The following is a 56168-nucleotide window of genomic DNA, read 5'->3' as shown; positions in this document are numbered from 1 at the left end:
TGGGCACCGCTGCCCCGCGCCGCCGGGCCGCGCCGCAGCGCGGTGGGGCGCAACCCGGCCGCGCGCGCGACCAGCACGACCGGGTCGAAGCCGCGCCGACGCATCCCCTCGCGGCTCGAGGGCACGAGCACCGGCTCGGCCGTCGGCAGCACCGAGAGCGCGAGCGCCAGCCCGGCCCCGAGGGCCCGCGCCTCTGCCCGGCCGCCGTGCTCCTTCAGCGAGCCGATGAGCGCGCGCGCCGGCCCCTCGTACGCCGCGGCGGCCACCAGCGGCAGCCCGTCGAGCGCCTCGTGCACCCGACCATCCAGCAGCAGTGCCCGGCAGGCGGGGCAGACGGCCACGTCGAGCGCACCGCAGCCTGCGCACTCGACCGGCCAGAGCACGCTCACGGCCTCGCGCAGCGCCGCCGTCAGCTCCATACCCGCAGGATGGCGGACGGACGCGTGGTGCGCGCTGTCACTCGAGTCGGCTGTGGAGAGCGTGTTACTGCTGCGTGACGATCAGCTGGATCGGGTCGAGGCCGTTCGCCGCGCTCCAGACGCGATCGCGCAGCGACAGCAGCGCGCCCTCGGCGCCCATGGCGCGCAGCGTCGCGGTGCCCTCGCTGCCGCCGACGATCGCCCGCACGGCGAGATTCGGATTGGGCAGCTGCTCGGAGACGCCGCCGATGGTGAGCACCGCGATCTGCGAGGCATCGTCGTCGGTGGCGAGCACCGCCACCTGCGTCGGGCTGACCCAGGTGATGTCGGAGCCGGCGCCCTCGACGGTGGGCATCGGGTAGGGCTCGCCGAGCCTCAGCGGCCTGCCGTCGACGTCGCGCACGACCGCGAGCACCCAGACGTCGCTGGTGCTGCCGTCGGAGGTGACGACGGCCAGCCGCGTGCCGTCGCGCGAGAGCTCCATCGCAGCGATCTCGTTCGAGCCCGGCGGCAGCGGGAGCTCGACGCGCTCGCCGTCGTGCCACGCGACCAGTCGCTGCGCCGCTCCGCGCTCCTGCAGCAGCACCCAGCCGCTGTCGTCCACGGTCGGCACGGCCCCCACGGCGGTGGAGACCACCTCCGGCTCGGCACCCGGCACGATCCATGCTGCGGTGGTGCCGGTGCTGGCGATGCCGCCGGCGGCACCGACGGTGAAGCTCGTGGCGCCGATCGCGGCCAGCGTCGGCCCGACGTCGTCGATGGTCGAGGTACCGCCCCCGACCGAGCGCAGCGCGGTGCCCTCGAGCACCAGCGGGCGCTGGTCGACGCTGCCCTGGTCGACCGCTGCCGCCTCGGCGCTCGAGATGAAGCCGCTGGTGCCCTCCACCTCCACCCGCACCTCGCGCACGCCGACATCCTGCAGCGACCGCGCCAGCTGCGCCGCGAGCGGCACGAGGCTGGCGGGGGGAAGCTGCTCGAGCTGCATGGCGCTGAGCGTGATGGTCATGGTCGTGCCGGTGATGCGCGGCGGCCCGACGAGCGCGGCGTCCGGCGCCGCATTCGTCGTGACGGCGGGCGCGAGCCAGGCGGAGGGCCCGCGCAGCAGGGCGTCGACGATGCGCTCCTTGAGCGTGCTGGCGGTGCGCTCGAACCAGCGCACCTCCGGCACGGCGCGCGTGCCGTCGGGCGTGAGCCACGAGAGCGTGTGCGCCCGGAAGAGCTGGTCGAAGTAGTAGGCGGAGAGCACGATGCCCTCCGGCGCCTCGACGATGCGCCACTGGCCTTCGATCTGCTCGAGCGCGAACTCCAGCATGCGGTCGTCGCCGGTGAGCTGCAGCGCTCCCCCGGCGTCGAGCTCGGACAGCGCGGAGACCACGGCGCTCGCCTCGGTCTCGGTCTCGCCGCTCAGCGAGATCTCGGGCTGCACGCCCGAGCGCACGATCACGCGGGCGTTCGGGTTCCAGGTGGCGGCGGCGAGGCCGGCAAGGTACTCCCGGGCCACCTCGAAGTCATCGCTCGGGTTGATGGCGGCCGTGAGGAAGCCGAGGATGATCTCCTCCTGCGTGGCGCCCTCCTGCGGGCCGGGCGGCAGGAAGAGCAGCTCGTTGCTCTGCTGGTCGGTGTCCACCTGCCCCTCCACGACCGGTCCGGCGTCGGGGATGGCGACGCATCCGACCAGTCCCAGCACGGCCACGAGTGCGATCAGGATGCGTTTCATCGGTCGGCCTCCTCGGTGTCGGTCGTGGCGGTCTCGCTCGTGGCGGTCTCTGTCGTGGCGGTCTCGGTCGTGGCGGTCTCGGTCGTGCCGGTGTCGGTCGTGCCGGTGTCGGTCTCGGTGGCGCTGATCTCGCTCGCTCCCGTGTCGGTGGAGACGGTCGTGGTCGAGACGGCGGGATCGAACAGCGCCGTCTCGTCGGTGTCGGGCTCGCGGGCCGGCTCGGGCGTCGAGCCCTCCAGCGGCATCGCCATCGGCAGCGCCAGCGGCTGCGTGTCGTCGGGCACCAGCTCGATGGGAGAGGCGACCGCCGTGGCCCCGGCGCGCGGCAGCGTGAGCCGGAACTGGGTGCCCTCGCCGGGCTTCGACCAGATGTCGATCCAGCCCCCGTGCAGCGCGGCGTCGTCGCGGCTGATCGAGAGCCCAAGGCCGGATCCACCGGTGCGTCGCTGCCGCGAGGGGTCGGCGCGCCAGAAGCGGTCGAACACCCGCTGCGCCTCCTCCTCCGACATCCCGACGCCGTGATCCCGCACGGCGATGCCCGCCGCATCCGTCGACGAATCGACGATCACCACCACCGGCCTGCCCTCGCCGTGGTCGATGGCGTTGCCCAGCAGGTTCTGCAGGATGCGGCGGATGCGGCGCGGGTCGACCTCTGCCTCGAAGTGCCCGCCGGGCGCCACCAGGCGCAGCTCGGTGCCGCGCTCGGCGGCCAGCGGCTGCACCGCCTCGATCTCGCGCTCGGCCAGGCGCACCAGGTTGGTCGGCTCGATCTCGAGCTGCGAGGCGCCGGCGTCGAAGCGGCTGAGCTCGAGCAGGTCGGCGAGCAGCTGCTCGAAGCGCTCGATCTGCGTGTAGAGCAGCTCGACCGTGCGGCTGGTGACCGGGTCGAAGGATGCGCGCCGGTCGTACAGCACGTCGCCGGCCAGCCGGATGGTGGTGAGCGGCGTGCGCAGCTCGTGCGAGACGTCGGAGACGAAGCGCTGCTGCACCGTGGAGAGGGTCGCGAGCTCGTTGATCTGCCGCGAGATCGAGTCGGCCATGTCGTTGAACGAGCGGCCCAGCTTCGCCATCTCGTCGTCGCCGCGCACCGGGATGCGCACGTCGAGCTCGCCGGCCGCGATGCGCGCGCTCGACTCGGCGGCGGTCTGCACGGGGCCCACGATCAGGCGCGCGACCATCCAGGTGATCATGCCGATCAGCGCGATGAGCGCCAGGCCGCCGAGCATCATGGTCAGCTGCATGAAGCCGAGCGTCTCCTGCGTCGACTGCAGGCTGGTCAACAGGTACAGCTCGTACTGGCCGGTGAGCGGCACGTCCACCGCGGTGCCGACGATCAGCCCCGGCTGGTCGCCGGCGGGCGTGTCGATGCGCACCGATTGGTAGAAGGGGCTCACGGGCGCATCGGCGACCGCCCGGCGCAGATCGATCGTCAGCAGCTCGGCCTCGAACGCCTGCGACTGCACGTCGTTCATCTGCAGCAGCGTCTCCGTCTGCCCGTGCGAGCGCAGCATGGCGTATTCGGTGGTGGAGCGGCTGGAGATGATGCCCGAGATCGCCTGCAGCGCGGTGTCCTGCAGCGCATCGACCTCGCCGCTGGTGAGGTTCTGGGTGACGGCCTCGTTGAAGATCTGCTGCATCTCGCCGGAGGCCTGCACCGCCTCGACCAGCGCGTCGTCGCGGCGGGTCTCGAACAGGTTCTGGCCCACCGAGGCAGACATGTAACCGAACACGCCCACCAGCGCGAGGGTGGAGAGCACCATGCTGGCTGCGACGACGCGCGCCTGCAGCGATCGCCGGAACACGCCGGTGGCGCGCTCCCACATCGTGAGGCGTCGTGCGGCCACGGGCGGCTCAGCCCAGCGGGGCGCCGGCGCGGTAGCCGACCCCGCGCACGGTCGTCACGACCACGGGGTTGTCGACGTCGCGCTCGACCTTGGAGCGCAGCCGCTGCACGTGCACGTTCACCAGCCGCGTGTCGGCCTTGTAGTGGTAGCCCCAGACCTGCTCGAGCAGCATCTCGCGCGTGAACACCTGGCTGGGCTTGGAGGCGAGCGTGACCAGCAGCTCGAACTCCAGCGGTGTCAGGGCGATGGTCTCGCCGGCCCGGCTGACCCGGTGCCCCTCGACGTCGATGTCGAGGTCGGCGACCTTGAGCGTGCCCACGTCGACGGCGCGCTGCGGGCGCAGGCGGGTGCGCACGCGGGCGACGAGCTCCTTCGGGTTGAAGGGCTTGACGACGTAGTCGTCGGCGCCGGACTCCAGGCCCAGCACGATGTCGGTCGGGTCGCCCTTCGCGGTCAGCATGATGATGGGCACGCCCGACTCCGCGCGGATCTCGGTGCAGATCTGGATGCCGTCCTTGCCCGGCAGCATCAGGTCGAGCAGCACCAGATCGGGACGCACCTCGTGGAACCGATCGAGCGCATCCGCGCCGTCGGCGCAGTACTCGAGCGCGTAGCCCTCGCCCGCGAGCACGATGCCGATCATCTCGGCGAGCGCGGGATCGTCGTCGACGACGAGGATCGTCGGCTCTGACATGGGCGCTCCCTTCGTGCTGCTCCGCTCTGCCCGGTCGGCTCTGCGCGGGTGCCGCGGCGGCGCGGCTTCTCTCAATCTAACGGAGTCGCCGCTGCGCAGCCGCCGACGTGCCGCGCGCGGCCGCGCTCACGCCTCGAGGCCCTCGTGGGTCTCGAGCCAGGCCTCTTCGAGCTCGCCGATGCGCTCGTCGACCGCCGCCAGCTCGGCCTGCAGGGCCGCGAGCGCGTCGAAGTCGCCGTGGTCGGCGGTCTCGAATCGCTGCAGCAGCCCCTCGCGCTGCTTCGTCGCCTTCTCGAGCCGGCGGTCGAGGCTCGCCGCCTCCTTCTCGAGCGCGCGGCGCTCGGCACCGCTGAGCGCGGGTTGCCCTGCGGTGACGGATGCGTTCGGTCCGGCGCCCGAGTCCCCGTCCGTCGCGCCCGCGGTCGCGCCCGCGCCGCCGGCGGTCGACGGCTGCGATGCCGGGCCGACCTTGCCCGCGACCGAGCCCTTGCCCGAGAGCGCCAGGTACGCATCCACCCCACCCGGCACGTGCCGCAGCCAGCCGTCGACGATGGCGAACTGGTGGTCGGTGACGCGCTCGATCAGGTAGCGGTCGTGGCTGACGACGATCAGGCAGCCGGCCCACGAGTCGAGCACGTCCTCCATGGCGGCGAGCATGTCGGTGTCGAGGTCGTTGGTGGGCTCGTCGAGGATCAGCACGTTGGGCTCGTCGAGCAGGATCAGCAGCAGCTGGAGGCGGCGGCGCTGGCCGCCGGAGAGATCCTTCACGGGGGTCGAGAGCTCGCCGCTGCGGAAGCCGAGCCGCTCGAGCAGCTGGCCGGGCGAGAGCTCCTTGCCGCCCGACTGGTAGCTCGACTTCAGGCTGCTGACCACCACGCGCACCGGGTCGTTCTCGTGCTCGGTGAGCTCGGCGAGATCCTGCGTGAGCTCGGCGATCTTCACCGTCTTGCCGGTCTTCACGCGGCCGGTGGTGGGGCGGATGCGTCCCGCGATCAGGGCGAGCAGGGTCGACTTCCCGGCGCCGTTGCGGCCCAGGATGCCGGCGCGCTCGCCGGGCGCGATGCGCCAGGTGACGTCGTCGAGGATGGTGCGGCCGCCGAGCTCGACGCTCGCGTCGACGATGTCGACGACGTCCTTGCCGAGCCTCGTCGCCGCCAGCTGCGCGAGCTGGATCGGGTCGCGGGCGGGCGGCTCGTCCTCGATCAGCTGGTTGGCGGCGTCGATGCGGAACTTCGGCTTCGCCGTGCGCGCCGGCGCGCCGCGGCGCAGCCACGCGAGCTCCTTCTTCATCAGGTTCTGCCGCTTCGCCTCGGTCGCGGCCGACATCCGGTCGCGCTCGACGCGCTGCAGGATGTAGGCGGCGTAGCCGCCCTCGAAGGGCTCCACCTGCCCGTCGTGCACCTCCCACGTGCCCGTGCACACCGCATCCAGGAACCACCGGTCGTGCGTGACGGCGACGAACGCCCCGCGGCCGGTGGCGTAGCGCTTGTTCAGGTGGTCGGCGAGCCAGGCGATGCCCTGCACGTCGAGGTGGTTGGTGGGCTCGTCGAGGAAGAGCACGTCCCAGTCGCCCGCCAGCAGCTGCGCGAGCGCCACGCGGCGGCGCTGCCCGCCGGAGAGGTCGCCGATGCGCGCGTGCCACTCGAGGTCGCCCACCAGCCCGGCGAGCAGGTCGCGGATGCGCGCGTCGCCCGCCCACTCGTACTCGGGGCGGTCGCCGACGATCGCGTGGCCGATGGTGCTGTCCCGGTCGAGGGTGTCCTGCTGGTCGAGCACGCCCACCTGCAGGCCGCCGCGCAGGGTGACGCGGCCGCTGGTCGGCTCGAGGCGGCCGGCGAGCATGCGCAGCAGCGTCGACTTGCCGTCGCCGTTGCGGCCGACGATGCCGATGCGGTCGCCGTCCTCGAGCCCGAGCGAGATCGACTCGAACACGGTGCGGGTGGGGAAGGCGATGCCGACGCGCTCGGCGCCCAGGAGATGTGCCATATGGCCTCCATCATCCCGCACGCGCGGAATCTCAACGTGTCAGGTGGTGGTTCGGCGCACCGTGTGCGTCGAGTGCACACCTGACACGTTGAGATTCTTCAGTCGATCAGGCGGGCGCCGGGCACGGGGCCGGTCACCTTGACGGCCATGAGCTGCGCGGCCGAGAGGCTGATCTGCAGCTCGATGGCCGACTCGAGATCGCCGCACAGGAACGCGACCGTCGGCCCCGAGCCGGAGACCACGCCGGCCAGCGCACCCGAGCGCTCCCCCAGCTCGAGCGTGCCGGCGAGGCGCGGCTTGAGGCGCAGCGCCGGCGCCTGCAGATCGTTCTGCAGCGACTCGGCCAGCATGCCCGCATCGCCGGCGCGGAGCGCCTGCAGCACCCGCGCATCCACCGTCGGCACGTCGTGCGCGGGGGCGATGTCGGCCGCGTGCAGCGCCCGGTGCTCGTCGAGCGCCCGGTAGACGTCGGGGGTCGAGAGCCCCGCGTCGGCGTACGCGAGCACCCAGTGGAACTGCCCCTTCGCGAGCGCTGGCGAGAGCTGGTCGCCGCGGCCGGTGCCGATCGCGGTGCCGCCGGCGAGCGCGAAGGGCACGTCGGCGCCGAGCTCGCGGCCGATCTCGTGCAGCGCGTCGCGACCCAGCTGCAGCCCCCACAGCTCGTTGCAGGCGACGAGCGTCGCGGCCGCATCGGCCGAGCCGCCGCCCATGCCGCCGGCGATCGGCACGTGCTTCTCGATCGAGAGGGCCACCCCGCTGGTGACCCGGCCGCGGCGCGCGAGCGCCATCGCCGCGCGGATCGCCAGGTTGTCGGCCCCGGTCGAGAGGTGCTCGTGCGGGATCGGCCCCGAGAAGCGCACCGAGAAGTCGGGCGCCTCGGTCGCCTCGACGAACTCGTACAGGCTGACCGCCTGGTACGCGGTGGCGACGTCGTGGTAGCCGTCGTCCTGCAGCGCGCCCACGCCGAGGTGCACGTTGATCTTGCCGGGCGCTTTCGCCCGCACCGCGCTGCGCTGCGTTCGAATTCCCTGGCCCACGCCTCAAACCTAGTGGCCGTCGGCAGCCGTTCCTGCACGGTCGCCGAGCCGGGGCGCCCGCCCCGCTGGTCGCCGAGCTCGACGCGCGAGGCCGTGGAGCGCCGACTCAGCCGGGGGCGGTGGCGGCGAAGAGCGCCGCGATCTCGGCCTTCGCCGCGTCCATCGCGGCGGTGTCGGGCAGCTTCTCGATCGTCAGGGTGACGGGCGTGCCCGACCTGTTCGGCTGCTGCGCCGCTGCCGCCAGCCGGCGCCCGTCGGCCAGCCGCCAGCGCACGACCGGCTGCGACGCCGCGAGGTTCTCGCCGTGCGCCGCCCCGTGCCGCGCCTCCACCGCGGCGCGCACGGCCGCGAGCGCCTCGAGCCGCTCGCCCGCGATCGTGCGGGTCTTCGAGACCGCGAAGGTGCCGTCGGCCTGCTGGCCGGGCAGGCGCCCCTTGCGATCCTGCTCGAAGTCGACCGTGATGCCCTGCGCCCACCAGCCGTCGACGCCCTGCTCGCGCACGAGCCACTGGGCGGTCTGCTTGTGGCTCCACTCGAGCGCGCCGGCCGCCTCGAGCACCTCGCGCCACTCGGCGTGCGTGCGGCCGGTCGCGGCCCGCAGCGCCTCGGCGCCCATGGTCCTGTCCATGCGCTCGACCATCAGTCCTCCTGAGTAGCGGGACGTGAACCCGCGACATCCGTCGCCTCGCCCCCGGGCCGCTCGGCCGCGCTCGCCTCCCCAGCCTCCGCGATGCGGATGAAGTCGGGCAGCGACAGCGCCTCGCCGCGCAGCGTCGGGTCGACGCCGGCGCGCTCGAGCACCTCGGTGGCGGCGGCCGACGAGCCGTAGAGGCCAGAGAGCGCCTGCCGCAGCATCTTGCGCCGCTGCCCGAAGGCGCCGTCGATCACGCGGAAGGTGCGCTTCCGCAGCGCCTCCGAGCCCATGGACGGCCCGCGCCGGAAGCCCACCAGCACGCTGTCGACGTTCGGCACCGGCCAGAAGATCTGCCGCGACACGTCGCCCTCGAGCGACCACGGCCCCCACCAGGCGACCTTCGCCGACGGCGAGCCGTAGGTCTTCGAGCCCGGCTGCGCGGCCAGCCGATGCCCCACCTCGGCCTGCACCATCACCAACACCCGCTCGATCGAGTCGAAGCGCTCCATCAGATGGATGAGCACCGGCACCGACACGTTGTAGGGCAGGTTCGCCACCACCGCCTGCGGCGCGAACGGCAGCTGCTCGATGGTGAGCGCGTCGTGGTGCACCACCTCGAGCCGGGCTTCCGGCTGCTTGCGCGCGACGGTGCGCGGCAGCAGCTCCGCCAGCCTCTGGTCGATCTCGACCGCGGCCACCCTGGCGCCCACCTCGGTCAGGCCGAGCGTGAGCGACCCCAGCCCCGGGCCGACCTCGACGACGTCGAGCCCGGACACATCCGCCGTCCTGACGATGCGCCGCACGGTGTTCGCGTCGACGACGAAGTTCTGCCCCCAGCGCTTCGTGGGCGTCAGGTCGAGCTCGGCCGCGAGCGCGCGGATCTCGGTGCCGCCCAGCAGCGTCGCAGCGCTCGATCGACCCCCCGCCGGCCGCTCGGCCGCGTCGCCCGCCGCCGCTGCGTCTTCGATGCTCTCGCTCACGCGTCGAGCCTATGCTGAGCGCACCGGCAGGCGCCCCACAGCGGCACCTGCGACGATGGCGGCGCGACCGGCGAGGGCGCCGGTGGCGCTCCGAAGGAGGATCGCATGCCCAGCACCATCGCCCGCACGACGAGGCGGTCACGGATGCTCGCGGTCGTCGCGCTCGCGGGTGCTGCCGCGCTGGTGGCCGGCTGCACGAGCGGCGGCTCCGATCCCGGTGCGACGACGACGCCGGGCGTGACGCCGGGCGCCGAGCCCGTGCCGCTCGACGACGCGCGACTGCCCGGCCTCGACATCTTCGATGGCAGCGAGGAGTCGGCGATCGCGGTGCGCTGGGCGACGCCTGGCGAGTCGCTCGCGATCATCGTGGGCGGATCGGGCGCCGGCGGCGAGTGCATCCCGCAGCCGCAGGGCGCCGGGCTCGACCCGAGCGGGCCGACCGTCACGGTGCGCTTCGACCCGCCGAACCCCGAGGCGATGTGCACGATGGACTTCCGACTGCACGGCTGGGAGCTCGTGCTGCCCGAGCCGATCGACCCCTCGGCCACCGTGCCGGTGGAGCTCGTCAACACCTCCGGCGCGGAGGAGACCATCGAGGTCGAGCTCGGCCCCGACGACCTGCTCGACGCCGGCGCCACCGCCGACCCGCAGCCGAGCGAGATCCCCGACGCGGGCGAGACCCCCGCGCCCGAGCCGATCCCCGCGGCGCAGCTGCCCGACGCGGCCACGGTCATGGGTGCTGCGGAAGAGGTGCAGGTGCACTGGATCGATCGCGGCAGCTCGCTCGCTGTCGTGCTCACCGGCTCCGGCACCGCGGCGTGCGTGCCGCAGCCGGTCGACGCGGTCTCGACCGGCCCCGGCACGATCGAGGTCGCCTTCGAGCCGGCGGCGGGCACGACCTGCACCGACGACCTCGTCTTCTACGGCTGGCGCATCACCCTGCCGGAGGCCGTCTCGGCGACGCTGCCGGTGCAGGTGCGCGTCACCGGCGCCAGCGACGCCGGCCCCTTCGTCGACCTCACGCTCGAGCCCGACGAGGTGCTCGAGCTGCCCTGACCCCGTCTGGCTCGGCCCCGCGGCGGCCGCAACCGGCCACGACCAGGGGCGGATGCGGCCCGGTCGTCGTCCAGGACGCATCCAGCCGTGTGCGACACGGTGGGGGCACGCGGAACCCCCTGTGAGCATCGCCGGCCGCGACCGAAGGAGCTGCACGTCATGCGAAGGATCCTGCCCATAGCGATCATCGGCATCGTCGCCCTCGCCGGCTGCGCGTCGGCAGGCGACCCGGCGGAGACCGCGCCGGCGCCGGAGTCGCAGACGCCCGCGCCGACGGTGACCGAGACCGCCACCCCGGAGCCCGCCGAGACCACGGAGCCGTCCCCGACCGAGGAGGTGCCGGAGGCGCCGTACCGCCTCGAGGACGACGACCTGGCCGCCTACAGCATCGACGACGTCCCCGGCGACGAACCGCTCGTGGTCTGGGCCGACGCGGAGCGCACCCTCGTCCACGTGCTCGGCGCCGGCAGCGGCAGCACCAACTGCCAGCCCGCCGGCGAGGCCATCGAGGTCGACGACGGCATGCTCGAGATCGAATTCGAGTGGGAGGAGAGCGACCCGATGATGGCCTGCACCGCTGACCTGCGCGTGTTCGGCTGGGCCTTCCCCGTGATGGGCGCCGACGACTCGATCACCGAGGCGCACGTGGACGACTGGACGCAGGACGGGCAGGACTTCACCGTCGAGATCCAGCCGCTCTCCGAGACGAACTGAGCGGCGGCACGAACTGAGCGGCGGCACGAACTGAGCTGCGGCACGAACTGAGCTCCGACGGCTGCGTCAGTCCCAGCTGCCATAGGCGCGCAGCGTGTTCTCGGCCGTCTCGGCCGCCAGCTGGTCGGCGTCGACGCCCAGCCGCTCCGCCATGAAGCGCACCGTGAGCGGCGTCAGGTAGGGGCTGTTGGGCCGGCCACGGAAGGGCGCGGGCGTCAGGAACGGCGCGTCCGTCTCGACCAGGATGCGGCTGCGGTCGGCCACCTGCAGGGCCGCGTGCAGGTTCTTCGCGTTCGAGAAAGTGACGGTGCCTGCGAACGAGAGGTACCAGCCGTGCTCGGCGGCGACGCGCGCCAGGTGCTCGTCGCCCGAGAAGCAGTGGAAGACGGTCGTCTCGGGCGCACCGACCCGCAGCAGCGTCTCGACCACCTCGTCGTGCGCGTCGCGGTCGTGGATCTGCAGCGCGATGCCGTGCCGCTTGGCGATGTCGATGTGGCCCTCGAACGACTCGAACTGCGCGCGCCGGCCGTCATCGCCGGTGCGGAAGAAGTCGAGCCCCGTCTCCCCTACGGCGCGCACGCGCGGCTGCGCGGCCAGCTCGTCGATGGTCGCGAGCGCGTCGAAGAGCGTGTCGGCGCTCGCGTAGCCGGGCGCCTCGTTCGGGTGGATCGCGACCGCGGCGAGCACCCGTGCATCCTGGGCGGCGAGCGCCGCCGACCACTGCGACGACTCCACGTCGCCGCCGACCTGGATCACCCCGGCGACGCCCGCCTGCTCGGCCGCACGCAGCGCATCCGCGTACGTGAAATGCTCGCCGTCCTTGATCTCGAGGTGGGTGTGGTTGTCGTAGATCGGCACGCCGAGCGGCTCGGGGATGGGCGGCCGCGTCATGTCGCGCTTGCCGTCGTCGTACCGCTCGCGGATGTACTCGCCGCCCGGCAGCACCGTCTCGCTGGGCGTGTCGGGCACACGGGCGGATGCGGTGCCGGGCTCGGTCTCGGATGCTGGGGTGGACGAGGACGCGTCGTGGCTCGCTGGCATGCCTCCAGCCTAGGAGCGCCGGGCCAAAGGAAAACCTGAGCAACCATCCAGGTTGCCCCATGGATCCGGTGCGACGATTGCCGATACAGCAAACCCGCAGGAGGTCGGTTCGGCATGCCCAAAGTGCTCGCGATCGCGGCAGCGCTGGCGACCGTGCTGACGGTGGCCGCCTGCGGCTCGGCGCAGTTGGCGGCCGATGCCCCGGCCGCGGGCACGCAGCCCGCGGCGGGCGCCGCCGAGTCGGCCGAGCAGGCGCAGGCGCAGGCCGAGTCGCTGGCGAGCGAGCCGGGTGCGAGCGAGCCGGGTGCGACTGAGACCGGCGCGAGCGAGGCGGGCGCGACTGAGACTGGCGCGAGCGAGCCGGGTGCGACTGAGACCGGCGCGAGCGAGGCTGGAGCGAGCGAAGCGGGTTCGAGCGGGCCGGGCGCGAGCGAGACCGCCGAGGGCGCGGAGGGCGCGCTGCGCTCCGGCACGCTGAGCATCGCGGGGGCGCTCGATGCCGGCGAGCCCGGCCTGCCCGTCGGCAGCGGCGCCTCGGTCGACGACGTGCTGCGGCTGGGCGCCGTGGCGACCTGGATCGATGCGCCCGGCACGCTCGCGATCTCGCTGCCCGCCAGCTCCGACTGCTGGCCGTCGGCGGCTCAGCCGGTCGTCGAGTCGGCATCGCGGCTCTCGCTCGAGTTCGTGGCCGGCGAGTGCGCCGCGTTCGGCTCGGCGCGCACCTACACGGTGGAGGTGCCCGAGGGCATCGACGCCGAGGCCGACCTGGAGGTCGCGATCGAGGGGCTGGCGCTCCACTTCACGCTGACGCTGCCCGCCGGGTAACGCGCTGGAGCTGGGGGCGGAGGCCCTTTCGGGCCTCCGCCGCGACGCCAGCGCCGGGACCCGTCTCGGGTCCGGGACGAGCTCAGCCCTGATCCACCGAGCGGGTCCGCTTTCGCGTGGGTGTGGGAGCAGCGAAATGTCCTTCTGACCGGGGAGAATGGGGGTGTTGAAGCCAGATTCACGCCGCGCCGGAAGGACACCTCGTAGGTGCAATCATTCCATGGAATCCAGCCCGTGTTCGATGAAGACAACCTCGTGTCGCATACCGGCCTGGTGCCGGTGCTGGCGCTGGCCGAGCGCGCGGGCCTGTCGGAGCTGGTGAGGGAGCACTCGAGCGTGCCGTCGGCGTCGCGGGATGTGAAGGCGCGCACGGTGGTCGCTGGGATGCTGGCGGGCGCGGACAGCATCGATGATCTGGACGTGCTGCGGGCGGGCTCGACGGCACGGGTGATCGGCGAGGTGCGTGCCCCGTCGACGATGGGCACGTTCCTGCGCTCGTTCACGCACGGGCACGTGCTGCAGTTGGGCGCGGTGAACCGGCGGCTGCTGCACGGGCTGGCCGACACGGTCCCCGGCCTGGTCGGCGGCGACGACGGGTCGCTGGTGCTGGTCGATCTGGACGACACGATCGGCGAGGTCCACGGCTAGGCCAAGCAGGCCGCGGCGTTCGGCTATTCCGGGGTCCGCGGCCTGAACGCGCTGCTGGCGACGATCAGCACGCCCACGACAGCGCTGGTGATCGGCGAGTTCTCGCTGCGGCGCGGCAACGCCCGCTCCGGGTCGGGCGCGCACTGGTTCGCGGCGCGGGCGCTGGCGACGGTCGCGCGGGTCGCGCCTGGCAGGCGGGCGCTGGTGCGCGGCGACAGCGCGTTCTGCAGCCACGACCACGTGCAAGCGGCCGTCCGGGCGGGTGCCTGGTATTCGTTCACGATCCCCAAGTGGCCGACGGTGACGACCGCGATCGACGCGATCGCCTGGGACGCCTGGACGCCGATCGAGTATCCGCACGCGGTCGCCGACCCCGACACGGGCGAGCTGATCAGCGACGCCGAGGTCGCCGAGACCACGTTCACCGCGTTCGTCTCCCGCCGCAAGAGCGAGCACATCAGCTGCCGGCTGGTCGTGCGGCGGGTGAAGCGGCTGAACACCGGCGGCAAGACCGGCCAGGAGCCGCTGTTCGACACCTACCGGTATCACGCGTTCATCACCAACAGCACCCTCTCCGCGGTCGAGGCCGACGCCACCCACCGTCGGCACGCGATCGTCGAGCAGGTGATCGCGGAGCTGAAGAACGGGCCGCTGGCGCACCTGCCATCGGGCCGCTTCCACGCCAACGCCGCCTGGCTGGGGTTCGCGATCATGGCCTTCAACGTCTCCCGCGCGGCGGCGATCGCCGCTGGCACCCCCGCCGCGCGGATGGCGACCGTCCTGGCCACCACGATCGCCGTGCCGGCACGACTCGCCTCGCGTGCGCGACGGACGATCATGCACCTGCCCACGAACTGGCCCTGGCGACACGCCTGGGCCAGACTCTGGGCCGCCGCGACCGGACCGCCGAGCCTCGCCACCATCTGACCACCCAGCCCTGACGGGCGCGACCGGAGACTCTCGTGGAAAGGCCAGCACAGGCTGGCAGGCCGACCGCGCCCTCACATCGGCGAACCCGCCCGCTCCACGACCGCAGCGCTCACAAGCGTCGACCTGAAGCCAGACGGTGGATCAGGGCTCAGTGCGCGAGGCTCGCGAGCACCTCGTCGAGCCGGTCGAAGTTCTCGTCCATCCCGCCGTCGAGCCCCGAGGCCACCATCGCGTCGCACGCAGCTGGTGCGCGCCGCGCCCGCGCTGCTCTCGCTCATGCGCCCCATGCTCGTCGGCGCCCCAGGCCGGGTCAACCCCAATGCCGTTCGGTTAGCCGTCGGGCGGTGATGTCAAGCAGCGCGTCCGCGTGGCTCCCGTTGGAGAGCCGCAGCCCTTGTAGAAGTGGATCTGTCCGCCAAGACCGATCTCTTCACAAGGGCTGCGCGCGTGATCAAACGCGCCATCTCCAAGTACCGGGCCAAGGGCCGCGAGATCGACCGACGCACCTATCCCGCGACACTCCACACCAGAATCTTGACCCCCGGCCCCGACGGCTAACCGAACGGCATTGGGGTCAACCCCCGCCCGCGCTGCTCAGGATTGATGGATCCGTGCAGGAGTGTTGCGTCACTCCCACACGAAATCGTCATTCCCCGCGCGAGCGGGGCGCGGCGCGCGGCGCGGCGCGCGGCGCGCGGCGGGCGCGCGGGCTCAGTCCGCGGGCTGCTCGATACGCGGGAACAGCGGCGGCACCGTCGTCACGCGGCCGGTGCCGCGCCACTGGTGCGCCTCGCGGATCGGCTGCGCCGACACCTCGCCCTCGCCGCCGACCGCGGCCCAGAGCTTCTGCGCGGTCTCGGGCATGACGGGCGCGAGCATGATCGCGGCCGTGCCGATGCCCTGCACGTTGGTGGCGAGCACCGCGTGCAGCCGCAGCCGCTGCGCCTCGTCCTTCGCGAGCACCCAGGGCGCCTGCTCGGTGATGTAGCCGTTGAGCCGCTCGACGATCGACATCGCCGCGTCGACCGCGTCGTGGATCGCGAACGTGTCGATCGCGCTGTCGGCGCGACCCACCGCATCCGCCATCAAGGTCTGCAGCTCGGCGTCGACGGCGACCTCGGGCACGACGCCGTCGCAGTACTTGTGCACCATGGCGATCACGCGCGAGGCGAGGTTGCCGAGGCCGTTGGCGAGCTCGGAGTGGTAGCGGGCGTCGAGGTCCTCCCACGAGAAGGAGCCGTCGGCGCCGAAGGCGATCGCCGACATGAAGTAGTAGCGGAACGCGTCGACGCCGAAGACCTCGGTGATCTGCTTCGGCTCGATGCCGGTGGCCTTCGACTTCGACATCTTCTCGCCGCCGACGAGCAACCAGCCGTGGCCGAAGACGTGCTCGCTGATGGGCAGGCCGGCGGCCATCTGCATGGCGGGCCAGATGACGGCGTGGAAGCGCGCGATGTCCTTGCCGACGATGTGCACGCCCGGCCAGCGGCGCTCGAACTGCTCGTCGTCGACGCCGTAGCCGATAGCGGTGATGTAGTTCAGCAGCGCGTCGAACCAGACGTAGACGACGTGCGACTCGTCCCACGGCACCTTGATGCCCCAGTCGAAGGTGTTGCGGCTGATCGACAGGTCGGTGAGGCCCTGCTTGACGAACTGCCGCACCTCGTTGCGCACGTGCTCGGGCTGCACGTAGTCGGGGCGCTCGTCATAGAGCGCCAGCAGCCGGTCGCCGAACTCGCTCAGCTTGAAGAAGTAGTTCGCCTCGCGCACGACCTCGATGGGGCGCGAGTGGATCGCGCACACCAGCTGGCCTTCATACTCACCAGTGCCCGGCACCAGATCGCCAGCCGTCTTGTACTCCTCGCAGCCGACGCAGTACTGGCCCTCGAACTCGCCGTGGTAGATGTAGCCGGCCTCCTTGAGCCGCTCGAGGAAGATGCGCACGCCCGCCTTGTGCCGCTCGCTGGTGGTGCGGATGAAGTCGTCGTTCTGGATGTTCAGCAGTTCGAGCTGCGGCTTCCAGGCGGTCTCGACCAGCCGGTCGGTCCACTCCTGCGGGCTGACGCCGTTGGCGGCGGCCGTGCGCATGATCTTCTGCCCGTGCTCGTCGGTGCCGGTGAGCATCCACGTGTCGTCGCCGCGCATGCGGTGCCAGCGGGCGAGGACGTCGGTGGCGACCTCGTTGTAGGCGTGGCCGATGTGGGGCACGTCGTTGACGTAGTAGATCGGCGTCGTCACGGTGAAGCGCTCGGGCATGGGGTCCAGTCTACGAGCCGCCGGTCGGCCCGCTGCGCCTCCGCCGGGCTCGACGGCGGCCGCAGTGGCGGGGTCAGGCGGGCGGATGCGTGAGCGCGGCCTGGTAGAGGGCGTTGCGCGCGTGCCCGGTCGCCTCCGCGACCTCGGCGGCGGCGTCCTTCAACCGCATCCCGCCCTCCTTGAGGCGCAGCACCTGCTGCACCGCCGCATCCACGTCGGTGAGCGCCGGGGTCGCGCCCTCGATCACCAGCACGATCTCGCCCTTCACGCCCTCGCTCGCCCACGGCAGCAGCTCGGCGGCGGTGCCCCGCCGCACCTCCTCGAAGCGCTTGGTGAGCTCGCGGCACACGGCCATGCGGCGCTCGGGCATCGCGCGGGCGATGGCCTCGATCGACTCGGCGAGCCGGTGCGGCGCCTCGAACAGCACGAGCGTGCGCTCCTCGCGCGCGACCTGCTGCAGGAAGCGGTCGCGCTCGCCGCCCTTACGCGGCAGGAACCCGTCGAACGCGAAGCGGTCGGTGGGCAGTCCGCTGAGCGCGAGCGCCGTCAGCACCGCCGAGGGCCCCGGCAGGCAGGTCACCCCGACCCCCGCGGCCACCGCAGCCTGCACGAGCCGGAAGCCGGGGTCGCTGACGGTCGGCATGCCGGCGTCGGTGAGCACGAGCACGTCCTCGTCGCGGGCGCGCTCGACCAGCGCTGGCGAGGCGGCCTCCTCGTTGTGCTCGTGCAGGGCGACGAAGACGGCGGATGCGTCGATGCCGAGGGCGCGCAGCAGCTGCTTGGTCGTGCGGGTGTCCTCGGCGGCGATGACGGGCGCGGTCGCGAGCGCCTCGCGCAGCCGGCCGCTCGCGTCGCCCAGATTGCCGATGGGGGTGGCGCCGAGGATGATCACGCCGCCCAGGCTAGCGGCGGCCGCTCGGCGGGCGCGCTGGCTCCGCCACGGGCCACCCTGTGCACGCCCGCGGCCGCCCCGCGCCTGGCGCCCGGCGCCAACATGTGCACGCCCGCGGCCGCCCCGCGCCTGGCGCCCGGCGCCAACATGTGCACGCCCGCGGCCGCCCCGCGCCTGGCGCCCGGCGCCAACATGTGCACGCCGCCGGCGGCTGCTTCGCAGGCGAGGCCCGACATTGCGGGGCTGACCGCCGAGTGCGCGTGCACATCTCAGCCCGTCCGCCGCGCATTGCGCGTGCACGTCGCCGCGGGCAGCGGGCGTCGCGCGTCGTGCCAAGTGCACGCCGGCGGCCGCCCCGCTCCTGCCGCCCGGCGCCAACATGTGCACGCCAACGGCGGCCGCCGCGCCCGCGATGGCGAACATCACCGGGCCCACCACCACGCGCGCGTGCACATTTCGTCCCGCACGCGGCAGCGGCGCGCGTCCGCCGCAGGATCGGATGCCAGAATCGGCCGTGTGACCCTGCCCAGCGACGACCCCGCCGCGGGCGCCAGCGCAGGCGGCACCGGCGGCGCGAGCGGCGCCCGGGGCGGCGCCGGCGTCGCGGTCGAGGCCGAGCGCGCGCCCGACGCGCCCTCCCGGCCGCGCCTCGAGCGGCTCACCGCGGCGTACGGCCGCGTGGAAGCGCGGCTGCACGAGCCGCGCATCCGCCGCACGCTCGAGATCGCAGCGCCGGTCGCCATCATGACGGTGGCTGCGATCGCGCGGCTGACAGCGCTCGGCCACCCGCACCAGCTGGTCTTCGACGAGACGTACTACGTCAAAGAGGGCTGGTCGATGTGGCAGCTCGGCTACGAGGGCGAGTGGGGCGAGGAGGCGAACGAGGCCTTCGAGGCCGGCGACGCGAGCGGGCTGACGAGCGAGCCCGACTACGTCGTGCACCCGCCGCTGGGCAAGTGGATCATCGGCATGGCGATGGCGGTGTTCGGCATGACCGACCCGTTCTGGTGGCGGCTGCCCAGCGCGCTGGCCGGCATCGCGATGGTCGGCCTCACCTATGCGATCGCCCGCGGCATGCTGCGCTCGATCGCGTTCGCGTCGCTCGCGGCGCTCTGGCTGGCGATCGACGGCTTCGCGATCGTGATGAGCCGCACGGCGCTGCTCGACGGCATGCTCGCGCTGTTCGTGCTGGCCGGCGCCGGGGCGCTGCTGCTCGACCGGCGCGGCTCCCCCGCCCGCACGGTGCGGGCGCTGGCCGAAGGGCCGCGGCGCTTCCTGGCCGCCGTCTGGAGCCGCCCCTGGATCATCGTCGCCGGCGTGCTGCTGGGCGCCGCCTGCGCCACCAAGTGGTCGGGTGCGGCCTTCCTCGCTCTGTTCGGGCCCTGGATCGTGCTGATGGACGCGCTCGACCGCCGCCGCGCCGGCTTCCGCCGCCCGTGGCTGAGCACCCTGCTGCTGCAGGCGCCCGCCAGCGTCGTGCTGCTCGTCGGCCCGGCGCTGGTCGTCTACGTCGCCAGCTACGCCGGCTGGTTCGACGGCGGCTGGGGCTCGCAGCTCGCCCTCGAGCGCGCCGACCTGCGCTGGGGCGGCCTGCTCGCCTGGGTGCCGCTGGGGCTGCAGTCGCTGTGGATGTACCACGCGCAGCAGCTCGGCTTCCACGTCGGCCTCGACAAGGATCACCCGTACCAGTCGCCGGCGGTCGAGTGGCTGTGGCTCGGTCGCCCGACGGCGTTCGAGTCGGCGACGACCGAGGCAGGCGTGTGGTGGATCACCGCGCTGCCCAACCTGCTCACCTGGTACGCGGGCGTGCTCGTGATCGGCGTGCTGCTGTTCTGGCTCGGCCGCGCGCTCGACCGCCGCGCCGGCTTCCTGCTGGTCGCGATCGCCGCCGGCTACCTGCCGTGGCTGGCGTTCCCCGACCGCACGATCTTCTTCTTCTACGCGATCGTCTTCCTGCCGTTCATGCTCATCGGCCTCGCCTACGCCCTGCAGCTGCTCGTCGGCCGCTACCGCCCGCCCGTGCCGGTCGCTGCCGTGCCGGGCGCTGCCGTGGTGGGCGCTGCCGTGGTGGAGGCAGTGGGGGCGGATGCGTCGGCCGGCTCGAGCAAGCCGGGCACCCCGGGTGGGCTGCCCCACTTCGAGATGGCGGATGCGTCGGCCGGCTCGAGCGCGCCGGCCACCCCGGGTGCGCCGCCCCACTTCGAGATGGCGGATGCGTCGGCGCGCCTTGACGCGGACGTCGCCGCCGCGATCCCCCACCACGCGCCGCACCGGCGGCGAACCCGCCGCCTGCGGCTGCGCCGCTGGGAGGACGACGTCGAGCGCCGCGCGGCCGGCTGGACGGTGATCGCCGTGCTGGTGATCGTCAGCATCGCCGTCGCGCTGTGGTTCCTGCCGGTCGCGTACGGCATCGCGATGCCCGAGCCGCAGATCCGCCTGCGCTACTGGCCGCCGTCGCCGATCTGGCCGTAGCGCCCACCCGCGCCGGCCGCCTGCCGCCCGCGGTCGAGGCCGCGGAACAGTGTCGGCGCGGCGCCTGCGTTCCGCTGTCGAGGCCGCTCAGTATCGCTGCGGCAGCTCGCAGACGAACCCCTCGCAGCGGTAGGCGCCGGGCTCGCTCTTGCCCTCGAGCAGCGCGAAGCCCGCGCCGGCGAGCGCTGCTGCCTGCTCCGCCGTCGCCGCGAGCGCACCGGGCTCGCGGCGCAGCTCGCGGGCTTCGGCGGCGGGCGGCTCCCCCACGATCACGACGGTGCGCGGCGGCTCCGTCAGCAATCCGGCGACCCTCAGCGTGGCGGCCCCGGCGAACGGGTTGCGCATCGCCAGGCTCGCGTCGAGCAGCCGCGTCGCGCGCTCGAGGTGCGCGGCCTCGCCGGTGAGGGCGTAGAGCTGCTGCAGCGCCCCCGCGATCGCCGCCTGCCCGGAGGGCGCGTCGCCGTCGGAGGCAGGGCCGAGCTGCAGCGCGGGCCCTTGCGATGCGGTCACCGCCGGGTCGGGCGCCGCGTCGAGGATCGCGCGCGCGGCGACCGCCCAGCGCGCCTCGCCGGTCGCGGCGGTGAGCGCGAGCAGCCCGCTGGCGAGGCATCCCGCGTCGGCCGCGGTGGCCACAGCGCTCGAGGCCACCCCGTCGAGGCTCGCGTGCACCAGCGCGCCGGGCGCCAGCCCATCCGCGACCGGCTCCGCGTCGGCGTCCGCGCCCGCATCCGCTTCCGCCTGCGCGTGGGGTGCGTGGGCGGCGAGCAGGTGCTCGGCGGCGGCGGTCGCGAGCTCGAGTGCGCGGCCGTCCTCGTCGCGCAGCGCTCGGATCGCGAGCGCCTCGATCGCCAGCCCGTTGGCGCCAGTGACGACCAGGCGGTCGAGCGGTGGGCGATCGCGCTGCGCCCCGGCATGCTCCGGCAGGTGCCAGCCGCCCTCGACGCGTTGGCCGTCGACGAGCGACTCGGCGTCCTCGGCGATGGCGAACGCGCCGCTCGGCAGCCGCAGCACCTCGGCCAGGAAGTCGACGATCCCCGCAGCGACGTTCTCGCGGCCCAGGAGCGTCGCGGCGTGCAGCAACTGCGCGTTGTCGACCAGCATCCGCTCGAAGTGGGGCACCGACCAGTCGCGCTGGGTCGCGTAGCGGAAGAACCCGCCGTCGCGGCCGCGCAGGTGCGAGTAGCCGCCGGCCGCGACCACCGCGTCGTCGCCTGCGGCCGCGTCGAGCAGCCGTCCGGCGAGCTCGCGCAGTTCTCCCGCCGGCCCTGCATCATCGGCTTCAGAGGAGCCAACCTCCGCCATCGCGAGCGCCACGATCAGCGGCGCCTGCGGGAACTTCTGTCCCTCGCCGAAGCCGCCGAAGCGGGCGTCCTCCTGCCCGGCGGTGGCCGCGAGCGCCGCGCGCACCGCTGCTACGTCGGGCAGCTCACCATCGCCCGTGCCTTCGCCGATGCCGCCGCTCGCTCTCGCACCGGCGCTCGCCGAGCGCAGCGCCTCCTGCACCTGCGCCGCCGTGCCGGCCACCGCATCCGGGTGGTCGTGCCAGGCCTGCCCGACCGCCGCCAGCACCTCGCGGAAGCCCGGCATGCCCTGCCGTCCGACCGGCGGGAAGTAGGTGCCGGCGAAGAACGGCAGCCCCTCGGGGGTGAGGAACACGCTCAGCGGCCAACCGAGATTGCGCGTGAAGGCGGATGCCGCGCCCATGAGGGCTGCGTCGACGTCGGGCCGCTCCTCGCGGTCGACCTTGACCGCGACGAAGCCCTCGCGCAGCTGCTGCCCGATCGCCGGGTCGGCGAACGACTCGCGTGCCATCACGTGGCACCAGTGGCAGGTGGCGTAGCCGACGGAGGCGAACACCGGCATGCCGCGCTCGCGCGCCTCGGCGAAGGCGGCATCGCCCCACTCGCGCCAATCGACCGGGTTGGCGGCGTGCAGGCGCAGGTAGTCGCTGGTGGCGGCCCCGAGCCGGTTGTCGGCGATGCGACTCATGCGCCCACGGTACGCGGCCAGCCGCCTGCGCGCTCTGTGCGGAGCAGCGGATGCGAGACGCGATGGGGTCAGACGTGTCGCGTCGGGTCCATGCGCTGGTGGAGGATGCGGATCACGTCCACGCCGTGGTCGCTCGGGACATAGAAGATCAGGTGGCTGCCGATGCTGTACCGCCGGTAGCCTGCGCGGATCTCGTCGCAGGCTCGCCCACGATCAGGGTCGGCAGCGACGCGCTCGATCGCCGCCCTGATCTCGAGCACGTAGGTCTCCGCCTGGCGGACGTCCCAGCGCTCCTCGGTGAAGTCCCAGATCGACGAGAGGTCGTGCCTCGCGGCCGGCGTCAGCCGGTATTCGCTCATGCCTGCTTCGCGACGACGAACGCGTCGAAGTCGAACTCCTCCGGCGCGCCGCTCTCCTCACCCTCGACCAGCGCTGATCGGAGCGTCGCCAGCCGCGTCTCCTGGTCTTCCAAGAGCCGCAGTCCGGCGCGAATGACCTCACTTGCGGACCCGTAGCGTCCTGACGACACCTCCCGGGACAGGAAGTCCGCGAAGTGCTCGTCCAGGCTGATCGATGTGTTCCGTGCCATGCCGCGAAGGTACCAAGGTTTGGTACTGCTTGCCGACGTCATCCGCGCTGCCCAAAGCGGCGCGCACGCCAGCTCGGCCGCAGCATCGAGTGCCAGTTGCGGCAGGGCTGCGTCGAGCCGCGGCGCACACCCGTGCAGGGCGGCATCTCCTTCGGCGGCTCGGCGTCGACCTGGCTCTTCAGGCCGTCGACGAGCACCCAGTGGCGAGGCCTCCACAGGTGCCAGGCGGGCTGCATCGCGTTCGTGAGCACCTCGCAATCGCAGCAGCCGCCCGAGTCGGACAGCCGCCGCTCGAGCGCCGTCGCCCGCGGCGCGGTGAGGTCGCGGAAGCGCCCGGCGAAGCGCAGGTCGCCCTGGCAACCGAACACGGCGACCACCCGGTCGAGGTAGCAGGCGAGGCACTCCTGCTCGTGGGGCGCGAGCCACAGCTCTGCCAGCTCGCGCACATAGCCCTCGGCCTCGGCCGTGATCGGTTCGTCCATGCCGCGCACCGTGGCATGGATGCGCCTCGCCTCGAGCAGCCGCGGCGGCCACCTGTGCAGAACCGTGGTCGCGACGAGCGCATCGCCAGCGCCTGCTGGACCCGAAAAAGACTGTGGGACCCGATAGATCGGGTCCCACAATCTCTACAGGGTCCGGCTTCGCCAGTCACGCGCGCACCGCGTCCGGATCGGCCGCAGCTGCCTCGCCTCAGCTCACCTCGGCGGGATCAGAGGAGACGCGGCCAGCGGCACCCTGATCGAGCGCGTCGATCGCGGCCACGTCGTCGGCACGCAGCTGCACCGACGCGGCTGCGACGTTCTCGGCCATGCGCTCGCGGCGGTTCGACTTCGGGAAGACGATGCGGCCGGAGGCCAGGTGCCAGGCGATGACGACCTGCGCCCACGAGACGCCCAGTCGCTCGGCGATCTCGCCGATCGCCCCGCCCGAGTAGTCGACCTTGCCCTGGCCGAGCGGCCCCCACGCCTCGATGGCGATCCGGTGCTCGGCGGCCAGCGCCGTCGCCGCGCGCTGCTGGAACTGCGGGTGCAGCTCGATCTGGTCGACGGCCGGCACGATGCCGGTCTCGAGGATCGCCGGCAGGTACCGCTCGTCGAAGTTCGAGACGCCGATCGACGTCGCGAGCCCCTCCGAGCGCAGTGCGGCCAGCGTCTCCCAGGTCTCGACCGGCGAGCCGGCGGCGGGCGTCGGCCAATGGATCAGGTAGAGGTCGACGTGCGAGAGCCCCAGCTTCTCGAGGCTCTCCCCCATCGCCGCGCGCGTGTCGTCGGCGCCGCGGCGGTCGTTCCACAGCTTGGTCGTGACGAAGAGCTCGTCGCGCGCGATCCCCGACGCGGCGATGGCGCGGCCCACGCCCTCCTCGTTGCCGTAGATGGCGGCGGTGTCGATGTGGCGATAGCCGGCCTCGAGCGCGTCGAGCACGATGCGCTCGGTCTCGGCCGGGTCGACCTTGAACACGCCGAAGCCCAGCTGCGGGATGCTGCGGCCGTCGTTCAGCTCGAGTGCGGGAATGCTCATTCGGTCTCCTCAATGGTCGATGTGTCCTGGGGCAGGGCGGATGCGTCGACGCCGTCGACGTGCCGCTCGTCCGGCCCGCTGTAGGCCGAGAGCGGCCGGATCAGCGCGTTGTTCGCGCGCTGCTCGATGATGTGCGCCGTCCAGCCGGTGACGCGCGCGGCGACGAACAGCGGCGTGAAGATGGGCACGTCGAAGCCGATCAGCGCGTAGGCCGGGCCGGAGGGGAAGTCGAGGTTGGGCTTGATGGGCTTGCGGTCGGCCATCGCCTGCTCGAGCGCGTGGTAGATCTCCAGCATGTCGGGCCGGTCGTAGTGCTCCACGAGCCGCTCGAGGGCCGCCCGCATCGTCGGCACGCGCGAGTCGCCGTTCTTGTACACGCGGTGCCCGAAGCCCATGATCTTGCGCTTCTCGTCGAGCGCGGTCTGCATCCACGCATCCGCCTCTTCCGCGCTGCCGACCTCACCGAAGACCTCCATCACGGCCTCGTTGGCGCCGCCGTGCAGGTGCCCCTTGAGGGCGCCGATCGCGGCGACGACGGCCGAGTAGAGGTCGGCGAGCGTCGAGGTGACCACGCGCGCGGTGAAGGTCGAGGCGTTGAAGGAGTGCTCGGCGTACAGGATCATCGACTGGTTGAAGGCCTCGACCACGATCGGGTCGGCCTCCGCGCCGAACGACATCCAGAGGAAGTTCGCGGCGTAGTCGAGGTCGTCGCGCGGCTCGACCAGCGGCTGACCGTTGCGGCTGCGCTGCGCGTAGCTGACGATCGAGGGCAGCACGGCGAACAGGGTGAAGGCCTTGTCGAGGTCGTCGGATGCGTCCTCGGCGTTCGGGTCGTTGGCGCCGACGATCGAGACGGCCGTGCGCACGACGTCCATCGGATGCGCGGTCTCGGGCAGCGCATCCATCACCGTCCTGACGTTGTCGGGCAGGGCGCGCAGCCCGCGCTCCTTGGCGCGGAACTCGGCCAGCTGCGCCGCATCGGGCAGGTCGCCGTGCCAGAGCAGGTAGGCGACGGCCTCGAAGGGCTGGGTGGCGGCGAGCTCTGGCACGGGGTAGCCGCGGTAGAGCAGGGAGTTGGTGTCGGGGTTGACCTTCGAGACCTCGGTGGTGTCGGCGTAGACGCCAGCGAGGCCCTTCTTGATGTCAGGCTCAGCCATGGTGCTCCTCGGGGAGGGATGGGCGCGGATGTGCAGCGGGCGGCGCGGGCAGTGCCCCGTCTCACGGGTCGCCGCGACGGCCGATGCGCAGACAGCACGACGCCCCGCCGTGGAGGGCGGGGCGTCGTGCGTGCGGGGCGCGGGTCAGTCGTTCGAACCGGCCGAGGGGGCCGAGGCGGGCGACTGCGCCGACGGGGCGCTCGGTGCCGAGACGGGCGACTGCGCGCTGGGTGCCGAGGCCGGGCTCTGCGCCGAGACGGGGCTCTGGGCCGAGACCGGGCTGGGCGCCGAGGCCGGGCTGGGCGCCGAGTGCTGCTGCGCGGGCGCCTGCTGCTGCACCGGTGCCGGTGCCGTGGTCGCCGCCGAAGGCGCCGACGCGGGCGAGTTCGCGCTGACGGGCGAGGTGGCCGAGGCCGTCGCCGAGGGGGCGTCGGCAGCGGAGGCGGCCGAGACCACGGATGCGTGGTCGCCGCTCGACTTGATCTGCACGGTGCCGCTGTCGAGCATGTCGCCGCTGGTGGTGCCGGCGTCGACGACGCTGCCGTCTGCGGTGCGCAGCTCCACGGCGTTCGCGATACCCGCCGCGCTGGCGGCGATCGCGCCCAGTCCGAGGACTCCCACTGCGCCCATTGCCATCCACTTGGTGTTCATGCTGTGCCTCCTGCGTCTGTGATCCCCGGTGCGTCGGGGCCTGGTGAGACCAACTCTCGTCGGCGCGCGTGAGGTGAGGAGGAAGCGCTCATGAGAGGCCTCTCATCGAGCGACGAGCGGCGCCCGCGCGTCAGGCGCAACGCGCGATCGAGCGACCCCGCCCGATCGAGCCCGAGCGGTCAGGCGACGCCGAGCGCGCGCGCGATCACGAGCAGCTGCACCTCGCTGGTGCCCTCGCCGATCTCGAGGATCTTCGAGTCGCGGTAGTGCCGCGCGACCGAGTACTCGTTCATGAATCCGTTGCCGCCGAAGATCTGCGTGGCGTCGCGGGCGTTGTCCATCGCGGCGTCGCTCGCGGTGAGCTTCGCCAGCGCCGCCTCGGTCTTGAAGGGCTTGCCGGCATCGCGCAGCCGCGCGGCGTGGTGCCAGGCGAGGCGCGCGTTGTGCACCCGCGTCTGCATGCGGGCGAGCACGAACTGCACGTTCTGGCGGCTCGCGAGCGGCTCGCCGAAGACCTTGCGCTTGTGCGCGTAGTCGACCGCCTCCTCGAGGCAGCCCTCGGCGGCGCCGGTCGAGAGCGCCGCGATCGCGATGCGTCCCTCGTCGAGGATGTGCAGGAAGTTCGCGAAGCCGCGGCCGCGCTGGCCGACCAGGTTCGCCGCCGGCACCCGCACGTCGGAGAAGGTCAGCGGATGCGTGTCCGAGGCGTGCCAGCCGACCTTGTCGTAGGCGGGTTCCACCGTGAAACCGGGCGTGCCGTTGGGCACGTAGATGGTGGAGATCTCCTTGCGGCCGTCGGTCTCGCCGGTGACGGCGGTGACGGTGATGAACTTCGTGATCGGCGTGCCCGAGTTGGTGATGAACTGCTTCGAGCCGTTGATGACCCACTCGTCGCCCTCGAGGCGCGCGGTGGTTCGGGTGGCGCCGGCGTCCGAGCCGGCCTCGGGCTCGGTGAGGCCGAAGCCCGCGAGCGCCTCGCCCGCGAGCAGCGCCGGCAGCAGCTCGGCCTTCTGCTCGTCGCTGCCGAAGTTGAAGATCGGCATGGCGCCGAGCGAGACGCCGGCCTCGAGCGTGATCGCGATCGACTGGTCGACGCGGGCGAGCGCCTCGATCGCGAGGCAGAGCGCGAAGTAGTCGCCGCCCTGCCCGCCGTACTCCTCCGGGAACGGGATCCCGAACAGGCCCATCTCGCCCATCTGCGCCACGACGTCCATCGGCAGCGTCTTGGTGCGATCCGCCTCGTACGAGACGGGCGCGACCACGCGCTCGGCGAAGTCGCGCACGCCCTCCGAGAGCGTCAGCTCGTCGTCGGTGAGCGAGTAGGTGGACAGGTCGATCGCCATCAGGTCTCCCGTTGTTCGGTGCAGCCGCCGTCGGTGCGTGGGCGGCCGGCCGGGTCTCGATCGGTCGCGCTCCACGCTGGGCGCTGCCCTCAAGCATGCCGCATCGCGCGCGCCGCTTCGAGCCCGTTCGCGTGCCGCGCCGCTTCGAGCCCGTTCGCGTGCCGCGCCGCTCAGCCGGCCGCGGGCGGCGGCACGTGCCTGGCGCGCGTGTACTGCGCTGGCCACACCGAGACGGTGTCGGCGGATGCGTCGGGCCGGCCCTGCGGGTCGCCGTCGAGCTCGGCCTCGGCCGCCAGCGCCCAGTGCGGGTTGCGCAGCCAGGGGCGGGCGAGCATGACCGCGTCGGCGTCGCCCTCGGCGAGCACCCGCTCGGCGTGCGCCGGCTCGTCGATCAGGCCGACCGCGTTCACCTGCACGCCCGTCGCCGCCCGCACGTCGCGGGCGAAGGGCACCTGGTAGCCGGGCTCGAGCGCGATCTGCTGCCGCGGGTCGAGGCCGCCCGAGGAGAGGTCGAACCAGTCGGCGCCCGCCTCGGCGGCCACGCGCACGTGCTCGATCGTCATGGCGGTGTCGATGCCGCCCTCGACCCAGTCGCTCGCGCTCAACCGCACCATCAGCGCGGCCTCCGGCGCCGCTGCCCGGACGGCCGCGACCACCTGGCGCAGCAGCTCGACGCGCAGCCCGCGCGGGTCGCGCTCGCCGGCTGCGGTGCGCCAATCGGCAGTGCCCCACTCGTCCGTCCGCGTGTTCGACAGCGGCGAGAGGAACTGGTGCAGCAGGTAGCCGTGGGCGGCGTGCACCTCGAGCGCCTCGAAGCCGGCGCCCACCGCGCGACGGGCGGCCGCGGCGAAGGCCTCCGGCAGCGCCGCGACCTCCGCCGCCGTCAACGCGCGCGGCGGCGCGAAGCGACCGAACGCATCCGTCGTCGCACTCACGCTCTGCCAGCCGCCCTCGGCCGCGGGCACGGTGTCGCGGCCCGACCACGGGCGGTAGGTGGATGCCTTGCGGCCGGCGTGCGCGAGCTGCATGGCGGGCACGGCGCCGTGGGCGCGGATGCGGGCGGCGATCGGCGCCCAGGCCTCGGCCTGCGCGTCGTTCCAGATGCCGGCGTCCTGCGGCGAGATGCGGCCCTCGGGCACGACGGCGGCGGCCTCGGTCATGACCAGCCCGGCGCCGCCGCGCGCGAAGGAGGCGAGGTGCTCGTGGTGCCACTCGCCGGGCATGCCGTCCTGCGCGTCGCAGGAGTACTGGCACATGGGCGAGACCCAGGCACGGTTGCGCGCCGCGATGGGCCCGACCTGCACGGGCGTGAACAGATGACTCATGGAGCTCCCGTCAGTGAGGTGTCGCAGACGGCCCGGTTCCACGCCGGAATCGGGCCGTTCACGCCAACTCGAGTCGATGCGCAGGTCAGCGGGCGCCGCCGGGCACCTCGAAGTTGAACACGCCCTCGTCGAACTCGTTGTAGGCGGCGTAGTCGTTCAGCTCGTACAGCCGCGCGCGCGTCTGCATGCGCTCGACCGCCCCGTCGAGGGTGCCGGTCTCGTTGAGCAGGCCGAGCTCGCGCTCGATGGCGCCCATCGCGATGCGCAGCAGCGAGACGGGGTGGATGGCGAGGTTGACGCCGACGTCTGCCAGCTGCTGGTGGGTGAACAGGGCGCTCTTGCCGAACTCGGTCATGTTGGCGAGGATCGGCACCTGCACGGCCGCGCGGATGGCCGCGAACTCCTCGAGCGTCGCCATCGCCTCGGGGAAGATGGCGTCGGCGCCGGCGGCCTCGAGGGCCTTGGCGCGGTCGATCGCTGCCGCCATGCCCTGCACGCCGCGGATGTCGGTGCGGGCCATGATCACGAGGTCGCTGTCGCGGCGGGCGGCGACGGCGGCGGCGATGCGCTGCGCGGCGACGTCGGCCGAGACCACCTCCTTGCCATCGAGGTGGCCGCAGCGCTTGGGGTTGACCTGGTCCTCCAGGTGCAGCCCCGAGACGCCCGCGTCCTCGAGCTCGTGCACGGCGCGCGCGACGTTCATCGCCTCGCCGAAGCCCGTGTCGGCGTCGATCAGGGTGGGCAGATCGGTCATGCGGCTGATCTGCCTGCCCCGCTCCGCCACCTCGCTGAGGGTGGTGAGGCCGATGTCGGGCAGGCCGAGCTCGGCCGACATGACGGCGCCAGAGATGTAGACGCCCTCGAAGCCCAGCTGCTCGATGAGCGGCGCGGTCAGCGGCGTGAACGCGCCCGGGAAGCGCTGGATCGTGCCGGAGGCCAGCCCGGCCCGGAACGCCTTCCGCTTCTCGCTCGGCGTGATCGTCGTCGACAGCATCAGAAGAGGCCCTTGGTGGTGCCGACGTCGATGGTGCCCTCGGGGCCGACGACGTTCAGCTGCCGCACCTCGTCGACGGTCAGCTCCGGCAGCCGCTCGACGAGCGCCAGGAAGCGGTCGATCTCGGCATCCTCGATGATGCCCTGCGCGAGGGTGCGCAGCTTCTGCACGTACTCCGCACGGCCGAACGGGCGCGCCCCGGCCGGGTGCGCATCCGCCACCGAGATCTCGTCCTCGATCGTCTCGCCGTCGGCGAGGGTGATCACGATGCGGCCGCCGAACGCCTTCTTCTGCGGGTCCGGGTCGTGGTAGCGCTCGGTCCAGATCGGGTCCTCGAGCGTGGTGATCTTGTTCCACAGCTCGACCGTGTCGGGCCGCGACGCGCGCTCGGGCGCGTAGGAGCCGACGTGGTGCCAGCCGCCGTCCTGCAGCGCCACCGCGACGATGTAGGGGATCGAGTGGTCGAGCGTCTCACGGCTCGCGGTCGGGTCGTACTTCTGCGGGTCGTTGGCGCCCGAGCCGATCACGAAGTGCGTGTGGTGGCTGGTGTGGAGCACGATCGAGGCGACGTTCTCGGGCTCGCGCAGCTCGGGCCGCTCGGCCGAGAGCTTGCGCGCCAGGTCGATCCAGGCCTGCGCCTGGTACTCGGCCGAGTGCTCCTTCGTGTAGGTGTCGAGGATGCCGCGCTTGGGCTCGCCCGCCGCGGGCAGCGGCACCTGGTAGGAGCCCTCCCAGCCGTCGAGCAGCCAGGCGATCACGCCGTCCTCGCCCTCGTAGATCGGCACGGGGCTCGTCTGTCCGCGCATCGCGCGGTCGACCGCCTCGACGGCCATCTTGCCCGCGAAGGCCGGCGCGTGCGCCTTCCAGGTGGAGATCTCGCCCTTGCGCGACTGGCGCGTGGCGGTGGTGGTGTGCAGGGCCTGGCCGACGGCCTGGAAGATCGTCTCGGCCTCGAGGCCCAGCATCGTGCCGATGCCGGCCGCGGCCGACGGGCCGAGGTGCGCGACGTGGTCGATCTTGTGCTTGTGCAGGCTGATGGCGCGCACCAGGTCGACCTGGATCTCATAGCCGGTGGCGATGCCGCGCACCAGCGCTGCGCCGTCGCAGCCGACGTGCTGCGCGACCGCCAGGATCGGCGGGATGTTGTCGCCCGGGTGCGAGTACTCGGCGGCCAGGAAGGTGTCGTGGTAGTCGAGCTCGCGCACGGCCACGCCGTTCGCCCACGCCGCCCACTCGGGGCTCACGGTGCCCTCGACGCCGAAGACGGCGGCGCCCGGCTGATAGGGGTGGCGCAGCGCCTGCTCGCGCGCCGAGACGACCGGCGCCCGGTTGAGCGAGGCGATCGCGACCGAGGCGTTGTCGATGATGCGGTTCGCGATCATCTCGACGACCTCCGCCTCCACCTCGACCGGGTCGACGGCCACCTGCGCGATCTTCCACGCCAGCTGCTCCTCGCGGGGCAGGTTCTCGGCGCTCTTGTGGGCACGGACCTCGTGCTGAATCATGACGTCTCCTTGATTGACGCTCGATCTGGATGTGGAAGGACTAGTTGCCGACGCTGCTGTGCTCGCGCACGGTCTCGAGCATGGTGGTTCGTGTGAGCCTGCGCTTGTTGAGCGCCCTGATGAGCACGGGCAGCGTGAGTGCCAACGCGAGCGTGATGTACACGATGGCCGAGAACGGTGACGTGATCAAGACGGTCGGGTCGCCCGCAGAGATATCGAGCGCTCGGCGCAGCTGCAGCTCTGCGAGCGGCCCCAGGATGGCGCCGACCACGACAGGCGCGATCGGGAAGCCGAAGCGACGCAGCAGGTAGCCGACCACACCGAAGGCGATCAGCAGCAGCACGTCGAACGACGCACCGTTGACGGCGTACGCGCCCAGCAGGGCGAACAGCGCGATGCCGGCGAACAGATACGGCTTGGGGATCTTCAGCAGCTTCACCCAGACGCCGACCAGCGGGAGGTTGAGCACGAGCAGCATGAAGTTGCCGATGAGGAGGCTCGCGATCAGGCCCCAGACCAGGTCGGGCTCGGTCGACAGGAGCGCGGGGCCGGGCTGCAGCCCGTACTGCTGGAACGCGACGAGGATGATGGCGGCGGTCGCGGAGGTCGGGATGCCCAGCGTCAGCAGCGGCACCATCGTGCCCGCCGCGTTGGCGTTGTTGGCGGCCTCGGGACCGGCGACGCCCTCGATCGCTCCGCGGCCGAACTCGGCCTTGCGCTCCTGCTTCGCCAGTCGCTTCTCGAGCGCGTAGGAGAGGAACGTGGGGATCTCGCTGCCGCCCGCGGGGATGACGCCGAGCGGGAAGCCTATGCCCGTGCCGCGGAGCCAGGGCTTCCAGGAGCGACGGAAGTCGTCCTTCGTCATCCAGGTCTGACCCTTGATCGACTCGACCGCGTACTTCGACGAGGTCTGGTGCGCGACCACGTAGAGCACCTCGCCGATGGCGAAGAGGGCGACAATGAGCACCACCACGTCGATGCCGTCGAGCAGGCGGGTCATGCCGAAGGTCAGTCGGTCCTGCCCTGACTGGAAGTCGATGCCGACCAGGCCGATGGTGAGACCGATCGCGAGCGCGGTCAGGCCGCGCAGCGGCGAGCTGCCGACGAGCGCGCCGACTGTGAGGAACGCGACGATCATCAGTGCGAAGTAGTCGCCCGCGCCCAGCTGCACCGCGATGTCGACGATCGTCGGCGCGAACAGCGCGACAAGCACCGTCGCGATCGTGCCTGCGATGAACGACCCGATCGCGGCGGTCGCGAGGGCGGCTGCGCCGCGGCCGGCGCGCGCCATCATGTTGCCGTCGATGGCGGCGACGATCGAGCCGGACTCGCCGGGTGTCTTCAGCAGGATCGAGGTGGTCGAGCCGCCATACATCGCGCCGTAGTAGATGCCGGCGAAGAGGATGAACGCGCTCGCGACGGGCATGCCATAGGTCATCGGCAGCAGCAGCGCGATCGTCAGCGCCGGACCGATGCCCGGGAGCACGCCGATCATCGTGCCGACGAAGGCGCCGAGCAGCGCGAAGAGCAGGTTCTGCAGCGTGAACGCGACCGTGAACCCGTGGATGAGTCCTTCGATGCCGTCCATCACAGCACTCCTGTCAAGATGCCCGCCGGCAGCTGGATCCGCAGCAGCAGCGTGAAGAGGTAGAAGACGCCGAGCGACATGATGATGCCGATGGCGATGGTCATCAGCCAGCGCCGCGCGCCAGTGGCGACTGCGACGCCGATGAAGGTGATCGCGGCTGCGACCGGGTAGCCCAGCACGTCGACGGTGAGGGCGAAGAAGACGAGTGCCGCTGCCGCCAGCAGCAGCTGCCACCAGTGCAGCCGCGTGATGTCGACGTCACCCTCGGCGGCGTCGGGGCTGCCGAGCCGACCGCGCAGCACCTGGATGATGAGCAGCGCCCCGAGGGCGCTCGTGAACGTGCCGACGAGCATCGGGAACTGGCCTGCACCCAGTCCAGATGCGGAGGTGGAGACGGGCTGCGACATCCCATCGAGGATGGTGACGATGCCGATCGCCAGGACGCTGATCGCCAGGAGCAGCTCCGGCCAGCGGTGCTGCACACGCGTCGCGCCCGGCGAGACGGCCGTCTCCGGCTCGGGCGCAGCAGCTGCTGCGCCCGAGCCGGAGACGAGCTGGGGGTCGGACATCACTCGAGGACGAGTCCGAGCTGCGAGAGCACACCCTCGACGCGCGTGTTCTCCTGCTCGAGCCAGTCGCCGAACTCGTCGCCGGCGAGGAAGAGATCAGCCCAGTTGTTGGTCTCCATCTGCTCGGCCCATGCCTCGGAAGCGGCCACCTCGGTCACGACTTGCACGTACTGCTCGACGGTCGCGTCGTCGAGCTCGCCCGGCGCCATGATCGACCGCCAGTTGGCGAACTCAAGGTCGGCGTGGCCGATGTCGGCGACGGTCGGGATCTCGATGCCCTCGATGGGCTCTGCGGTCGAGAGCAGGATGCCACGGAGCTCGCCAGCGAGGATCTGCTCGCTGAACTCACCGATGCCCGAGATGCCGGCGCTGACCTGATTGCCCAGCAGCGCGGTGGTGGCCTCGCCGCCGCCCGAGTAGGGCACGTAGTTCAGCTCGCTCGGCGCGATGTCGTACGCCTCGGCCAGGAGACCGAGGAAGACGTGGTCGGCGCTACCCGCGGAGCCGCCGGCGATCGGGACCGACGCGGGGTCCTCGGCGATGAGCGCCATGAGGTCCTCGATGGTCTGGATTTCGGATTCCGCTGGCACGACGATGACCTCAGCCTCGCCGATCAGCCGCGCGATCGGGGTGATCTCCTCCATCGTGACGCCGGTGTCGTTGGTGAGCACGCCGCTCATCATCGCGAGCCCGGAGGCCATCAGGACGCCCTCCTGACCGGGGTTGCTCACCATCTGGGCGAGCGCCACGGTGCCCGACGCCCCAGGGACGTTGGTGACGGTGATCGAGTCCGCGAGCTCCGTCGCCTCCATCGCTCCGCCGAAGGCGCGGGCGGTCTGGTCCCATCCGGAACCGGGGTTGGCCGGCGCGATGATCTCCATGCGGCCCAGGCTCTCGGCAGCTGCGGGCTCGCCGGAGGCCGGCGCGTCCTCACTGCTTGCGGGCTGCGTCGCCGTCGTGCAGCCGGTCAATGCGAGGGCTGCTGCGCCCACCACTGCAGCCAGCTTCCAGTGCTTCTTCACGTTCACTCCTTCGTGCCGTTGTCAGGCCGTCATCACGGCGCCGAATCCGAGGATTGCATAACTGCATGCAGATGTGCAACAGCACGGTTCTGTGCCAAGATCAGCCCATGGACGATCGAGGGCGACGCCGGGACCAGGGCGGATCTACGTACGAGCAGATTCGCGCCCTCATCGTGGAGCGGCGGCTCGAGCCCGGCACGCCGCTGTCGGCGCCGGAGCTCGCCGAGCAGCTCGGCGTCTCTCGCACGCCGGTGCGCGAAGCCATCGGCACCCTCGTCGTCGAGGGCCTCGCCGTCCGCCGCGGCACGAACCGCACGATGGTCGCGCCCGTCTCGGTGGAAGAGCTCGATCACGTCTACGACGTGCGAGCGAGGCTCGAGGGCTTGATCGCCTCCGACGCGGCACGGCGGGTGACGCAGTCCGACGTCGTGACGCTCGAGCAGCAGATCCTGCTGATGGATCGGCTGCGCGATGACTACACGCAGGTTGTGCGGTTCGGCGCCGAGTTCCACGACGAGCTGCAGCGCATCAGCGGCAACGACCTCGCGGTCAACCTGCTCCGCATCGTCCGCGGGCACGTCGACCGCTACCGCGCGCTGACGTCGCAGCGGCCGGGCCGCGCCTCCGATGCCGCGGACGAACACCGCGCGATCTTCGATGCGGTGGCGGCTCGCGACCCCGAGCGCGCGGAGGCCGTGATGCGCGAGCACCTGGCTGCGGCGAAGGCCGTCGCCATCTCCTTGATGCTGGAGGCCCACGCAGCAGACTGAGGCTGCGTCGCTACGCCCCCGGCACGAGCGTCGCGAACACCACCGTGTTGTTCGGGAACTCGTCGCCGCCCTCCCCCAGGTCGTCGCAGGTGATCAGGCGCAGCTCTGCGCCCGTCACCGGGTAGTAGACGGCGCGAGTGGGGAACTCGTCCTTCGGGAACGACTCGAGGTGATCGACCTCGAAGACCGCGGTGGAGCCGTCCTCGCGCGTGACGCGGATCTCATCGCCGGGCTCGAGCGTGTCGAGCTGGTAGAAGACGCCGCTGACGTCCGAGAGGGAGTTGACGTGGCCGAGGATGATCGACGCGCCGCGCTCGCCTGGGGTGGGCGAGCCGTCGTACCAGCTGGCGGGCGAGCCCTCGGCGCCGGGCGGCACCTCGAGCGTGCCGTCGGCGCGCTGCCCGGTGACGATGAGCTCCGAGGTGCGATCGAGCGCGGGGATGTCGATGCGCACGGGCTGCGAGGCGGCCATGGCCGGCGCGTCGGCGTCCGCGCTCGATGCCGCGTCGCCCTCGGCGGTCGGCTCGGCACTGGACTCGGCACTCGGTTCGGCGCTGGGGGTGGCCGCCGCGCTCGTGGCTGCAGACGGGGCAGCGGATGCGTCCGGCTGCGCCGCGTCGTCGGCGGCCGTGCCGCAGGCGGTGAGAGAGAGCAGGAGGGCCGCCGCCACCGCCGTGAGGCGGAGGCGACGGCCCGTTCCGTGAAGCATCATCGAGCTGACTGGTGCTTAGTTGTCGCGAACCGTGCGACGACGGACCACGTAGATGCCGGCAGCCGTCATCGCGGCCAGCGTGGCGCCCAGGGCGACGAAGCCCATCTCGCCGCCGTTGTCGCCAGCGGTGGTGACGCCGGTGTCGACGCCGCCAGCAGGTGCCATGGCGAGTGCGCCACAGAGTGCGGGCGAGGTGGCGGCGAGCGGCAGCTCGGGCACCAGGTCGCTCGGCTCGGTCGCGCCCTCGGGCTGCGTGGCCGGGTCGAGGCCGTGCACCACGACGACTGCCGTGCCGGACTCGAGCGAGTCGAGCACGTCCTGGCTGAGGTCGAAGGTCTCCTTGTAGGTGATGGTGTCGCCGCTCGGCGCCGACATCAGGTCGAGCGCACCGTCAGGGCTCTTGTCAGCGTCGCCGATCGACAGCGTCGTGCCGATGGCGCCGTAGGAGGCGGCGCCCTCGGTGGTGCTGATGATGCCGTCGCCGTTCTCGTCGGCATCCATGGTGGGGCAGGTGCCCTGCGCACCGATGTGGATGTGCTGCACGTGCGGGTAGGCCGCGCCGTCGAACTCGGCGGCCAGCCCGGAGGCGTTCACCGTGACGGTGGCCTGCGTGCCCTCGACGTCGATCCAGACCTCACCGGTCGCGCCGGAGTTGTTGAGCTCGTCGAGCGTCGTGGAGTACGCGTGGGCTCCGTCGTGGGCCATCGCCGGCATGGCGCCCATCGCCACCAGGCTGATGCCCAGTGCCGGTGCGACCAGCAGGAGTGCTGTCTTCTTCATGAGCGGTACCTCTTCCTTGAGTCTCGGGCAGTTGGTCGTGCCCGCTCTTGGAACGTGGTTCGGCACCCTCGCCGATGCGGATTGGAGCAGTTTTCCCGCGCGGCGTCGATCGCTGGCCGTCGCACCAATCCGAACGCGCCGCGGCGCCGAACCCCTTGCACCCCTACGTCACAGATCGGATGGCTCCCATGGCTCGCACGACCCGCAAGAGCACGACCCGGGCTCACACGACCCGGACGAGCACGACCCTGCTCACCACGATCGCCGTCGCATCGCTGCTGCTGAGCGGCTGCGCGGCAGCGTCCGGCGAACCGGCGCAGTCGCCCGAGGCGCCCGCCCACACCATGCCCGATGGCACGGTGATGGACGGCGCCGAGCACGGCGAGAGCGGCGGAGACGCCGCGCAGGAGTCCGACGGCGCCGCGCCCGAGACTGACGGTGCCGCGCACGAGACCGAGATGACGGATGCGCAGGGCGCGTCCGAGGCGGCGCGCATGATCTGCGACGGCCAGGTGGTCACCTCGGCGGCACAGATCTTCGATCTCGAGCCCTCGGCCGTGCCGTCGTCGAGCTGGGACTCCCCCATGTTCACGTGCACCTACGACGTCGACGGCGCGCCGGTGGTGCTGACCGTGCACGACGTGACGGATGCGGCGGCCGGGCAGGAGCACTTCGACGCCCTGCAGCAGCAGCTCGGCGCCGAGGACATCGAGGGGATGCTCGGGCTCGGCCTGCCGTCGTTCTCGACCGGCGACGGGGTGGTCGCGTTCCTCCGCGACGGCAAGACCCTCACGGTCGACGCGACCGCGCTGCCGGACGGCTTCGGCAACGGCACCAGCACGCAGGACGAGGCCGCCTACCAGATGGCCTCCGCCGTGCTGACCTGCTGGGTCGAGCACAACTAGCGGCGGAAACCTTGATCCGATCGTGATCGGATCTCGAGCGCCCTCCCAGCCCGGAGGAATGGACTGGGGCATGTCGTCTCCCTTCCACCCCGTGCGCCGGGTCTTCGCCGGGTCGCTGCTCGCGCTCGCCCTCGCAGCGCTCGCGGGCTGCGCCGCACCGCAGCCCGCGGCCACCACCGCGCGGGAGACACCGGCGCCCGCCACGCCCTCGGCAGCCCCCTCGGCGATCGCGACCGCATCCCCCTCCCCCGCTCCGACGGCGTCGGCCGATGCGCCGCCGTACTGCGGCGATGCGTTCATCGTCGACCGCTCGTCGATCGTCTGGTGGATGGGCACCCAGGAGGAGCAGCTGGCGCAGGCCGCTCCCGAGCCCGGCTTCATCGCGGCCGAGGCGCTCGCGGGCCTCGACGTCGTGTGCGCGATCACGTACCGTTCGCCGACCGACGGCGAGTCGGGCGTCGTGCAGGTCTCGGAGGCCTTCGTCGCAACCGACGGCGGCGCACTCGGGCAGCTCGAGGCGTGGGCGGCCTCGAACGGCTACGTCGCGCAGAGCGAGGAGTCCGGCTTCCAGGAGCTGCACCAGCCGCCGAACGCCGACGGCACCACGACCCGCAAGATCTTCTTCGCACCCCTGGACGGCGAGCATCCGCCGATCGGCGATGCCGAGCGCCTCATTGCGCTGACCGGCGCGCCGCCAGACGCGATCTACGTCTGGCACGCCGACTTCACGGTCGAGTGACGCCGGCCCTCAGCGGCCGCGGTCCGCGCCCGAACGGCGGCTCTTCGATGCAAGCGAGCGTGTGGTCGCAACCCCCTCAGACTGCGATGCGACGATCTGATAGACGCGCTGCTTGCTGATGCCGACCGCCCGGCCGGCGTCAGCTGCGCTGAGTCCATAGCTCTTCGTGAGCTCGACGAGCGCGCTCCGCTTCTGCGCGGCAGCTGCGGCTTGCGCCGCTCGAGCGTCCGCTTCTGCCGCCATGCCTGCTGCCCAGGCAGCAAGCGCGTCGTCGATGCCGTGCACGTGCACGTCGATGTCAATGGTGTCGTCGTCGACTTCCAGCCATGCCGCTGCGCCACCGCGGGCCTCGCCGGCAATCTCTGCGAGCGATGCGGCCTGACCGCCGGTATCGAGCTCAGGGATCTCGAACACCCACCACCGTCCTTCGCGGTACGCGTTCACTCGGAGCGTTCGCTTCGTGGTCATGGTCTCGCCTCCTACTGCCTCTGCTTCGGGATCGGGACGCCCTTGTCCTTCAACTGATTGAGCACTCCTGCCGAGATTTCCTTGTGCCCGGTCGGGAGCAGGTGCTTGACGGACTCATCCGGCAGGCCCCAAACCTCGTGACTGCCCTTGGCATCTCGAAGGAACACCCAGCCCAATGACTTCAGATGCTTCGTCACATCCTTGGTCTTCTGGGGCTTCATCAGCGTAGTCTACTCCCCCTTGCCTGACAGGGCAATGCACCCTTGCCTTCCAGTCTCTTCGCCGAGCCGGAGTGACGGCCACCCATCTTGGCGATGTCGGTCTCCGCGCAGGAGTTCCGCCCTTGATGGTGCCGAAAATGCCGTCACCCTGAGCATGCCGACTCCGTTCTCCACACTTCTCGCGAGCCGTGCAGGTTCGATCGCGCGACCGCCAGCCACATGCAATGGTGCGTGCGCGTGGGTCAAGACCCAGCGTCGCCGCGAACGTCGTCGATCTCCAGATCAGCGATGCGGCTCGCTTCGCGCTCAGTCAGCGGCGGACGTCCCGGGGTCGTCGTCTGACGGCGGATATATTCCTCCGCCGCTGGGCGTTCCGGTAGCCAAGGCCAGTCCTCGTCCCGGGGACTGTGCGGCTCGATCGCACCATCTACGCCGAGTTCAAATCGCATCGCGTTTCGCAGAACGCCCAGCAAATCTCGTGCTCGCAACCACCCAAGATAGTCGTGAGAATTACACCAATGGCCGTGCCAAGCACGCCGAGACCACCAGCGATACCGACTGAAACGAGTTCTGGACTCACAATGCGACCCTACGTTGGTTGCGACGTCGAGAAACCACGTCCGTTCCGGCGCGACTCGGCGGCACGGCGCGACAGACCATCGAGACGCCAGCTCGTCGGCTCCTCTCGGGCGACGTCCCTCAGCGGCCGCGGTCCATCACCTTGCGCAGGTAGTGGATGCGGTCGCGCAGCTGCTGCATCGAGGCCTGCGCCACCGGCGGTCCGCCGCAGATGCGCCGCGACTCCGCGTGCACGAGCGCGTGCGCCTCACCGCGCCGCTTCGCGACGATCGCGACCAGCGAGTTGAGCAGCTGCCGCTCCTCGCGCATGTTGCGGTAGAGCGGCTCGGGCGCGGCCTCGCTCTGGGGCCGCTCGCGGATGCGCGCGGCCTGCCGCGCGTGCCGCCGCTTGAGCAGCTCGGAGACGTCCTCGGCGTCGAGCAGCCCGGGGATGCCGATGAAGTCGAGCTCCTCCTCGCTCGCGGGCTCGACAAGTTGCCCGAACTCGGCCTCGCCGAAGAGCACCCGGTCGAAGGTGGCGCTCGACTCGAGCGGCTCCCACGTGAACGGCGCCGGCTCGCGGTCGTCCTTGTCGCCCTGCTCCGCAGCGGCCATCAGGTCGTCGTCGAGCAGCTGGTCGTCGGCCTGCTCGCGATCGAGCGCGTGGTCGCGCTGCCGCTCGAGCTCGGCCGCGAGCGCCAGCAGCGGCGGCACGCTCGGCAGGAACACCGTGGCGATCTCGCCCCGTGTGCGCTTGCGCACGAAGCGCCCGATCAGCTGCGCGAAGAACAGCGGCGTCGACGAGCTGGTCGCGTAGACGCCCACCGCCAGCCGCGGCACGTCGACGCCCTCCGAGACCATCCGCACCGCGACCATCCAGCGGCTGTCGCCCTTCGAGAATGCGTCGATGCGGCTGGATGCGCCGGCGTCGTCCGAGAGCACGACCGTCGGCTCGTGGCCGGTGATGCCGCGCAGGATCTGCGCATACTGGCGCGCCTGTGCCTGGTCGGTCGCGACCACCAGGCCCCCCGCATCCGGAACCGCTTGCCGCACGTGCGTCAGGCGCACATCCGCACTCCTGAGCACCTGCTGGATCCACTCGCCGCCCGGGTCGAGCGCGGTGCGCCAGGCGCCGTTGGTGATGTCCTTCGTGTCGCCGTGGCCGAGCGTCGCCTTCATCTCGTCGCCCATCGAGGTGCGCCACGCCATCGTGCCGGCGTAGGCCATGAACACCACCGGGCGCACGACGTTGTCCTTCAGCGCCGCGTCGTAGCCGTAGGCGTAGTCGGTGCGGCTGAGGCGGATGCCGCGCTCGTCGCGCGCGTACTCGACGAACGGGATGGGCGAGGTGTCGCTGCGGAAGGGCGTGCCCGTCAGCGACAGCCGGCGGGTGGCGGGGCCGAACGCCTCGAGCACCGACTCGCCCCAGCTGAGCGCGTCGCCGGCGTGGTGCACCTCGTCGAGGATCACCAGGCTCGCGGCGCTGCGCGTGATGCGCTCGTGCACGGCTGCGCGGGCCGCGACCTGCGCGTAGGTCACGACGACGCCGTGGTACTGCCGCGGGTAGTCGCCGTCGGCGTTGGCGAAGTCGGGGTCGAGCCGGATGCCCGCCTTGTGGGCGGCGTCGGCCCACTGCTGCTTCAGGTGCTCGGTGGGGGCGACGACCGTGATGCGCTGGATCGTGCCGCGGCGCAGCAGCTCGCTCGCCAGGCGGAGCGCGAAGGTGGTCTTGCCTGCGCCCGGGGTGGCGGCGGCAAGGAAGTCGCGCGGCTCGGTGCGGAAGTACTGCTCGAGCGCCTCCTGCTGCCAGGCGCGCAGCGGTTGCACCGTGCCCCAGGCGGCGCGCTCCGGATAGGTCGGCGAGAGGTGGTCGACCGCCCAGGAACCGAAGTGCTCGTCGGCACGGGTCTGGGGCAGGGAGGTCACCGATCAAGGGTAGGTGAGCCCGGTGACGCGGCGCGCCGGGCCCGCGCGAATCTCAACGTGTCAGGTGCTGTTTCGCCGCGATAGTTGCAGCAAGCGAGCACCTGACACGTTGAGATCTGGGTCGGTCAGCCGAGCGTGATGCCGGGCACGAGCACCAGCAGGATGAGCAGCACCATCAGCGCCACGCCGGCGATGCCGACCCACGGCACACCGAGCTCCAGCTGCTCGCGGGGCGGGTGCAGGCGCAGCACGAAGAAGGTGAACATCGGCGCGAACACCCCGATCGCGATGATGCCGAACATCGACAGGAACGCCTCCATGAAGGGCAACTGCAGCACGGTTGCGGCGTAGATGACGACGAGCGCGAGCGTGCCGAACAGCCACGGCCACATGCCGAAGGCCATCATCTGCCGGGTGTCCTCGCCGGCGTACGCGGCCACGCGGGTGGCGAACAGGCGCGAGAGCCAGAGCATGCCGGCGGTGCCGAAGGCGAGTGAGATCAGCCCCACCCACCACGGCGCTCCCAGCAGCTCGAGCACCTTGCCGGTCTCGCCGGCGGGCGAGAGCAGCGCGATCATGCAGTAGCCGAAGCCGGCCTGGGCGCTCGTGAAGCCCAGCCACATCCAGAGCAGCCGCCAGAAGCCGCGGCCCCATCGGCGGGCTGCGAAGACGATGATGAGCCCGAACAGGATGCTGAAGATCGGCCCGGCAGCCGCGGTGGTGATCGCGGTCGCGTCGTCGGTCGAGGAGTTGCTCACCGATGTCGCGTGCAGCGTCGCCTCGTGCCCGAGCGCGAGCGCCGTGGCGAAGTGAGCGAGCTCGTGCAGCGTGACGGTCAGCGTGCCTGCCAGCACCAGCGCCACGGTCGAGTTGAGCAGCAGCAGCCGGTTGCGCGTGATCACATGGCGCACCCTACGTGATGGCCCTGAGCAGCCTATGCACGCCCTCGGCGCGTCGGCAGTCATCGGGATGCTCGCAGATCGCAGGCGGCACGCTTAGGCTGACCGCATGCACTACCTGCTCGGACTCGCAGCACTCGTCCTCGGCGCGCTCATCGCCACGCGCCGCACCCGGCCCACCTGGTTTGTCGTCCTGACCTGCGTGCTGGTCGCGATCGGCGCGCTGCTGGCCATCCTCAGCTACACCCGCGTGACCGACCCCATGGGGCTGCTCGCCAACAGCATCCTCGGCTGGGTGTTCGTGGGCCTGTCGATCATCACGATGCTCAGCGCGGTCTTCGTGCTCGAGCGCCGCGGCGAGCACGGCGAGGAGCTGCCGCCGCTGATCGGCGACAACCCCTTCGACGGCGACATCGATGACAGCGACGACCCCGCGCGCGGTCGCGGCTCCGCAGCTGCGGAAGCGGCGGTGCTGGGCGGCGCCGCCTCGGTCGGGGCAGCGGGCGCGGCGGCCGCCGGCTCGCCCGGCTACGCGGGCACCGGCGCGGCCGGCGCCGAGGCATATGCGGCGGATGTCGCCGACGAGCCCGCGCGCGAGGGCGCAGCGCCCGCGACCGATCCCGACTACGACGCCTGGACCGCGGCCGGCGAGCCGGAACGGCCCGCCGTCGCGGCAGACAGCGCCGCTGATCGGCCCGGTGCCAGCGAAGGCGCCGACGACGGCACCACCGTGGTCGGAGCCGACCCCGACCTGGCGACGCCGCCGGCCTCCACCGATGTCGATGCCGCGCCCGAGGGCACGGACGGCAACGCGACCGACGACCAGCTCGGCACCCAGCGGCCCTGACGCATCCGCTCGTCGTGGACGAGCAGCGCGACCGCCGACGCCGGCCGCGACCCCCGGACGCGACGACGCCCGCCGATCGACTCGGCGGGCGTCGTGCGTGGGGCGGGTGGCGTCAGGCCTTGTCCTCGCCCTTGGTGTCGATCTCCTCGGCGAAGGCGGGCGGCTCGTCGCGGCCGGCCGCCTCGTCGGCCTCGGCGTCGGCCGCGGTGGCCTGCACGATGCCTTGCGCGTGGTGGGTGGGCGCGTAGACCGTGTAGAGCTTCAGGGGCTCGCTGCCGGTGTTGATGATGTCGTGCCAGGTGCCGGCGGGAACCTGCACGCTCCAGCCGTCGATGACGTCCTGCTCGAAGGGCAGATCCTTCTCGGAGGGCCCCATCACGACCCGGCCCTGGCCGGCGTCGAGGCGGATGAACTGGTCGGTGCCGTGGTGCACCTCGAGGCCGATCGAGCTGCCGGGCTCGATCGACATGAGCACCACCTGCAGATGGGTGCCGCTCCAGGCGACCGTGCGGTAGTTCGAGTTCTCGCGCGAGGCGGTCTCGATGTCGAACGCGTTGCGCTGCGGGCCGTTGTCGTGGATGTCCATGCGTCGATCCTGCCCCCCGTACCTGAGCGGCGCCAGGGTGCGGGCGGGGTGCAGGCGGGTGGCGGGGGCCGCCGTGCGGCTGGACGGCGCAGTCAGCGCGAAGCAGGCAGCAGTGCCAGCCGCTGCCCGAGTGCGTCCGCCAATCGCAGCAATGTCGCTGCCGTTGGGTTGCCGATGCCACGTTCGATGCGACTGATCTCGGCCTGCTGAATCCCGGTCATGTGCGACAGTTGCGGCTGAGTGAGAGCACGAGCCTGACGGGCAGTCGCGATTGCAGCGCCGAGTTCGGCCCGATCGTTGACCTCAGCAATGAACTCAGCAGACGCCGCCTCATAGACGCGTCGGTCGTCCTCACGCCATCCCGCCTTGGCGCGCACGGCAAGCTCACCGAAGTCCTTCGTCATTGTTGCCCTCCTGACTAAGTGTTTTAGCACATACTCAATCGCTTCGGTGCCGTTGCTTCCACTGCGCGTGAAGCTTCCGCGCCGTCGCGATCTCTCTGCGTTGGCGTCGTTCAGAGGGGTCGACCCTCTTGTTGTAGCCGTGAAGGAGCAGGACGATCCGGTCTCCGTGAAATGCGCAGAAGACACGGAGGAGCGTGGCGCGGTCACCCTCGCTGCCCTGCGGCGGCGACAAGCCAGCACTCTTGAGGATCGTGCGCAACGACTTCCGCACCCGGAACTCGTACAAGCCGCCCCCAAGCGGCTTGCCCCAGTCCCCTGCGCAGATATCGATGCCGTGAACTCGCAGGACGTGCTCGATGGCGGCGACCAGCACTGCTTGATCGTAGGTCGGGAGTGCCAACAGGAAGCGCTCGAATGCCTCGCCCTCATACTCCACCGACCACATGGCCGTGCACCATGCCACGGTCGCTTCGATCTACGCAGCTGGTCTCTGGCTTGCTGTGGATAGCGTTGCTGCTGCGGACGAGAAAGAGCGGTCAGTAGAGCGCGGATCCTCCGCAGGTGCCGCGTCGTAGGTGAGCCAGCGCGTCTTCGTCGCGACGCGGTCGTAGAGGCGCTGGGCTGTGGTGTTGTCGTCGGCGGTGATCCAGCGCACGACCGAGGCGCCTTCCTCCACGGCGATCTGCTGCAGTCGCTCGATGAGCGCACGGCCGACGCCCTTGCCGCGGGCTGCCGGGTCGGCGAAGAGGTCGTCGAGGTAGATTCCGGTCTCCCCCACCGAGGGCCGCTCGAAGCGGCGCCAGTGCGCGATGCCGACGATCTCGCCGTCGACCTCGGCGACGAGACCCTCGACCTGGTGGCCGGCGCTCGTGATCCAGCCCCAGACGCGCTCGGCGACGGCCTCGTCGTGCGGGTTCTCGTAGAAGGTTCGGTAGCCGTGGAAAAGCTCCTCCCACCGCTGCCGGTCGTCGGCCACGACGGCGCGCACGCTGATCTCGCTCATGCGGTCACGTTAGTCGCGGCAGACGCGCGTGCTGTCGCTCACGTCTGAGACAGACGCACGGTGACGCCGCTGTGGTCGACGTCGGGCTCGACAGTGTCGAGGTAGTCGCGCACGATCAGCTGTCACGCAATTTGAATGCGGTCCTCACCGAATTCGACCTCGACACGAAGTTCGCCGCCAAGCGCTTGGACGTACCGTCGCAGTGTGTCGACCTGGGAGCGCTCGATGTCGCCTTGCTCGAGCCTGGACACCCGGTTCTGGCTCAGTTGCAATCGGCGGGCGAGCTCGACCTGAGTGAGGCCGGAAGCCTGTCGCAGTTCACGGAGCCGATACGCACGAATCTCACTTCGCATCTGTTGCTTGTGCGCATCAACGCGAGCGCGGTCAACCGGCCGCACTCGTTGCAGATCTTCAAGACTCATCGCCACGATTCCTCCTCAGTTGGGGCCGTCTTCCGCGAGCACTTCAAGTGCGGCATTGACCTGTTGGTAGCTGCCTTCGTCCAGCGAGAGCAACCACTCTTCGATCAAAGCAACGTCGACCGTCCAACCAGGCATCAGATTACATCCCTCATGTTGTACAATACAAGGGGTGTGAGCGTCGCCTGGCGCTCACAGCAACGAACGTTCATGCCGGCCGTGGAAGCCAGAGCGACGGGCGGCGCACGCGCGGGAGGTTGTGGGCGAGCAGGATGCGCTCGAGTCGCGTCGGATCGATCAGATCTGCCCAGACCCAGTGGGCGGTGTCATTCTCGACGCGCAGATCGTCTTCGCGGAACTTCTCCTGCGAGAGCGCCTGCTGCGGGGATCGCCCCTCCCCCTCCGCGATCCGGCCGTACTTCTCCAGGCCGTCGAACTCGCCGAGCAGCGGCCTCCGCAGTTCTGTCAGCTCCCAGCGGAAGTCAGGGAACCACTCCGCGCCACTGTTCCCGCGCACCGTCGGCTGCAGCTCCGGTACAGCGAAGCCGAGAAGGTGGATCACGACGCGGCTCCAGGATTCGCCGACCGACTCGGCGCGCGCATCGGCGAAGTCGATCGCAGCTTCCGCTCGGGCGCGACCGATCCGGCTCTGCCGCGCGAGCGCTGCCCTGATCTCGGCTTTGGTCGCGCGGCCCTCATGGAGTGCTGCATCGATCGCGGCGACAGCGACGCGCTGATCGCGATGACGGGCGACGTCGGCGAGCGCGTGGGGCAGCGCGACCACGCGCAGGTCGTTGACCTCAGTGACATCCACGGAATCCAGCTGCACCCGCGAGTGCTGCACCCCCGCTTTGTAGCCCGCCGTGCGCAGGTCGCCGGTGGTGAACACGCGATCGGGCTCCATGCCGTAGGGGATGCCGTGGATCGCGAGCGCCGACTCACGGGCGTACGTCGGCCTGCGGCGCACCTCCGCCACCGCTTCGATGCGCGCCAGATAGCGCACGCCGGGGATGGCGTCCTGGAGCTCGTCGACGCGGGCATAGACACCGCGCCGGATGCGCGCCAACGCCGGGTTCCGCTGCGGCACGCCCCGGGCATCCGCGCGCAGTTCGCTGGCGCTCTGCACCCGCACGCGGTGCTCCCAGATTCGAGTGTCGGATTCGCGCATGGGCGAAGAGTGCCCGACGCTCACCGTCGCGGTGGCCTCGGGATGCGGGCGCTGTGGAGAACTTCGCGACGAGGTCGGGCGCCCGCTGCAGCGGAGGCGAGATCTGGGACCCGTTGGAGATCAGGGGACCCGTTCTGGCAGAGGTCCGAGCGGCGGTGGACCCTTCCCGGATTGTGGGTCCCGTTCTGGCGGGTCCCTCAATCTCGCGGGGGTCCAGCTTCGAGGGGCCGGCGCGCGCGGGCGGGCGGCGAGCGGGCTGGCGGGGCGCGCGGGCGGCGAGCGGACCTGCCGCGCGGGTGCGGGAGAATGGCGGGATGCGCATCGAGTATCCGGCCGAGCTTCCGGTCAGCGAGGCGCGCGACGAGATCATGGCGGCGATCAAGGCCAACCAGGTGGTGATCGTCGCGGGCGCCACCGGCTCGGGCAAGACCACCCAGCTGCCGAAGATGCTGCTCGAGCTCGGCCGCGAGAGCATCGGCCACACGCAGCCGCGCAGGCTCGCGGCCCGCACGATCGCCGAGCGGCTGGCTGAAGAGCTGCACGTCGAGATGGGCAGCGAGGTCGGCTACAAGGTGCGCTTCACCGACCAGGTGAGCAAGGCCACCCGCATCAAGGTGATGACCGACGGCATCCTGTTGGCCGAGATGCACCGCGACCGCGACCTCAAGGCGTACGACGCGATCGTCATCGACGAGGCGCACGAGCGCAGCCTCACGATCGACTTCCTGATCGGCTACCTGAAGCGCCTGCTCCCCCGCCGCCCAGACCTCAAGGTGATCGTCACGAGCGCGACGATCGACCCGGAGTCGTTCTCGAAGCACTTCGATGACGCCCCGATCATCGAGGTGTCGGGGCGCACGTTCCCGGTCGACATCCGCTACCGGCCGCTGGTCGCCGAGGCCATGGATGCCGATGATGATGGCGAGGCGGATGAGCCGGATGTAGACCTCGACCCGGTCGAGGGCATCGCGGCGGCGCTCAGGGAGATCGAGCGCGACGACGCGGGCGACGTGCTGGTGTTCCTGCCCAGCGAGGCCGACATCCGCGACGCGCAGGACCAGCTGGCCGGCCGGCTCGGCCAGCACACCGAGATCCTGCCGCTGTACGGCCGCCTGAGCGCCGCCGACCAGCACCGGGTGTTCGAGCAGAGCAGCCGCCCCGGTGTGCGGCGTCGGGTCGTGCTCGCCACCAATGTGGCGGAGACGAGCCTGACTGTGCCGGGCATCCGTCATGTCATCGACACGGGGACCGCGCGCATCTCGCGCTACTCGGCCCGCTCGAAGGTGCAGCGGCTGCCGATCGAGGCGATCAGCCAGGCGAGCGCGAACCAGCGCTCGGGGCGTGCGGGGCGCGTGGCGCCGGGCATCGCGATCAGGCTCTACTCGGAGGCCGACTTCGACAAGCGGCCGGAGTTCACCGACCCCGAGATCCTGCGCACGAACCTCGCGGCGGTCATCCTGCAGGCGGCGTCGCTCGGGCTCGGGCCGCTGGCGGAGTTCCCGTTCCTGCAGCCGCCCGCGGCCCGCGACATCAAGGACGGCAACGACCTGCTGCTCGAACTCGGCGCGATGGGCAAGTCGGGGGCGATCACGAAGATCGGCCGCGAGCTCGCGCGGCTGCCCGTCGACCCGAGATTCGGGCGGATGGCCGTGGCCGGCCGGGATGCGGACGTCGCGCACGAGGTCATCGCGATCGTCGCGGGGCTGACCATTCAGGACCCGCGGGAGCGACCGCTCGAGCGGCGCGAGGAGGCGGACCGGCTGCACGCGCGCTTCGCCGACCCGACCAGTGACTTCCTGTCGCTGCTGGCGCTGTGGCGGTACCTGCAGGAGCAGCAGGCGGCGCTGTCGGGCAGCGCGTTCCGGCGGCTGTGCAAGCGGGAGCACCTCAACTTCCTGCGCGTGCGCGAGTGGCAGGACGTGGTGCGGCAGCTGACGAAGGCGTTGGGGTTGAGGCGGGAGAAGGAGGCGGTTCGGTCGTCGAGTAGCGCCGGAGGTGTGTATCGAGACGCGGCGGGGGTGGGTCTCGATACCCCGGCTGCGCCGGCTACTCGACCAGCGGAGGATGTGGCGGTCGACGGCCCGCAGGTCGAGGAGCGCGCGGCCGCAGGCCGCACGCGTCACGAGACCAACGCACACCGGTCTCGTGACGCGTCGTCGCTGCGCGGCGGCGCTCCTCGACCTACGGAGGGGGTCGACGCCGTCGCCGTGCACAAGGCGCTGCTCGCGGGGCTGCTCGGCCGCATCGGCGTGATCGACGAGACGGGTAAGGCGCAGCAGGCGCGGCCCGGCGAGAGCAAGCGCCAGCACGAGCGCCGCACCCGGCAGCGCGCCGAGTACCTCGGCGCGCGCGGCGCGAGGTTCCAGATCTTCCCCGGTTCCGCGCTGGCGAAGCAGCCCCCCAGAGCGGTCATGGCCGCCGAGCTCGTGGAGACGAGCCGCCTCTTCGCCCGCACCGTCGCATCCGTCGACCTCGCCTGGGCCGAGCCGCTCGCGGGCGAGCTGGCGAAGCGGCAGGTGAGCGAGCCGCACTGGGAGCGCAAGCAGGGCGCGGTGGTGGCGTACGAGAAGGTGACGCTGTTCGGGGTGCCGATCGTCGAGCGCCGCCGCATCCAGTACGCGCGCGTCGACGCCGAGCACGCGCGCGAGCTCTTCATCAGGCACGCGCTCGTCGAGGGCGAGTGGGACAGCCCGCAGGAGTTCGACCGCAAGAACCGCGAGCTGCGGCGCGAGATCGAACGGCTCGAGGAGCGCCAGCGGCGCCGCGACCTGCTGGTGGGCGACGAGGCGGTGTTCGAGTTCTTCGAGGCGCGCATCCCCGCCGATGTCGCGAGCACCCGCACCTTCGAGGGCTGGTGGCGCACGGCGCGCGAGGAGACGCCAGAGCTGCTGACGATGACGCGCGAGGACCTCACGGGCGAGGATGCGAGGGTCGACCACGAGCAGTTCCCCACCAAGTGGGTGCAGGGCGAGCAGCGGCTGCGGCTCAGCTACCGCTTCGAGCCCGGCACCGCCGACGACGGGCTCACGGTGCACGTGCCGCTCGCAGTGCTGCCCAGGCTCAGCGAGGCCGGCTTCGACTGGCTCGTGCCGGGCATGCGCGAGGAGCTGCTGACGGCCATGATCAAGAGCCTGCCCAAGCACATCCGCAAGCACGTGGTGCCGGCGGCCGACTGGGCGCGCAGCATGCTGGCCGAGCTGCCGGCGCAGCCGGGCACGAGCGCGGGCGGCGGCCAGGGCGGCGGCCAGCCCGGTGGCGGCCAGGGCGGCACCCAGACTGGCAGCAGCAGCCAGCAGCCCCGCTCCCTCGCCGAGGTGCTCGCCGCGCGGGTCAGCCGCACCGCCTACGTGCAGGCGGCCGGCACCGACGTCGACTGGGGACGCATCCCCGAGCACCTCAAGCCCACCTTCGCGGTGGAGGATGCCCGTGGCCGCCGGCTCGGGCAGGGCAAGGACCTCGAGGCGCTCAAGCGGCGCTTCGGCCAGCAGGCGACGGCGCAGGTGGCGAAGGCCGCGGTGAGGGTGACGAGCGACCTCGAGCGCGACGAGGTGGCCGGCTTCGACACCGACCTGCCCACCCACATCGACGTCAAGCAGGGCGGCAACACCGTGCGCGCCTACCCGGGCTACGCCGTCACCGGCAAGGGCAGGGTGGGCATCCGGCTCGCGTCGACGAGCGAGGCGCAGCAGCGCGATCAGCGGGCGGCGGTGCGGCAGCTGCTGCTAGCGCAGGTCAAGAGCCCGGCGCCCTACGTGCAGGCGAACCTGACCGGCGCCGAGAAGCTGGCGCTGGGCGCGAGCCCGTACGCCTCGACCGATCGGCTCTTCGACGACCTGATGCTCGCGATCATCGATGCGGAGATGGCGGATGCGGTGCCCGCGACCGCGGCCGAGTTCGGCTCGGTGCGCGGTCGGGTGGAGGCGGGGCTCGTCGACCGGATGTTCGCGCTGGCGAGCCAGGTGGCGCGCATCCTCACCGCCGCCCGGAACGCTGACAAGGCCATTCGCGAGGGCGCGAGCCTCGCGCACATGGCGGCGCTCGCCGACGCCCGCGCGCACCTCGAGCAGCTCGTCTTCGACGGCTTCGTCAGCCGCACGGGGCTCGAGCGGCTGCCGCGGCTGGAGGTCTACGTGCGCGCGATCGTGCACCGCGCGGGGCGGCTGCCCGAGACCGCCAACCGCGACCGCACCTGGATGACCGAGGTCGAGCAGGCCACCGCGCTGTACACCGCCGCGGGCGGCGCGCTGCCGCTGCAGGAGGGGGCGGCGGATGCGCTGGTCGCCGCCCGCTGGATGCTCGAGGAGCTGCGCGTCAGCCTCTTCGCGCAGCAGTTCGGCACCTCCGGCCCCGTCAGCCTGCAGCGCATCCGCAAGACGCTGACCGCCTGATCGCTCAGCAGTGCGTGGAGGTCGCGACCGCCGCGCGGGCAACAGGCTTCCGCGCGGGCAATAGCCTGGAGGCACCATGGATGAGAACCGCTACGGCCCCAGCTTCCAGCGCAACGCGCTCGCCCCCAGCATCATCGCCGCGCTCGCGCTGGTCGCCGCGCAGCTGTGGCTGGCGGGTGCATGGGATGAGCTGCTGCGATACGTCATCTCGATCCTGGCGCTCATCGTCGGCTGGTTCGCCGTCCAGGCGAAGCACTGGTGGTGGGTGCCGGTGTTCCTCGCGATCGCGGTGATCTGGAACCCGGTCGTGCCGTTCACGTGGGAGGGCGAGGCGCTCACCGCGTTCTGGTTCTGGGGCCACGTGGTCGCCGCCGCCCTGTTCGTGCTGGCCGGCTTCCTGATCAAGTCGCCGCGGGAGGACTGACCGCGCTGCGGGGACCAACGCGCCTCCGCTGCGGCAACGCATCCGCCCCTTAGGATCGCCTGGTGCGCGCATACGCCGAGGTGCTGAGGGTTCCGGGGCTGGCGCGCATCATCTTCAGCCAGCTGATCGCCCGCTTCCCCGCGGGCATGATGTCGCTGGGCATCCTCATGCACATGGAGCACCTGCACGGCTCCTACAGCGCCGCCGGCCTCGTGCTGGCCGCCTTCTCGGTCGGCATGGCCACCGCCGGGCCGTTCATCACCCGGCTGCTGTCGCGCTTCGGCACCCTCACCGTGCTGCTGGTGACGGCGGCGATCTCGGCTGCGGCGCTGCTGCTGCTGGCCACGCAGGCGGTGCCGCTGTGGGTCGATCTGCTGGCCGGCATCGTCGCGGGCGCGGCCACGCCGCCGGTGACGCCGACGGTGCGCACGCTCTACCCGCGCATGGTGCCGCAGCGGCTGCTGTCGCCGCTGTTCTCGTTCGATGCGGCGCTGCAGGAGATCATCTGGGTGTTCGGCCCCGTGCTGGTCGTCTCGCTCGTGGCGTTCGCCGGCACCGGGGCGACGCTGCTGGTGACGATCGCCATCCAGTTCTTCGGCGCCGTGCTGTTCGTCATCAACCCCGAGGTGCGCCGGCTGCGCATCCCGCCGACCACCCGCAGGCTCGGCCAGGTGCTGGGCAAGCCCCCGGTGCTGCTGTCGGTCGTGGTCTCGGCGATGTTCATCGGCGGCTTCTCGGCGGTCGAGGCGGGCGTGGTCGGCACCTTCGGAGAGGGCGCGCTCGAGGCCGGCATCGTGCTGGCGGTCTCGGCGATCGGTTCGCTGGTCGGCGGCTTCGCCGTCGGCAGCCGCGGCATCGCGCCCTGGTCGGTCGCCATCCGGCTGACGGTGGTGCTGGCGGGCATGGTGATCGCGCTGCCGATGACCGAGGCGTTCGGCCTCTCGATCGCGCTGTTCATCGCCGGCCTCGGCACCGCGCCAGCGCTCGCGGCGTTCTCGGCGATCATCGCGGGCACCGTGAAGTTCGCCGACACCCCAGAGGCCTACGCCTGGATCGGCACCGGCCAGCTGCTCGGCGCGGCCGTCGGCTCGGCGCTCGCGGGTGTCTTCATCGATGCGGTCGGCGGTGTCGGCGGCGTCTGGGTGGGCGCGGTGATGGTGGCGATCGCGGCCGCCATCGCGGCTGTCTTCCGCCGCCACCAGCCCGACCTCCGGCACGGCATCGGCGACCCGCCCGACACGGCGCCGGTCGAGCTGCCGCGCTGAGCCACGCGGGCCACAGGTATACGGCGCGTTGCTCCTGATGGGCGCCGGAGAGAGCGAATCGCCGTATACCTGCGAGCCGAGGCGGCGCGAAGGGTGCGTTTCGAGGGGCCAACCGCGCCGCATGCGCCCGCTCGCTCGGGCTCGGCTGCGCGAAGCGGCGCACTGGGCACGCTTCGTGCCGCAATCCGCGCCCTCTGCGTCACCTCGGGTGGGCGTGGCGGGACGGGCGTAGCGTGGCGGCATGAGCGAGCTTCGCGAGCGCCTCCGCGCGCTGCCCACGTTCCCCGAGACCATGCCGAGCCTCGACCCCGAGGGGGTGCCGACGCATCCGCTCGCGCTCTTCACCGCGTGGCTCGACGACGCGATCGCCAGCGGCGAGCGGCAGCCGAGCGCCTTCACGCTGAGCACCATCGGCGACGACGGCGCTCCGGCGAGCCGCACGCTCATCGTCAAGGACGTCGACGAGCGCGGCCTGCAGTTCTCTTCGAACCGCGGCTCGCGCAAGGGGCAGGAGCTCGAGGCGCGCCCGGTCGCGACCGCGCTGTTCTTCTGGCGCGAGCTCGGCCGCCAGGTGGAGGTGTCGGGCTTCGTCAGCGAGATGGGGGCGGATGCGTCTGCCGCAGACTGGCGGGAACGCCCCAGCTTCTCCGGCGAGCCCAACCCCGACTGGGTGCTGTGGGCGCTGGATCCGACGCGGTGCGTGTTCCTGCAGGCGACGCTCGACCGCAAGCACGTGCGGGTCGAGTATCTGCGCGGCGGCGACGGCTGGGAGCACCAGCAGCCGACGACGACTGCCGGCTGAAGCGTTCCGTCGTATCAGATTCCCTGGTCTAGCGCGATGACGGCGACGTACAACACGGGGCCGGGGGAAGTGCGCCAGAAGACCATGTACTGAGTGCCAGGAACTTTTGAACCCCACAGGTCCAGGCTCGAGACAAAGTTGGACCAGTTGGCATGCTTGGCCTCGTCGGCGTCCTCAAGGATGCGATCCAGTACTTCCCAAAGACGCTCGTACTCGGGACCTGAGGCGGCGTAGAACTGCTCTTCGACGGCTAGAGCGTCTGCTGCGAACTCGACATCCATGCAACCAGCTTATCACCCTGGGGTAATCTGGCATTAACCAACTTGCCTTGTTGCCCCATCGTGCGTTACATTTGTACCACCCAAACGTGGCACGGGAGGAGCAGTCATGACACTCGTACACACTGACGACCGTAGGCGTGTCAGCCTCGGCAAGGCCCTTGAGGCAAACCGGGATTACCGCGTGTCGGTCAGCCCGCACGGCACAGTGACACTTGAGCCCGTGACAACCATCTCCGACTACGAACGCAGCATTCTTGCCAACAGCGCGCTGATGTCGCGACTCGAAGCCGCCGCTGCAGACATCGATCGTGGCGCCACGACTCCGGTCTCGCGCCGCCCGCGTAAGACTCGCAGCGAAGCCTGATGACCTGCGGTTAACTCCGCTGGCTTGAACCGCCCAGGCCGAGCTCGCCCGCGAGCGCCTCCAGGTGCGGCAGCGGGTCGACGCGGCGCGGCAGCACCTGCACGCAGACGTGGTCGGCGCCGGCGTCGAGGTGTCCCTGCACGGCGGCTGCCAGCTCGGCCGGGGTGCCGTGCGGTGCGAGCGCGTCGACGGCTGCATCGGTCGCCCCGTCGTCGAGCTCGGCTGCGGTGAAGCCGTGCGATTCGAGCGTGCGGCGGTAGTTCGACAGCGCCAGGTAGCCGTCCAGGAAGCCGCGGCCGGTCTCGCGCGCCGCCGTCGCATCGGTGCCGGGCACCAGCCGCTGCTCGGGTGCGAGCAACGGCCCCTCACCCAGCCGCTCGCGCGCGAAGCGCGTGTGCTCTGGCGTGGTCATGTACGGATGCGTGCCGGCCGAGCGCTCGGCGGCGAGCCGCAGCGTGCGCGGCCCGAGCGCCGAGATGATGCGCCGCGACGCGGGCACGCCCTCGGCGTCGAGCACGTCGAGGTAGTCGACGAGCGCCGCGAAGGGCTTGCGGTAGTCGTCGTTGCGCTCGCGGTGGCCGATGCCCACGCCCAGCAGGAAGCGGCCCGGGTACGTCTGCTCGAGCCGGTGGAAGGAGGCGGCGACCTCGGTAGCCGGCGCGGTCCAGATGTTCACGATCCCGGTGGCGATCGTCACGCGCTCGGTCGCATCGAGCAGCTGCTCGGCGATGGCGAGGTCGGCGTCGGGGGATCCGCCGATCCAGATCGTGCCGTAGCCGAGCTGCTCGACGCCGGCGGCCATCTCGGGCGTGAGCAGGTCGGCGCTGCGCCAGAATCCGAGGCGGCCGAGGTCGGGTGTGACGGCAGATGAGGTCGGCAAGGTGCTTCCAATCGTCGGGCGGTGCGAGCAAGAGGGCACCCCCAACGTATCGGCGGTCGCCGGTCGCACCACGCCTGACACAATCGACGCATGCCCTCCACCCTCGAGCTCAACGATGGCAGCGCCATCCCCGCGCTCGGCTTCGGGCTCTACAAGGTGTCGCTCGAAGAGACCGAGCGGGTCGTGACCGCCGGCCTCGACGCCGGCTACCGGCTCATCGACGGCGCCGAGTTCTACGGCAACGAGCGCGAGGTCGGCGCGGCGATCGCCCAGGCGGCCGACCGCGGCATCGCCCGCGACGAGCTCACGCTCACGAGCAAGTTCTGGGGCGACCCCGAGCAGAGCCCCGCGGCAGCCCGCACAGCGTTCGAGGCCACCGAGCGCAACCTCTGCACCAACGTCGACGTCTACATGATCCACTGGCCGCGCCCGGCCCGCGGGCAGTTCGTCGACGTCTGGCGCGAGCTCATCGCGCTGCAGCGGGAGGGCCGCGTGCGCTCGATCGGCGTCAGCAACTTCACGCAGGCTCACATCCAGCGCCTCATCGACGAGACCGGCGTCGTGCCCGCGATCAACCAGGTCGAGTCGCACCCGTGGCTGCCGCAGCACGAGCTCCGCGCGTTCCACAGCGTCAACGGCATCGTCACGCAGGCGTGGAGCCCGCTCGGCCGCGCCCGCATCCTCGACGACCCTACGATCAAGAAGATCGCCGAGGCTCACAAGATCTCCCCCGCCCAGGCGATCATCCGCTGGCATCTGCAGCTCGGGGGCGCCCTCATTCCCAAGTCGACGCATCCGCATCGCCTCGCGCAGAACCTCGACATCGACGGCTTCGCCCTCAGCGACGACGACATGGCGCGCATCGCGGCCCTCGAGACCGGTGAGCGCACCGGCACGCACCCCGACGACCGCCAGTGAACGCAGAAGCAGTGAGCCCCGTGAGCGACCCAGCCCAGCCCGAGAC

General features: G+C 71.6%; 53 protein-coding genes and 1 pseudogene (1 of these 54 cut by a window edge). 15 read left to right on the top strand and 39 right to left on the bottom strand.

Annotated elements, in window-relative coordinates:
- The 8 genes from J1M46_RS00635 to rsmA form a co-directional block, all read right to left on the bottom strand.
- A protein-coding gene (locus tag J1M46_RS00635; RefSeq protein ID WP_206445979.1) for a ComF family protein crosses the window boundary here: on the bottom strand, window positions 1-419 show its 5' portion. Its footprint begins 223 nt before the window's first position; the window shows 419 of its 642 coding nt (coding positions 1-419); its start codon is at window positions 417-419; the stop codon falls past the left edge of the window.
- 64 nt (window positions 420-483) lie between these two features.
- Window positions 484-2136, bottom strand: coding sequence for an LpqB family beta-propeller domain-containing protein (locus J1M46_RS00630; protein WP_206445974.1), 1653 nt, complete (start codon window positions 2134-2136; stop codon window positions 484-486).
- Window positions 2133-3980 (bottom strand): MtrAB system histidine kinase MtrB, encoded by a 1848-nt coding sequence (gene mtrB / locus J1M46_RS00625; RefSeq protein WP_342384208.1) that lies wholly within the window; start codon window positions 3978-3980, stop codon window positions 2133-2135. The genes J1M46_RS00630 and mtrB overlap by 4 nt, the downstream gene beginning before the upstream one ends.
- Before the next feature lie 7 nt (window positions 3981-3987).
- Window positions 3988-4674: an MtrAB system response regulator MtrA gene (gene mtrA / locus J1M46_RS00620; RefSeq protein ID WP_206445966.1), complete on the bottom strand. Its 687-nt coding sequence runs from the start codon at window positions 4672-4674 to the stop codon at window positions 3988-3990.
- A gap of 126 nt (window positions 4675-4800) precedes the next feature.
- A complete protein-coding gene (locus tag J1M46_RS00615) occupies window positions 4801-6660 on the bottom strand; it encodes an ABC-F family ATP-binding cassette domain-containing protein (RefSeq protein ID WP_206445964.1) in 1860 nt (619 codons plus the stop codon).
- Window positions 6661-6758: 98 nt separating this feature from the next.
- Window positions 6759-7697 carry a 4-(cytidine 5'-diphospho)-2-C-methyl-D-erythritol kinase gene (locus J1M46_RS00610; protein ID WP_342384207.1) on the bottom strand — a complete coding sequence of 313 codons (939 nt, stop codon included), beginning with the start codon at window positions 7695-7697 and terminating at the stop codon, window positions 6759-6761.
- 106 nt (window positions 7698-7803) lie between these two features.
- A complete protein-coding gene (locus J1M46_RS00605; RefSeq protein ID WP_206445962.1) occupies window positions 7804-8337 on the bottom strand; it encodes a hypothetical protein in 534 nt (177 codons plus the stop codon).
- A complete protein-coding gene (rsmA, locus tag J1M46_RS00600) occupies window positions 8337-9230 on the bottom strand; it encodes a 16S rRNA (adenine(1518)-N(6)/adenine(1519)-N(6))-dimethyltransferase RsmA (protein ID WP_241249160.1) in 894 nt (297 codons plus the stop codon). The genes J1M46_RS00605 and rsmA overlap by 1 nt, the downstream gene beginning before the upstream one ends.
- Before the next feature lie 186 nt (window positions 9231-9416).
- Between rsmA and J1M46_RS00595 the strand changes: the two genes are divergently transcribed.
- Entirely contained in the window at window positions 9417-10367 is a 951-nt protein-coding gene (locus J1M46_RS00595; RefSeq protein WP_206445961.1) for a hypothetical protein, read from the top strand.
- A gap of 159 nt (window positions 10368-10526) precedes the next feature.
- On the top strand, window positions 10527-11081 hold the full coding sequence (locus J1M46_RS00590) for a hypothetical protein (protein WP_206445959.1): 555 nt from the start codon (window positions 10527-10529) through the stop codon (window positions 11079-11081).
- Window positions 11082-11147: 66 nt separating this feature from the next.
- Here the strand turns inward: J1M46_RS00590 and J1M46_RS00585 are convergent, their stop codons facing one another.
- Window positions 11148-11972, bottom strand: coding sequence for a TatD family hydrolase (locus J1M46_RS00585; RefSeq protein WP_241249159.1), 825 nt, complete (start codon window positions 11970-11972; stop codon window positions 11148-11150).
- 264 nt (window positions 11973-12236) lie between these two features.
- On the opposite strand from J1M46_RS00585, the gene J1M46_RS00580 reads away from it, so the two are divergent.
- Entirely contained in the window at window positions 12237-12947 is a 711-nt protein-coding gene (locus J1M46_RS00580) for a hypothetical protein (protein ID WP_206445955.1), read from the top strand.
- 207 nt (window positions 12948-13154) lie between these two features.
- A pseudogene (locus tag J1M46_RS00575) lies at window positions 13155-14522 on the top strand (IS1380 family transposase).
- 714 nt (window positions 14523-15236) lie between these two features.
- On the opposite strand, the gene metG reads toward J1M46_RS00575, so the two are convergent.
- Window positions 15237-16781, bottom strand: a complete 1545-nt coding sequence (metG, locus tag J1M46_RS00570; protein WP_206445953.1) for a methionine--tRNA ligase — start codon at window positions 16779-16781, stop codon at window positions 15237-15239.
- 73 nt (window positions 16782-16854) lie between these two features.
- The gene (rsmI, locus tag J1M46_RS00565; RefSeq protein WP_206445950.1) at window positions 16855-17673 is read right to left on the bottom strand and encodes a 16S rRNA (cytidine(1402)-2'-O)-methyltransferase; all 819 of its coding nucleotides are present in this window, start codon (window positions 17671-17673) and stop codon (window positions 16855-16857) included.
- Window positions 17674-18189: 516 nt separating this feature from the next.
- Between rsmI and J1M46_RS00560 the strand changes: the two genes are divergently transcribed.
- The gene (locus J1M46_RS00560; protein WP_206445948.1) at window positions 18190-20145 is read left to right on the top strand and encodes a phospholipid carrier-dependent glycosyltransferase; all 1956 of its coding nucleotides are present in this window, start codon (window positions 18190-18192) and stop codon (window positions 20143-20145) included.
- Window positions 20146-20232: 87 nt separating this feature from the next.
- Here J1M46_RS00560 and J1M46_RS00555 read toward each other — a convergent pair whose 3' ends face one another.
- The 14 genes from J1M46_RS00555 to J1M46_RS00490 all read right to left on the bottom strand — a co-directional run bounded on the left by J1M46_RS00555 (window position 20233) and on the right by J1M46_RS00490 (window position 34395).
- Entirely contained in the window at window positions 20233-22134 is a 1902-nt protein-coding gene (locus tag J1M46_RS00555; protein ID WP_206445939.1) for a thioredoxin domain-containing protein, read from the bottom strand.
- Between the two features lie 68 nt (window positions 22135-22202).
- Complete coding sequence (locus tag J1M46_RS00550) at window positions 22203-22493, bottom strand: type II toxin-antitoxin system RelE/ParE family toxin (protein WP_206445937.1); 291 nt, start codon at window positions 22491-22493, stop codon at window positions 22203-22205.
- The gene (locus J1M46_RS00545) at window positions 22490-22723 is read right to left on the bottom strand and encodes a type II toxin-antitoxin system ParD family antitoxin (RefSeq protein WP_206445935.1); all 234 of its coding nucleotides are present in this window, start codon (window positions 22721-22723) and stop codon (window positions 22490-22492) included. The genes J1M46_RS00550 and J1M46_RS00545 overlap by 4 nt, the downstream gene beginning before the upstream one ends.
- Window positions 22724-22761: 38 nt before the next feature.
- A complete protein-coding gene (locus J1M46_RS00540) occupies window positions 22762-23205 on the bottom strand; it encodes a DUF2695 domain-containing protein (protein ID WP_206445933.1) in 444 nt (147 codons plus the stop codon).
- 208 nt (window positions 23206-23413) lie between these two features.
- Window positions 23414-24241: an aldo/keto reductase gene (locus J1M46_RS00535; protein ID WP_206445931.1), complete on the bottom strand. Its 828-nt coding sequence runs from the start codon at window positions 24239-24241 to the stop codon at window positions 23414-23416.
- Window positions 24238-25398, bottom strand: coding sequence for a bifunctional 2-methylcitrate synthase/citrate synthase (locus J1M46_RS00530; RefSeq protein ID WP_206445923.1), 1161 nt, complete (start codon window positions 25396-25398; stop codon window positions 24238-24240). Before J1M46_RS00530 ends, J1M46_RS00535 begins: the two co-directional genes overlap by 4 nt.
- Window positions 25399-25542: 144 nt before the next feature.
- Window positions 25543-26049: a hypothetical protein gene (locus tag J1M46_RS00525; protein ID WP_206445921.1), complete on the bottom strand. Its 507-nt coding sequence runs from the start codon at window positions 26047-26049 to the stop codon at window positions 25543-25545.
- 179 nt (window positions 26050-26228) lie between these two features.
- The gene (locus J1M46_RS00520) at window positions 26229-27392 is read right to left on the bottom strand and encodes an acyl-CoA dehydrogenase family protein (RefSeq protein WP_206445919.1); all 1164 of its coding nucleotides are present in this window, start codon (window positions 27390-27392) and stop codon (window positions 26229-26231) included.
- Between the two features lie 170 nt (window positions 27393-27562).
- Complete coding sequence (locus tag J1M46_RS00515; RefSeq protein ID WP_206445909.1) at window positions 27563-28717, bottom strand: oxidoreductase; 1155 nt, start codon at window positions 28715-28717, stop codon at window positions 27563-27565.
- An 85-nt stretch (window positions 28718-28802) separates the two neighbouring features.
- Window positions 28803-29711: a methylisocitrate lyase gene (gene prpB, locus J1M46_RS00510; protein WP_206445907.1), complete on the bottom strand. Its 909-nt coding sequence runs from the start codon at window positions 29709-29711 to the stop codon at window positions 28803-28805.
- On the bottom strand, window positions 29711-31216 hold the full coding sequence (locus J1M46_RS00505) for an MmgE/PrpD family protein (protein WP_206445906.1): 1506 nt from the start codon (window positions 31214-31216) through the stop codon (window positions 29711-29713). Before J1M46_RS00505 ends, prpB begins: the two co-directional genes overlap by 1 nt.
- Before the next feature lie 40 nt (window positions 31217-31256).
- Window positions 31257-32804 (bottom strand): tripartite tricarboxylate transporter permease, encoded by a 1548-nt coding sequence (locus J1M46_RS00500; RefSeq protein WP_206445903.1) that lies wholly within the window; start codon window positions 32802-32804, stop codon window positions 31257-31259.
- Window positions 32804-33373, bottom strand: a complete 570-nt coding sequence (locus J1M46_RS00495) for a tripartite tricarboxylate transporter TctB family protein (RefSeq protein WP_206445895.1) — start codon at window positions 33371-33373, stop codon at window positions 32804-32806. Before J1M46_RS00495 ends, J1M46_RS00500 begins: the two co-directional genes overlap by 1 nt.
- The gene (locus J1M46_RS00490; protein WP_206445893.1) at window positions 33373-34395 is read right to left on the bottom strand and encodes a tripartite tricarboxylate transporter substrate-binding protein; all 1023 of its coding nucleotides are present in this window, start codon (window positions 34393-34395) and stop codon (window positions 33373-33375) included. The genes J1M46_RS00495 and J1M46_RS00490 overlap by 1 nt, the downstream gene beginning before the upstream one ends.
- 107 nt (window positions 34396-34502) lie before the next feature.
- Between J1M46_RS00490 and J1M46_RS00485 the strand changes: the two genes are divergently transcribed.
- Window positions 34503-35165, top strand: coding sequence for a GntR family transcriptional regulator (locus J1M46_RS00485; RefSeq protein ID WP_206445884.1), 663 nt, complete (start codon window positions 34503-34505; stop codon window positions 35163-35165).
- A 10-nt stretch (window positions 35166-35175) separates the two neighbouring features.
- Here the strand turns inward: J1M46_RS00485 and J1M46_RS00480 are convergent, their stop codons facing one another.
- Window positions 35176-35835: a sortase domain-containing protein gene (locus J1M46_RS00480; RefSeq protein ID WP_342384206.1), complete on the bottom strand. Its 660-nt coding sequence runs from the start codon at window positions 35833-35835 to the stop codon at window positions 35176-35178.
- 57 nt (window positions 35836-35892) lie between these two features.
- On the bottom strand, window positions 35893-36657 hold the full coding sequence (locus J1M46_RS00475; RefSeq protein WP_206445882.1) for a hypothetical protein: 765 nt from the start codon (window positions 36655-36657) through the stop codon (window positions 35893-35895).
- A gap of 188 nt (window positions 36658-36845) precedes the next feature.
- On the opposite strand from J1M46_RS00475, the gene J1M46_RS00470 reads away from it, so the two are divergent.
- Both J1M46_RS00470 and J1M46_RS00465 read left to right on the top strand, forming a co-directional pair.
- Window positions 36846-37562, top strand: a complete 717-nt coding sequence (locus J1M46_RS00470; RefSeq protein WP_206445880.1) for a hypothetical protein — start codon at window positions 36846-36848, stop codon at window positions 37560-37562.
- Window positions 37563-37632: 70 nt separating this feature from the next.
- Window positions 37633-38301 carry a hypothetical protein gene (locus tag J1M46_RS00465; RefSeq protein WP_206445878.1) on the top strand — a complete coding sequence of 223 codons (669 nt, stop codon included), beginning with the start codon at window positions 37633-37635 and terminating at the stop codon, window positions 38299-38301.
- A gap of 9 nt (window positions 38302-38310) precedes the next feature.
- Here J1M46_RS00465 and J1M46_RS00460 read toward each other — a convergent pair whose 3' ends face one another.
- The 4 genes from J1M46_RS00460 to J1M46_RS00445 all read right to left on the bottom strand — a co-directional run bounded on the left by J1M46_RS00460 (window position 38311) and on the right by J1M46_RS00445 (window position 42376).
- Complete coding sequence (locus J1M46_RS00460) at window positions 38311-38769, bottom strand: hypothetical protein (protein WP_206445875.1); 459 nt, start codon at window positions 38767-38769, stop codon at window positions 38311-38313.
- An 11-nt stretch (window positions 38770-38780) separates the two neighbouring features.
- Window positions 38781-38990: a type II toxin-antitoxin system HicA family toxin gene (locus J1M46_RS00455; RefSeq protein WP_206445866.1), complete on the bottom strand. Its 210-nt coding sequence runs from the start codon at window positions 38988-38990 to the stop codon at window positions 38781-38783.
- A gap of 699 nt (window positions 38991-39689) precedes the next feature.
- A complete protein-coding gene (locus tag J1M46_RS00450; RefSeq protein ID WP_342384205.1) occupies window positions 39690-41474 on the bottom strand; it encodes a DEAD/DEAH box helicase in 1785 nt (594 codons plus the stop codon).
- Window positions 41475-41599: 125 nt separating this feature from the next.
- The gene (locus tag J1M46_RS00445; protein WP_206445864.1) at window positions 41600-42376 is read right to left on the bottom strand and encodes a hypothetical protein; all 777 of its coding nucleotides are present in this window, start codon (window positions 42374-42376) and stop codon (window positions 41600-41602) included.
- 106 nt (window positions 42377-42482) lie between these two features.
- Here J1M46_RS00445 and J1M46_RS00440 point away from each other — a divergent pair, with 106 nt between their 5' ends.
- Window positions 42483-43220, top strand: coding sequence for a hypothetical protein (locus tag J1M46_RS00440; protein WP_206445856.1), 738 nt, complete (start codon window positions 42483-42485; stop codon window positions 43218-43220).
- 112 nt (window positions 43221-43332) lie between these two features.
- Here the strand turns inward: J1M46_RS00440 and J1M46_RS00435 are convergent, their stop codons facing one another.
- The 6 genes from J1M46_RS00435 to J1M46_RS00410 all read right to left on the bottom strand — a co-directional run bounded on the left by J1M46_RS00435 (window position 43333) and on the right by J1M46_RS00410 (window position 46800).
- The gene (locus J1M46_RS00435) at window positions 43333-43806 is read right to left on the bottom strand and encodes a cupin domain-containing protein (RefSeq protein ID WP_206445854.1); all 474 of its coding nucleotides are present in this window, start codon (window positions 43804-43806) and stop codon (window positions 43333-43335) included.
- 92 nt (window positions 43807-43898) lie between these two features.
- Window positions 43899-44210 (bottom strand): helix-turn-helix domain-containing protein, encoded by a 312-nt coding sequence (locus tag J1M46_RS00430; protein ID WP_206445852.1) that lies wholly within the window; start codon window positions 44208-44210, stop codon window positions 43899-43901.
- Window positions 44211-44244: 34 nt separating this feature from the next.
- On the bottom strand, window positions 44245-44646 hold the full coding sequence (locus J1M46_RS00425) for a hypothetical protein (RefSeq protein ID WP_206445850.1): 402 nt from the start codon (window positions 44644-44646) through the stop codon (window positions 44245-44247).
- A 39-nt stretch (window positions 44647-44685) separates the two neighbouring features.
- Window positions 44686-45213, bottom strand: coding sequence for a GNAT family N-acetyltransferase (locus J1M46_RS00420; protein WP_206445848.1), 528 nt, complete (start codon window positions 45211-45213; stop codon window positions 44686-44688).
- Between the two features lie 122 nt (window positions 45214-45335).
- Window positions 45336-45635 (bottom strand): helix-turn-helix domain-containing protein, encoded by a 300-nt coding sequence (locus J1M46_RS00415; RefSeq protein WP_241248964.1) that lies wholly within the window; start codon window positions 45633-45635, stop codon window positions 45336-45338.
- Between the two features lie 205 nt (window positions 45636-45840).
- Window positions 45841-46800, bottom strand: coding sequence for a hypothetical protein (locus tag J1M46_RS00410; protein WP_206445836.1), 960 nt, complete (start codon window positions 46798-46800; stop codon window positions 45841-45843).
- A gap of 314 nt (window positions 46801-47114) precedes the next feature.
- Here J1M46_RS00410 and hrpA point away from each other — a divergent pair, with 314 nt between their 5' ends.
- The 4 genes from hrpA to J1M46_RS00390 all read left to right on the top strand — a co-directional run bounded on the left by hrpA (window position 47115) and on the right by J1M46_RS00390 (window position 53679).
- On the top strand, window positions 47115-51188 hold the full coding sequence (gene hrpA, locus J1M46_RS00405) for an ATP-dependent RNA helicase HrpA (protein WP_206445834.1): 4074 nt from the start codon (window positions 47115-47117) through the stop codon (window positions 51186-51188).
- A gap of 76 nt (window positions 51189-51264) precedes the next feature.
- The gene (locus J1M46_RS00400; RefSeq protein WP_206445826.1) at window positions 51265-51612 is read left to right on the top strand and encodes a DUF6804 family protein; all 348 of its coding nucleotides are present in this window, start codon (window positions 51265-51267) and stop codon (window positions 51610-51612) included.
- A 62-nt stretch (window positions 51613-51674) separates the two neighbouring features.
- On the top strand, window positions 51675-52877 hold the full coding sequence (locus tag J1M46_RS00395) for an MFS transporter (protein ID WP_206445824.1): 1203 nt from the start codon (window positions 51675-51677) through the stop codon (window positions 52875-52877).
- A gap of 241 nt (window positions 52878-53118) precedes the next feature.
- The gene (locus tag J1M46_RS00390; protein ID WP_206445822.1) at window positions 53119-53679 is read left to right on the top strand and encodes a pyridoxine/pyridoxamine 5'-phosphate oxidase; all 561 of its coding nucleotides are present in this window, start codon (window positions 53119-53121) and stop codon (window positions 53677-53679) included.
- Between the two features lie 14 nt (window positions 53680-53693).
- Here J1M46_RS00390 and J1M46_RS00385 read toward each other — a convergent pair whose 3' ends face one another.
- Entirely contained in the window at window positions 53694-53960 is a 267-nt protein-coding gene (locus J1M46_RS00385) for a hypothetical protein (protein WP_206445800.1), read from the bottom strand.
- Between the two features lie 220 nt (window positions 53961-54180).
- On the opposite strand from J1M46_RS00385, the gene J1M46_RS00380 reads away from it, so the two are divergent.
- On the top strand, window positions 54181-54324 hold the full coding sequence (locus tag J1M46_RS00380; RefSeq protein WP_206445798.1) for a hypothetical protein: 144 nt from the start codon (window positions 54181-54183) through the stop codon (window positions 54322-54324).
- Window positions 54325-54334: 10 nt separating this feature from the next.
- On the opposite strand, the gene J1M46_RS00375 is transcribed toward J1M46_RS00380, so the two are convergent.
- On the bottom strand, window positions 54335-55204 hold the full coding sequence (locus J1M46_RS00375; RefSeq protein WP_206445796.1) for an LLM class F420-dependent oxidoreductase: 870 nt from the start codon (window positions 55202-55204) through the stop codon (window positions 54335-54337).
- Window positions 55205-55294: 90 nt separating this feature from the next.
- On the opposite strand from J1M46_RS00375, the gene J1M46_RS00370 reads away from it, so the two are divergent.
- Window positions 55295-56122 carry an aldo/keto reductase gene (locus J1M46_RS00370; protein WP_206445794.1) on the top strand — a complete coding sequence of 276 codons (828 nt, stop codon included), beginning with the start codon at window positions 55295-55297 and terminating at the stop codon, window positions 56120-56122.
- The last annotated feature ends 46 nt before the right edge of the window (window positions 56123-56168 follow it).

The organism is Agrococcus sp. KRD186, assembly GCF_017168255.1.
Lineage (GTDB): Bacteria > Actinomycetota > Actinomycetes > Actinomycetales > Microbacteriaceae > Agrococcus.
The sequence above is the reverse complement of the archived record's forward strand: the minus strand, read 5'-3'. Positions and strand labels throughout refer to the sequence as shown.

Excerpts from the sequence above, each read along its gene's own strand:
- J1M46_RS00630 (WP_206445974.1), bottom strand. The coding sequence starts at position 2,136 with ATGAAACGCATCCTGATCGCACTCGTGGCCGTGCTGGGACTGGTCGGA.
- mtrA (WP_206445966.1), bottom strand. The coding sequence starts at position 4,674 with ATGTCAGAGCCGACGATCCTCGTCGTCGACGACGATCCCGCGCTCGCC.
- J1M46_RS00615 (WP_206445964.1), bottom strand. The coding sequence starts at position 6,660 with ATGGCACATCTCCTGGGCGCCGAGCGCGTCGGCATCGCCTTCCCCACC.
- J1M46_RS00605 (WP_206445962.1), bottom strand. The coding sequence starts at position 8,337 with ATGGTCGAGCGCATGGACAGGACCATGGGCGCCGAGGCGCTGCGGGCC.
- J1M46_RS00595 (WP_206445961.1), top strand. The coding sequence starts at position 9,417 with ATGCCCAGCACCATCGCCCGCACGACGAGGCGGTCACGGATGCTCGCG.
- J1M46_RS00590 (WP_206445959.1), top strand. The coding sequence starts at position 10,527 with ATGCGAAGGATCCTGCCCATAGCGATCATCGGCATCGTCGCCCTCGCC.
- J1M46_RS00585 (WP_241249159.1), bottom strand. The coding sequence starts at position 11,972 with ATGACGCGGCCGCCCATCCCCGAGCCGCTCGGCGTGCCGATCTACGAC.
- J1M46_RS00580 (WP_206445955.1), top strand. The coding sequence starts at position 12,237 with ATGCCCAAAGTGCTCGCGATCGCGGCAGCGCTGGCGACCGTGCTGACG.
- metG (WP_206445953.1), bottom strand. The coding sequence starts at position 16,781 with ATGCCCGAGCGCTTCACCGTGACGACGCCGATCTACTACGTCAACGAC.
- J1M46_RS00555 (WP_206445939.1), bottom strand. The coding sequence starts at position 22,134 with ATGAGTCGCATCGCCGACAACCGGCTCGGGGCCGCCACCAGCGACTAC.
- J1M46_RS00550 (WP_206445937.1), bottom strand. The coding sequence starts at position 22,493 with ATGAGCGAATACCGGCTGACGCCGGCCGCGAGGCACGACCTCTCGTCG.
- J1M46_RS00545 (WP_206445935.1), bottom strand. The coding sequence starts at position 22,723 with ATGGCACGGAACACATCGATCAGCCTGGACGAGCACTTCGCGGACTTC.
- J1M46_RS00540 (WP_206445933.1), bottom strand. The coding sequence starts at position 23,205 with ATGGACGAACCGATCACGGCCGAGGCCGAGGGCTATGTGCGCGAGCTG.
- J1M46_RS00535 (WP_206445931.1), bottom strand. The coding sequence starts at position 24,241 with ATGAGCATTCCCGCACTCGAGCTGAACGACGGCCGCAGCATCCCGCAG.
- J1M46_RS00530 (WP_206445923.1), bottom strand. The coding sequence starts at position 25,398 with ATGGCTGAGCCTGACATCAAGAAGGGCCTCGCTGGCGTCTACGCCGAC.
- J1M46_RS00525 (WP_206445921.1), bottom strand. The coding sequence starts at position 26,049 with ATGAACACCAAGTGGATGGCAATGGGCGCAGTGGGAGTCCTCGGACTG.
- J1M46_RS00520 (WP_206445919.1), bottom strand. The coding sequence starts at position 27,392 with ATGGCGATCGACCTGTCCACCTACTCGCTCACCGACGACGAGCTGACG.
- J1M46_RS00515 (WP_206445909.1), bottom strand. The coding sequence starts at position 28,717 with ATGAGTCATCTGTTCACGCCCGTGCAGGTCGGGCCCATCGCGGCGCGC.
- prpB (WP_206445907.1), bottom strand. The coding sequence starts at position 29,711 with ATGCTGTCGACGACGATCACGCCGAGCGAGAAGCGGAAGGCGTTCCGG.
- J1M46_RS00505 (WP_206445906.1), bottom strand. The coding sequence starts at position 31,216 with ATGATTCAGCACGAGGTCCGTGCCCACAAGAGCGCCGAGAACCTGCCC.
- J1M46_RS00500 (WP_206445903.1), bottom strand. The coding sequence starts at position 32,804 with ATGGACGGCATCGAAGGACTCATCCACGGGTTCACGGTCGCGTTCACG.
- J1M46_RS00495 (WP_206445895.1), bottom strand. The coding sequence starts at position 33,373 with ATGTCCGACCCCCAGCTCGTCTCCGGCTCGGGCGCAGCAGCTGCTGCG.
- J1M46_RS00485 (WP_206445884.1), top strand. The coding sequence starts at position 34,503 with ATGGACGATCGAGGGCGACGCCGGGACCAGGGCGGATCTACGTACGAG.
- J1M46_RS00475 (WP_206445882.1), bottom strand. The coding sequence starts at position 36,657 with ATGAAGAAGACAGCACTCCTGCTGGTCGCACCGGCACTGGGCATCAGC.
- J1M46_RS00470 (WP_206445880.1), top strand. The coding sequence starts at position 36,846 with ATGGCTCGCACGACCCGCAAGAGCACGACCCGGGCTCACACGACCCGG.
- J1M46_RS00465 (WP_206445878.1), top strand. The coding sequence starts at position 37,633 with ATGTCGTCTCCCTTCCACCCCGTGCGCCGGGTCTTCGCCGGGTCGCTG.
- J1M46_RS00460 (WP_206445875.1), bottom strand. The coding sequence starts at position 38,769 with ATGACCACGAAGCGAACGCTCCGAGTGAACGCGTACCGCGAAGGACGG.
- J1M46_RS00455 (WP_206445866.1), bottom strand. The coding sequence starts at position 38,990 with ATGAAGCCCCAGAAGACCAAGGATGTGACGAAGCATCTGAAGTCATTG.
- J1M46_RS00440 (WP_206445856.1), top strand. The coding sequence starts at position 42,483 with ATGCACTACCTGCTCGGACTCGCAGCACTCGTCCTCGGCGCGCTCATC.
- J1M46_RS00435 (WP_206445854.1), bottom strand. The coding sequence starts at position 43,806 with ATGGACATCCACGACAACGGCCCGCAGCGCAACGCGTTCGACATCGAG.
- J1M46_RS00430 (WP_206445852.1), bottom strand. The coding sequence starts at position 44,210 with ATGACGAAGGACTTCGGTGAGCTTGCCGTGCGCGCCAAGGCGGGATGG.
- J1M46_RS00420 (WP_206445848.1), bottom strand. The coding sequence starts at position 45,213 with ATGAGCGAGATCAGCGTGCGCGCCGTCGTGGCCGACGACCGGCAGCGG.
- J1M46_RS00415 (WP_241248964.1), bottom strand. The coding sequence starts at position 45,635 with ATGAGTCTTGAAGATCTGCAACGAGTGCGGCCGGTTGACCGCGCTCGC.
- J1M46_RS00410 (WP_206445836.1), bottom strand. The coding sequence starts at position 46,800 with ATGCGCGAATCCGACACTCGAATCTGGGAGCACCGCGTGCGGGTGCAG.
- hrpA (WP_206445834.1), top strand. The coding sequence starts at position 47,115 with ATGCGCATCGAGTATCCGGCCGAGCTTCCGGTCAGCGAGGCGCGCGAC.
- J1M46_RS00400 (WP_206445826.1), top strand. The coding sequence starts at position 51,265 with ATGGATGAGAACCGCTACGGCCCCAGCTTCCAGCGCAACGCGCTCGCC.
- J1M46_RS00390 (WP_206445822.1), top strand. The coding sequence starts at position 53,119 with ATGAGCGAGCTTCGCGAGCGCCTCCGCGCGCTGCCCACGTTCCCCGAG.
- J1M46_RS00385 (WP_206445800.1), bottom strand. The coding sequence starts at position 53,960 with ATGGATGTCGAGTTCGCAGCAGACGCTCTAGCCGTCGAAGAGCAGTTC.
- J1M46_RS00370 (WP_206445794.1), top strand. The coding sequence starts at position 55,295 with ATGCCCTCCACCCTCGAGCTCAACGATGGCAGCGCCATCCCCGCGCTC.